The following is a 55322-nucleotide window of genomic DNA, read 5'->3' as shown; positions in this document are numbered from 1 at the left end:
GTGCAGCACGAACCAGGTGTGGCTGGACCGCTCACCGATCCGGCAGTACGCCACCACGTCGTCGGACGGACTCAACCCGAGCTGGTCGGCGTAGACGGCGCGCAGCTCGTCGGCGGACCTGAACGTGCCGTCGTCGTTCGCGGCGGACTTCCACGGCTTGCTCACCGCGCCCGGGATGTGCCCGCCGCGCAGCGCGCCCTCCTGCGGGTAGTCCGGCATGTGCAGCATCTCGCCGGTGTACTCGCCGGGCGACCGCACGTCCACCAGCGGCCGACCGGCCGCCACGTGCGCCATGACCTGCTCCCGGTACGCCCGGATCGGCGCGTCGTTGCGCTCCGGCACCGGATACGAGGCGCGGGGCCGGCTCACCTTGTCCCGGGTCAGCTCGCGTCCCTCGGCGATCCACTTCTGCCGGCCGCCGTCGAGCAGCCGCACGTCCTGGTGACCGAAGAGGGAGAAGACCCAGAGGGCGTACGCGGCCCACCAGTTGAAGTTGTCGCCGTAGAAGACGACTGTGTCGTCCCGCCCGATGCCCTTCGCGGCGCACAGCTCGGCGAAGCTCGCGGCGTCCAGGTAGTCGCGGGTGACCTGGTCGTTGAGTTCGGTGTGCCAGTCGACCTTGACGGCGCCGGGGATGTGGCCGGTGTCGTAGAGGAGCACGTCCTCGTCGGACTCGACCACCACGAGCCCTTCGTCGCCCAGGTGCTCGGCCAGCCACTCGGTGGTGACCAGGCGCTGCGGGTCGGCGTACGACTGGAGGCGGGGATGCGGATCGCTCGGCACAGGCATGATCCCCAAGGTACGCCGGATCCGCGGAGCACGGTGCCGGTCAGGCGCGGCGGTGCACCAGGCGGCCGGCGACCACAGTCGCCAGGCAGGAGCCGTCCGCGTCGAACACGGCGAGGTCGGCGCGCCCGCCGGTCACGAGCGCGGGCGGCCGGGCGGCGGGCAGCACCGTCACCTCGTTGCGGGCCGCGGCGGAGCGCAGCGCCGGGTCGGTGACGTGCTCGTCGAGCACGGCGGCCACGCCGAGCCGGAACAGCGCGTGCACCCGCTCGCGGGGCGTGGGCGCCGGCGGCAGCGGTCCGTCGTGCACGAGCGCCGGCCCGAGCGTGCCGGCCCACCGCCGCACCCGCACCCCGGGGTACGCGCCGGACAGCTCGGCCGTGGGCACGATCGCCTCGACCCGGTCACCGGCGACCACGACGGCGAGCCCGGCGCGGGGTGGGTCGTCTGGTGTCAACCGCAGCAGGTCGGCGGCGTGGACGGTACGCACGCTCAGTCGGCGTCGACCGGCCCGAGCACCGGCCGCTTGGCGGTGATGAAGTCGCCGGAGGACCGCCCGGTCAGCCGGCGCTTGATCCACGGTGCCAGGTGCCGGCCGGCCCAGCGCAGGTCGGCGGCGCGCGCGGCGAGCCACGGGCTGGGCGCCGGGTGCGGCGGGACCATCAGCCACTCCTCGTCGCAGCCGACGCCGAGCGCGGTGAGCACCTGGGCGGCGACCCGGCGGTGCCCGGCGGCCGACAGGTGCAGCCGGTCGGTGCTCCAGAGCAGCGGGTTGAGGTAGGTGTCGTCGGCGTACAGGTCGACCAGGATCGCGCCGTGCCGCCCGGCCACCTCGCCGACCGCCCGGTTGAGCAGCGCGACCCGGGGTGCCACCAGGCGCTGGCCGGGCAGCCGGGCCATCACGTCGGCGAACCGGAACAGCACCACGTCGCTGCCGCCGGACCGCAGCCGTTGCACGACCGAGTCGAAGCGGGGGACGAACGTGTCCGGGTCGAAGCTGCGGCGCAGCACGTCGTTGCCACCGGCCGCGAAGCTGATCAGGTCGGGCTTCATGGCCAGCGCGGACGGCACCTGCTCGGCCACCACGTTGGGGAACAGCCGGCCCCGGATCGCCAGGTTGGCGTAGCCGAAGTCCGGCCCGGCCTCGACGGCGAGACGGGTGGCGACCAGATCGGCCCAGCCCCGGTAGCTGCCGTCCGGATACGCGTCGTCCATGCCCTCGGTGAAGCTGTCGCCCACCGCCACGTAGCTGCGCCAGCGCACGGCGCCTCCCTCAGACGTCCCGGCAGAAGTGCGTCGCACAGTCTGTCACCGCGCGGACCGGTCCCGCTGGCCCTGAACCCCGGACGTGGCGGATGTCTCGACGTCCTGTTCACGACAGCCACCCGAGGGGACAAATCCGTCGGACACGACCGGCGGGGCAGAATCCGTCGCCCGGACCGGGGATGATGTCTGCCGTCATCCGGCCGGGTGAACCGTCCGGCCGGTCCCGCAGACGGCACGAGCGAGGAACCACATGACGCAGGGGCACCCACCGCCGGCAGGCTGGCCAACGCCCGGCAATGCCGACCCCCGGTACGGCGCGGCGCAGCCGCCCGCGCAGCCGGTGCCGTCGCCGCCGTCGCCCCCGGCGCCGAAGTCCCGCCGTGGCCTCTGGATCGGGCTCGCGGCGGGGGCGCTCGCGCTGGCGGTCTGCGCCGGCACGGCGGTCGGCGTCGGGCTGGGCCTGCGCGGCGACGACGAGGACGGCCCGGCACCGAAGGCGGCAGCCGGCGCGAACGGCGTCACCGTCACGAACGCCGAGCTGACCGCACTGCTCGACCGGCACAGCAAGGCGCTCGCGGCCAAGGACCTGGACGGCTACCTGGCCGCGTTCGACCCGGCCCGCAAGGAGCTGATCACCGGGCAGACCCAGCTGTTCCGCAACCTGGCGAAGCTGCCGCTGTCGGTGGCCCGCTACGAGACGGTCGAGCGGCAGGGCCGCGCCGGCGACGCCTTCGGGCAGGGCGTCACGTTCCAGCTCGACGTCTCCTTCGTGCACCAGTTGGACGGCTTCGACCGGGCCCCGGTCGCCGAGTGGTACCGCTGGACGATCGTCCGCGCCGGCCGGGACGCGCCGATCCGGGTCACCGCTGTGACCGGCGCGCCGGCCGCCGGCAGCGGCGGCTCGAAGACCGTCTACTACCCCGGGCCGTGGGACAAGTGGCGGGACATCCACGTCGAGCGGACCCCGTACGCCCTGATCATCACCGACGCGGCGCGGGCCGACCTGGCGAGGCGGTACGCCCCGGCCGTCGACAGGTCGGTGACGAGCAACCTGGCCGTGTGGCGGGCCAACGCGCCGCCCGGCCCGGTGTCGGACAAGTTCGTCGTCACGCTCGCCGTCGGCAAGGACGAGATGACCTCGCTCTACCGGATCGGCACCGAGAAGGCCACCGAGGCGGGCTTCTCGCTGGGCATGGTCGCGGCCGAGCGAACGGACGGCACGGCCACGATCGGCGGCACCCGCATCGTGGTGGACACCAGCGACAGTTACTTCACCCGCTCCGGCGGGGACAACGACGCCCGCATGGTGTTGCGGCACGAGATCGCGCACTCGATGATGACGCCCCGCACCGACCTGGCCGCCGTGGACGAGTTCAGCAAGCTCGACGAGTGGGTGGTCGAGGGCTTCGCCGAGTACGTCGCCTTCCACGGCCGCCCGCTCGGTGCCAGCGAACGCACCGCGCAGGCCCGGAAGCTGGTCCGCGACGGGTGGAACGGCACGCTGCCCGGCAACGGCGACTGGGACGATCCCGGCCGGCTGAGCTTCCACTACTGGCTCGGGCACACCGCGATGAACCACCTCGCCGAGAAGCACGGTGAGCCGAAGCTGTTCCGCTTCGTCGAGGCCGTCTACGCGGGCACCCCGACCGACCGCGCCGCCCGGGACGTGCTGGGCGTGTCGCTCGACGAGTTCCAGGCCGGCTGGGCCGACTACGTCCGCGCGCAGGCGCGCTGACGGGAACGGAGACGACCGATGACGTACCAGCATCAGCACCAGCAGCCGCCGCCCGCGTACCCACCGGCGGGCCGGCCGGGTCCAGTCGGTGCGCCGCCGGCGGCGCCGAAGCGGCGCGGACGCGTGGCGTTGCTGGTCGCCGGTGGCCTGGTGGCGGTGCTCGCGGTCGCGGCCGGCACCGCCTACGGCGTGTCCCGGCTGGTCGGCGGCGGTGACGACGGGAAGAAGCTGCGTACCGCGTGGGTGCTCGACTTCCCGGAACTCCAGCGCAACGGGCTGAAGACGTACGACGGGCAGGACATGTTCGGCGCCTGGCTGATCGGCGACGCGGTGGTGCGGGCCCAGCCGGACGGCGTCATCGCCTACCGGCTCGACGACGGTGCGCAGGCGTGGGGCGTGCCCGCGCCGCAGGCGACCTCGCTGTGCGCGGCCGCGCAGACGCTGGCCGAGGGGCGGGGCGTGGTGGCGCTCGGTTCCGCCGACTCGTGCGACACGCTCGTCGGGTTCGACGCTGCCGCCGGCACGCAGACGTGGCGGGCGACGTTCCCCGTCGAACGCCGGACGGGCCGGTCCGAGATCGTCGCCCCGGACCTGTCGGTGGCCGCCGGCCAGGTGGTCGTCCGCAGTGGCGAGAACGTGCTCGGCTACGCGCTGGCCGACGGCAAGCGGCTGTGGCAGACCGACGCCGACCGGCTGCTGCCCGGCCGCGACTGCCGCCTGACCGATGCGCAGGCCGCCGGGGACCAGGCCGTGGTGACCGCGCTCTGCGACGGCGACCGGGGCGCGCTGCTCGGCCTGGACCCGGCCACCGGCAAGGCGCGCTGGCAGCAGCAACTGCCTGCCGCGCAGCAGAGCGACGGGGTGCTGAGCGTCGACCCGCTGGTCGGCCGGCCCGGTCTGAACACCGAGACGTTCGTCGCGCGCGACGCCGCCGGCAAGGCGCGCGCCACGTTCGGCAACCCCGTGGACGGTACGCGGTTCAGCGACCTGCCGGTCAACCGTTCCAACACGGTCAGCGGGCCGGGGATCCGGCCGTACCTGGCCGACGCGGACACGCTCTACCTGCCGACCGAGGCCGCTCCGGTGGGCGGCAAGATGCGCCAGGCCAATCAGGTGGTGGCGATCGACCTGGCCACCGGGAAGCGGCGCTGGGTGTCGTCCGGTCACACCGACAGCGAGGTGGAACTCGTCCGCCTCGACGAGCAGGGCGTGCTGGCGTGGGAGGTGGGCGACCGGCGTGACCTCGCCCCGCGGCTGGTCCGGATCGACCCGGCCACCGGCGAGGTCACAGTGGTGGCCGAGGCACCGCTGTCGGCCGGCACCGAGGGCAGCGACGCGAAGGTGCTGGAACGCGACGGCACTGTGGTGCTGGTGCCGTGGAAGCAGGTCACGGCGGACGCGGCGATCACCGTGCTGCGCTGACAGTACAGCGGCGTCAGCAGTCGAATACCGACCAGCAGATGTCGTTGCGCAGTCGCTGGTCGTCCAGGACCAGCTCGCGGATCTCGGCCGGGAGCTGGTCGCGCTGCCACCGGCACTCGTCCCGCCCGGCCGCCTCGGCGAGACCGGCGGGCGCCGCCGCGCGCACCGCCTTGATCGCGTACGCGGCGGCACCGAGTTCGTGGGCGGCGACGTGGGCCACGACGGCGGCCTGACCGGCGGCGTACGCGGCGTTGCGTGCCGCGCCGCGCAGATCCCGGGCCGCGCCCATGGCGTGCCCGCCGGCCGCACGCGCCTCCATCATCCTGACCTCGCCCCGCACCCAGGCGCGGGCGTGCTCGATCGCGTCGCGTGGGCGGCTGTCGTCCGGCCGGACCGCCTCGAACAGGCCGAGGACGTGCTCCGCGCAGGTGGCGGCCCAGAGCGCCAGGAGGTGGTGGTGCTCGTCGGTGAGCGTGCCGCCCCGGCGGATCGTGGTGAACCGGGGATCGCGGACCTTCGGCAGGATCACGATGCGGCCTCCGGCCCGGAGGTGCCCTGGCGCAGGTCGCGGTCCAGTGTGCTCATCAGCCGGGCGACCCGGCTGCCACCGCCGGTCAGCGGCGGATAGCGGCGCAGCACGTCGACCAGTACGGGAGTGGCGAGTCGCCGGTACCCGTCCAGCACCGCCGTGCCCACGGCTTCGTCTCCGCCGGCCTCCAGTTCGGCGACGCGCGCGGCGTTGGCGGCGGCCCGCAGGATGTGGCCGACCTGGGTGGCCTTCGCGATCGGGTGCAGGTACGCGGCCGCCGCGGCGTCACCGGCGGCCCGGGCGGCCAGGCGGGCGGCCTCGGTGGGCGCGGACCGGGCGGCCCGGTGCGCGTCGAGGGACGTGACCCGCTGGAGTCTCGTCCGGGCGGCGCCGCGCGCGAACGTCCACGCCGCGTCGACAGCCGCGCGGGGACGCGGGTCATCGGGGACCGCCCGCTCGTAGACCGGGAGGACGTCCTCCGCGTGGCGGACCGCGTACCGCGCCACCTCGCGCAACTCGTCCATCGTCAGGTCGAAGTCCCCGGGCGCAGTCATGTCGCGGGCATCGTATCGGTGATGCCGCGCCGGTACGGGCCCCAGCCGACGAACCGCTCGAACAGCTCGCGCGGGGTCGGCCCGTCCTGCGGGTTGAGGCGGAACAGGTCGTGGGTGGCCTCGTGGTAGAGCCCGGACAGGTAGACGGCCAGGTCGACGGGGTGGTCCGCGTACTCGACCTTGAGCAGTAGGCGCGCCTGCGCACAGGGCCACGGCGCGCCGCAGGCGCGGCACAGCCAGAGCGGCCGGATCGGCAGGTGGGCCGGGTGGTCCGGCGGGTAGGGGCGGGGCCGATCGGGGTACGGCCCGAGCCGCGGTACGGGAAGGTTCATGCGTGACAGTCTGCTGATCGCGCCACTACGCTCGGAAGTCCTCGCTGCCGGTCCGGGGAGAGGCCGGGAGACCGGCCGCAATCTGAGGAGGGCATGTGGAGAACGAGCCGACCGCCGAGCTGATCCGCGCGCAACTGCGGCGGCTGCGGGTGCGGGCCGAACTGAGCCAGGAGGAGTTCGGGAGGCTCGTGCACTTCTCCGGCTCCCAGGTGTCGGCGGTCGAGCTGGGCCACCGGCCGCTCGACAGGTTCTTCCTCGCCCGGGCCGACGAGGTGCTCGGCACCGGCGGACTGTTGATGTCGCTGCTCAAGCTCGCCGAGCGCGACGGCCAGCCGAGCTGGTTCCGCCCCTGGCTCGACGCCGAACGCCAGGCGCAGCAGTTGCGCACCTACCAACCGACCCTGGTTCCCGGACTGCTCCAGACCGAGAACTACGCCCGCGCAATGATCCGCACGGATGACCTGATCACCGATGACGAGGTGGAACGACGCCTCGGAGTGCGGCTGGACCGGCAGTCGATCCTCTCCGACCCGGGCCGCCCGAAGTACATTGCCGTCATCGAGGAGTCCGTTCTACGCCGCGCCGACGAGGGCTACCGCGGACTCATGGCCGAGCAGATCGCGCACCTCGTCGAGTGCGCCGAGCGCCCGCACGTCGACATCCACATCGTGCCGACCTCGGTCACCGTGCACGTCGGCCTGGTCGGACCGTTCGCGCTGGCCCGGGGCACAGACGGCGGCTGGGTCGGTCACCTGGAGAACCAACTCGGCGGCGTCGTGGTCGACAAGGACGAGGACGTGGCTATCCTGCTGTCCAGATGGGAGAGTGTCCGCAGCGAGGCACTACCGCGCCGGCAGTCGGTCGAGCTGATGAAGGACGTGATGACCTCGTGGAGCTGACTGGAGCGATTTGGCGGAAGTCCACACGCAGCGGCACCCAGGGCGACTGTGTCGAGGTGGCGGACAACCTGGCCGCTGTGGTCGGGGTGCGGGACAGCAAGGACCCGGCCGGGCCGGTGCTCACCTTCACACCCGACGCCTGGCGGGCCTTCGTCCGGGTCAGCGGGAGCCGCGCGTCGCGCTGATCAGCACCGTGTGCTTGCGTACCCGGAAGGCGCCCTCAGCGTCGAGGCGGGCCTCGATCGCGGCGCGGGCCGCCGCCTCCTGTGCGGCGGTGAGCGGCCCGATCATGCTGGCGACGTACGCAAGGATCGGCTCGGCGGCGGGCACCACCAGCTCGTCCGGGTAACGCTCGACCGTCACGTCGTCGAAGTGGGCGGCGATCCGTGCGGGTGTCGCCTCGGCGGTGACGTCGTTCTTGTCGTGGAACCGGACGGCCAGGTCGGGACACCCGATCGCCGGGCCGAGCGCGTTCAGCTCGGCCATGTGGTCGCGGCCGTTCACGGCGACGGCGAGTCGGCCGCCGGGGCGCAGCACCCGGGCGAACTCGCGCAGCGCGGCGTCCGGGTCGTCCAGGTGGTAGAGCATGCTGTTGGCGATCAGCGCGTCAACGGCACCGGCACGGAACGGCAGGTGCGTGGCGTCACAGCGCAGCACCCCGGCGTCGGGCACCTCGTGTAGCCGCGCGCACATGGCGGGCGAGAAGTCGGTGACTGTGAGCCGGCCGCGATGACTCACCCGCTGCCACAGCTCGCCCGTGCCGGCCCCGACCTCCAGCACGTCCCCGGCCAGTGGCAGCCGCTCGCCCAGCCAGGCGAACCAGCTCTGCGGATTGGTGCCGTACGCGTGCAGCGCCATGCGAGCGGTCAGGTTGCCGGTCGTCGTCGCGTACTGGCTGGTCGCCCGCGCCGACGCGGTGGCGTCGCCCGTCATGAGAGGTAGAAGCAGAACGGGTGACCGTCCGGGTCGAGGAGCACCCGGACGTCGTCCTGCGGCTGGAAGTCGGGCAACGTCGCGCCCACGGACACCGCGTACGCCACGGCTGCCTCCAGGTCGTCGACCTTGATGTCCAGGTGGACAGACATCTGCTGGTCGCCGGGACCGGCCGGCCACACCGGCCGCACGTAGGCCGGCTCGTCCTGGAACGCCAGCCAGTGGCCGCCCACCGGCGGGGCGAGGAGGACCCAATCGGCCTCCTTCTCGCGCCGGGTCCAGCCGAGCAGCCGCTCGTAGAACGCGGCCAGGTCCTCTGCGGACGGCGCGTCCAGCACCGTTGTCGTCAGCTTCATCAGCGGTCGCTCAGCCATGCCGCATTCCTACCCGGCACCCGCGACACTTACCGGCCCGTCCGCGCGGACACCGAAAGGGGTCGCCCGGCCCTCCGCTCGCGCCATAGGCTGCGCCAATGCTGCTGCGCATGTCGACCCTGCTGCTCCGGACCCTGCGCGAGGACCCGGCGGACGCGGAGGTGCCGAGCCACCGGCTGCTGCTGCGCGCCGGATACGTCCGCCGGGCCGCGCCGGGCGGCTACACGTGGCTGCCGCTGGGCAAGCTCGTGCTGGACCGGATCACCGCGATCGTGCGGGACGAGATGACCGCGATCGGTGACCAGGAGGTGCACTTCCCGGCGCTGCTCCCGGCCGAGCCGTACCGCACCAGCGGGCGGTGGACCGAGTACGGGGACGACATCTTCACGCTCGCCGACCGCAAGGGCGCCGACCACCTGCTCGCGCCGACCCACGAGGAGTTGGCCGCGCTGCTGGTGAAGGACCTGTTCACCTCGTACCGGGACTTCCCGGTGACGCTGTTCCAGATCCAGACCAAGTTCCGCGACGAGGCCCGCCCCCGGGCCGGTCTGCTGCGCGGGCGCGAGTTCCTGATGAAGGACGCCTACTCGTTCGACCTGGACGAGGCCGGGCTCCAGGCGGCGTACGACAGGCACCGGGCCGCCTACGAACGCGTCTTCACCCGGCTCGGCCTGGACTTCACCACCGTCCACGCGATGTCCGGCGCGATGGGTGGGTCCGCGTCGGAGGAGTTCCTGGCCGCCACGCCGGTCGGCGAGGACACGTTCGTCGGCTGCACCGCCTGCGACTACGCGGCGAACACCGAGGCGGTGGTCACACGCGCCCCGGCCGCCGGTGACCCGGACGCGCATCCGCCCGCCGAGGTGCACGACACCCCCGAGACGCCGACCATCGCCGCCCTGGTCGAGCTGGCCGAGGCCCGCAAGCTGGGCGGGCGCACCGGCTGGACCGCCGCCGACACGTTGAAGAACGTCGTCCTCACCGTCCGCCGGCCCGGCGCCGAACAGGGCGAACCGCTGGTGATCGGCCTGCCCGGCGACCGCGAGGTGGACCTCAAGCGGGTCGAGGCGGTGCTCGCCCCGGCCACGGTGGCGGTCTTCGAGGACTGGGACGCCCACCCCGAGCTGGTCCGCGGCTACATCGGGCCGCAGATCCTCGCCAAGCACGGCATCCGCTACCTGGTCGACCCCCGCGTGGTGCCCGGCACCACATGGCTGACCGGCGCGAACGAGCCGGGCCGGCACGCCACCGACGTGGTGTGCGGGCGCGACTTCGTACCGGACGGCACGATCGAGGCCGCCGAGGTGCGGCCCGGGGATCCCTGCCCGGCCTGCGCCGACGGCGAGCTGACCATCCGGCGGGGCATCGAGGTCGGGCACATCTTCCAGCTCGGACGCCGGTACACCGACGCGTTCGCGGTCGACGTGCTCGGCCCCGAGGGCAAGCCGGTCCGGCCCACGATGGGCTGCTACGGCATCGGCGTGTCCCGGGCGGTCGCCGCAGTGGCCGAGCAGCACCACGACGACAGAGGGCTGGTCTGGCCGGCGGCTGTCGCGCCGTGCGACGTACACCTGATCGCCGCCGGGAAGGGACCGCAGCTCGACGCGGCGCTCGACCTCGGCGGGCGCCTCGCCGCCGCCGGTCTGCGGGTGCTTGTCGACGACCGCACGCACGTGTCCGCCGGGGTGAAGTTCACCGACGCCGAGCTGATCGGCATCCCGCGCGCCGTCGTGGTCGGCCGCCGCCTGGCCGACGGGTACGTGGAACTGCGCGACCGGGCCACCGGCGAGCGCACCGAACTGCCGGTGGAGGCCATCGTGGAGCGCCTGCGCGACGAGGTGGGCGCGACGCGCCGCGACGGGGTGTAGCGATCGCGCCACCGGGTACCGCAGACGGATCGACCGAAGCGTTCGGAGGCTCTCATGTTCCGCGTCAGTGACGTCATGACCAGACAGGTGGTCTACCTCCCGGCGGAGACCCCGTTGGACGAGGCGGCCCGGGTGATGAAGGAGTCGGACATCGGCGACGTGGTGGTGACCGACGGCGCCACGCTCGCCGGCATGCTGACCGACCGCGACATCGTGGTCCGTGCGGTGGCCGAACGCGCCGACCCCGGCACCACCACGATCGGCTCGATCATCACCCGCGAGGTGGTGATGATCGAGCAGAACTGCACGGCGAACGAGGCGGCGTCGCTGATGCGCGAACGCAACATCCGCCGGGTGCTCGTGTGCGACAACGAGCGCAAGCTCGTCGGCATCGTCTCCCTCGGTGACCTCGCCATGCAGCTCGACCCCCAGTCGGCACTAAGCGACATCAGCGAGGCCGCACCGAACGTGTGAGGGGCGGGCCCCGCTGGGGTGACGCGGGGCCCCGCCCGGCACCGCCGGGTGGCGACGCTCGGCGGCGGATAGCCTCGACCCATGCCCGAGATGCCGACCAAGCTGGCCGAGATCGTCGACGAGTTCGCCGCCGCGCCCCGCGACGTCGTCCTGGAGATGCTGCTGGAGTTCGCCGACGTGATCCCGCCTCTGCCCGAGGGCGTGAACCGGGAGGAGCTGGAGCAGGTCCCCGAGTGCCAGACCGCGTTCTTCCTACGCGCCGAGGTGAACGCGGACAAGACCGTGAGCACCGTCTTCGACTGCCCGCCGGAGGCGCCCACCACCAGGGCGTTCGCCGGCATCCTCGCCGAAGGGCTGGCCGGGGCGAGCGCCGAGGAGGTGCTGGCCGTACCGGACGACCTCTACCAGCGGATGGGCCTGGCGCAGGCGATCAGCCCGCTGCGCGTACGCGGCGGCACCGCCATCCTGGCCCGGCTCAAGCGTCAGGTCCGGGAACAGATCTCCTGACCTGCGGGTTGTCGCTGGTCATGGACATCGAGATCTACGCCGACGTGGTCTGCCCCTGGTGCTGGATCGGCAAGCGCCGGCTGGAACAGGCTCTGGAGTCGTACGACGGCGAGGTGAACGTCCGGTTCCGGCCGTTCCAGCTGGACCCGACGCCGGTCACCGAGCCGAAGCCGCTGCTGGAGGCGCTCGGCGACAAGTTCGGCGGGCGGGACAAGGCCGAGGGCATGGCCGCGCACGTCACCGGCGTCGCCGCGGGTGCGGGCCTCGAGCTGCGGTTCGACCGGGCGGTGGCCGCGAACACGTTCGACGCGCACCGCCTGGTGCGCTTCGCCACCGAGCACGGGCGTTCCGCCGAGATGGTCGAGCGGCTCTACCGGGCGCACTTCCACGACGGCGTCGACGTCGGCTCGATCGACGCGCTCGTCACGCTGGCCGGCGAGGCCGGGCTGGACGAGACCGAGGCGCGGCAGTACCTCGAGTCGAACCTGGGCCGCCGGGAGGTCGCCGCCGACCTGAGCACCGCGCACCAGCTCGGCGTCTCCAGCGTGCCGACGTTCGTGCTTGCCGGGAAGTACGCGGTCACCGGCGCCCAGGAGCCGGAGACGCTGCTCGCCGCGCTGCGCGAGGTGGCGCAGCGCGAAGCGGCAGCCTGATGTTTCACGTGGAACAAGATCGATGCGGATGAGGACCTAGGCCGGCCGGGCCAGGTCCTCCACCACCCTCGCCCCGGGCAGCGCGCCGAGCGCCGGCCCGGGCAGGGCGATCTTGCTGTGCCGTACGCCCGACCCGATGATGACGTGCGGCGTGGCGATCACCCGCGAGTCGACGAGGATCGGCCAGTCCGCCGGCAGGCCGATCGGCGTGATGCCGCCGTACTCCATGCCGCTGGACTCGACCGCCTCGGCCATCGGCGCGAAGCTCGCCTTGCGCACGTCGAGCAGCTTGCGGACCACACCGTTCACGTCGGCGCGGGTGGTGGCGAGCACGACACAGGCCGCGTACCGGATCTCGCCGCCGCGCTTACCGGCGACCACCACGCAGTTGGCCGACTCCTCCAGCCCCACCCCGTATGCCTCGCAGAACGCGGCGGTGTCAGCCAGGTCGGCGTCGATCGGGGCGACCAGCACGTCGTCCACGTCCACCGGGGCCTCGGCCGGCCACTCCCGCAGGGCCGCGGCGACCGGCGGGGCCAGCAGGTCGAGCCGGGTCCGGGCCGGCTCCGTCTTCAGCGTCCCCATCATGCCGCGATCCTCGCACCCGCCCGGCGGATCGACCGGCCGGACCCCGCCCCCGCCCTTCAGTTGGGATTGGTGAGGAACGCGTTCTCCTGCGCGAAGTCCCGGCTCTCGGTCGTGGTGAGCTGCCGGCGGCGGAGCACCTCGGGACGGTTCGCCTCGGCGTCCTCGATGCCGTGCCGGACGCCGACCCGGATCACGCCGTAGAGGAAGACGAAACCGAAGACGTACAGGACCACTGTGGCGACGAAGACCAGCATGCGGTCACCGTAGGCCCGAGCGGACCCGACCGTTTCTCATCTTCCGCCGGTTCCCCCGTACGTGTCAGCGAGGTGGTCGGCCCAGGTCCGGACGCCGGTCGGTGTGGCGGTCGTGGTGAGCCCACCCGCCCGCAGCTCCCGCCCGAGCCGGCCCGGGATCCGGACCGGCAGCAGCGGACGGCGTACCCGCCGGGCCGCCAGCCAGGCGCGGGCCGCGTCGTCGAAGCGCAGCACCTCCGGTCCACCGAAGTCCTCCACCCGGTTCGACGGCCCGGCCAGCAGCAGGACCGCGAGCCGGTCCGCCACCTCACCGCTGTCGACCGGCTGGGCGAGCACCGCCCGGTCCCCGATCACCGGGCCGAGGCGGCTCGCGCCGCGCAGCAGCCCTTCCAGGAACTCCGGGAACTGGGTCGCCCGCAGTACGCTCCACGGCACCGGCCCGGCGGCCACCACCTGCTCGGCCGCGAGCTTGTGCCGGTAGTAGCCCAGCGGCACCCGGTCGACGCCGACGATCGAGACGAAGACCAGGTGACGTACCCCGGCGTGACCTGCGGCCACCGCGAGCCGGCGGGTGCCGAGCACGTCGATGTCGTGGGTGCGCCGCTGCGGCGACGAGGCCAGATGCAGCACCGCGTCCACCCCGGCGACCGCCTCCGCCAGCCCGGCGCCGGTGGCCAGGTCGGCGGTCACCCACTCGACCCCGTCCCCGGTACGCGGCCCGCGGCTCATCGCACGCAGCGTGAAGCCCTCGTCCCGCAGCCGGGGCACCGCCACCCGTCCGAGCCGCCCGGTCGCCCCGGTCACCAGCACCCGCATCGTCACTCCTCCCAGCCACGCCCTGCCCATTCGTTCCGCATCCAGGACGGCAGCGCGGCCGGGATCGTGACCGTTCGCCGGGTCGTCGTGACCGATGTCGCGTTGCCGGGCTGCCCCATCACAGTGTGTGAGCCCCGCGCAGTCGACTACGGCTGTTGAGCGATATACCTGAGAGTCATGTTTATGACCAGGAGTCATATCGCAGTCGAGCGATGCCTCCGGCACGAGCGTCACTGCGCGTGAACGGCCACCAGGCCGGGCGACGTCTCAGCCTGCCGGGCGAGGCACCACGCGGCCGGCCAGCGCCAGGCCGAGCAGGCCGCAGGCGGCGGCCACGGCCAGCGTGGTCGCGAAGCCGGCCGGGCCGGGGGACGCGCCGGCGGCCAGGACCGCGCCGGTGAGCGCCAGCACGGTGGCGGCGGCGAGCGAGTCGCCCAGTTGCAGCGCGGAGCTGTTACGGCCCTGCTCGGCCGGGGCGGACTGCTCCAGGGTGAGCACCGACAGCGACGGATAGAGCAGGCCCATGCCGAGCCCAGCCACGGCCCAGGAGAACACCGCCGGCAGCACCGGCAGGCCGGGCACCAGCGCCGACGCGACGCCCGCCGTACCGATGGTGATGCAGGCCAGCCCGGCCCGGGGCAGGCTCGCGGCCGAGCGGGGTGAGCCGATCCGCCCCTGGATCCATGAGCCCACCGACCAGGACAGCGCCCCGACGGTCAGCACCAGGCCCGCGCCGGTGGGCGAGAAGCCGCGCTCCCGGGACAGCATCAGCGGGATCACCACCTCGGCGGCCACGAACGCCGCCGACGCCAGCGCGCGCAGGCCGATCACCGTCGGCAGTCCCCGCGCCGCGCGCAGGAACCCGGCCGGCAGGAGGTGTGGCACGCAGACGACCAGCCCGGCCAGCGCCCCGGCGATCAGGGCGGCGGCGAGCACGCCGCGCTGCTGCCCCCCGTAGTGCAGCAGTGCGGCGCTCGCCCCCGCCCCGCAGGCCCAGCCGATCCGGGCCAGGGCACCCGCCGGCGGGCGGGTCGCCACGGTGGCGGTCAGCGCCCGCAGACCCGGCCGGACCAGCAGCGCCGCCGGGATCGCCACCGCCGGCACCGCGAGGAACACCCACCGCCAGCCCAGATGTTCCACGATCAGTCCGGCCAGCGCCGGGCCGACCAGCGACGGCACCACCCAGGCCGCGGCGAACGCGGCGAAGATCCGGCGCCGCAACTGCTCCGGGTACGCCTGACCGACGACCACGTAGAGCGCCACCGAGACCAGTCCGGAGCCGAAGCCCTGCACCACCCGCCCGACGACCAGCACCTCCATCGTCGTCGCGGCACCGGCCACCACCAGCCCGGCGACGAACCAGACGACCCCGTGCCACAGGGCCGGGCGCGGCCCACGCGCGTCGCACCAGATGCCGGAGGCGACCATCGCCACCACGCCGGAGGCGAACGAGCCGCCGAACGCCAGCGCGTACAGGCCGAGCCCGTCGAGGCTGCGCGCCACGGTCGGCATGGCGGTGCCCACCGCCAGCGCCTCGAACGCGAGCAGGGACACCAGGGCGACAATGCCCACCGTCATCGCCCGCAGGCGCGGAGACCAGAGGTCGACGGGTGGGTCAGCCGGTACGGCAGTGGTGCTGGTCATGGCGTTCAGCCTCGGACCTCACCCCCGGTTGAGGTCAACTGTGGCGCACGTCTCGCCGGCCGGGAACAGCGGGGTGACGCCCGGAAACTTCTGCCGTCGGGGTGGCATAACGGACTCCGCGCCGGGAAGTCGGGCCGCCGGGACGAGACCGGGAGGCGAGATGGCGCTGGGACGGTTCGCCGGCCTCCTGCTGTCTCCGACTGTCGTACCGGAGGCCGCCGCGCGTGTCGTGCGTACCGTCGGTTCGGCCCTGCCCACTGACGCCGTGCCAGCCCGGGTCAGCGAGGTGGCGGGCAGCGTCGGTACGGCGGCGGCCCGGCTGGCCCGACTCACCGGGCTGACCAGCCGCCGCGTGTGGTCGCAGGACGGCCGCCACCACATCGAGGTGCACGGCGTCTGCCAGGACGGCGGCGACCGGCTGGCCCGCCAGGTCGAGGCGGCGCTGGAGTCGATGCCGGGCGTGACCTGGGCGCGGGTGAACGCGCCGTCGGGCCGGGTGGTGGTGGCGACCGGGGATCCGGCGCCGAAGCTGCGCGACCTGATCGCCACTGTGGCGCGCGTGGAGCAGACCTGCCCGTACGAGCCGGACCCGGAGATCGAGCCGCCGCAGCCGCCCGAGGACGGACCGCGTACGGCCCGGACGTTCGGCGCGCTGCTGTCCGATGTGCTCGGGTTGAGCATCTCCGCTGCTACCCGGGTCCTGCCGCTCACCCCCATCCCGGCCGAGGTGGCCGGGCTGCTCGGCGCCGTCGACCTGCACCCGAAGCTGCACGCGCTGGCCGGCCTGGGCATCCGCGCCGACCCGCGCGCGGAGGTGCTGTTCCCGCTGGCCGAGGCCGTGGTGCAGGGTCTCACCGGCGGCTGGGCCGGCATCGTGCTCGACGGCGCGCAGCGCGTGGTGCAGTGGGGCGAGGGCGCCGCGCAACTGGCCGCGTGGCGGCGGGCCGAACCACACCTGACCGGTGACCCGGAGCGGGCTGTGGCCCGGGTGCCCGACGGCGAACGGCCCTGCCCGGTGCCCGACGGGCAGCCCGAGCGGTACGCCAAGCGGGTGCTCCCGGCCGGCGCGGTCGCCGGGGCGGCGGCCCTGCCGGTGCTGGGGCCGAAGCGCGCCGCCGCGCTGGCGCTGTCCTCGCTGCCGAAGGCGCCCGGCTCCGGTCGCGAGGGGTACGGCGCACAACTCGGCCGGATGCTCGCCCGGCGCGGCGTGATCGCGATGGACCGCAGTGTGCTGCGGGAGCTGGACCGGATCGACACGGTGGTGCTCGACGCGGCGGTGCTCGGCTCGGACCGGGGCGTCCTGGCCGACCTCGCGCCGCTGGCCGCCGCCGACACCGGGCAGGTCGCCGCCCGGGCGTTCGCGTTGTTCGACCCGGCCGAGCCGGATGCGGTACGCGCCGCCGACGGCTGGCGGATCGGCCCGCTGGACCGCCTCGGCGCCGACGATCCCGGTGACACCCCGGACAGCGCCCGGCTGCGCGCCGACGGTGGACGGCTGCTCGGGCTCGCCGAGAACGGCCGGCTCGCCGCCGTCCTGCGGGTCGAGCCGGAGCCCGCGCCGGGTGTGGACGCGCTGGCGTCGGCCGCCCGGCAGGCGGGCCTGCGGCTCGTGGTCGGCGGCGCGGACGACGGCCGGTACGACTTCGCCGACCTGCTCGTACCCGGTGGTGCCCGGCTCGCCGACGCGGTGCACGACCTGCAACGCGAGGGCGCGGTGGTGATGGTGGTCTCCGGTGAGCGGTCGGCACTGGCCGCCTCGGACTGCGGCCTCGGCGTGTACGGCCCGGACGATCTGCCGCCGTGGGGCGCGCACCTGCTGGTCGGTGACGACCTGCGGGTACCCGCACTGCTCGTCGACGCCGCCGGGGTGGCCCGCCGGATGACCGAGCAGAACGTCCGGATCTCGATGGCCGGCAGCGGGCTCGGCGCGCTCGCCGCGTTCACCGCCGACCGGCGGCGGCTGCCCCGCCCGACCCTGGCGGCGGTGAACGGCGCGGCGGCGCTCGCGTTCGCGCACGGCGTGTTCCGGGCGCACCGGCTGCCGGACCGGACCGGCGCACCGACGCCCGCGCTCACCGCCTGGCACCTGATGCCGGCGCAGACCGTCCTGGACCAGCTCGCCACCGGCCCGTCCGGGCTGGCCGAGGAGGAGGCGGCCCGCCGCCGGCGCGTCGAGGTCGGCGACGAGCACGGCCCGGCCGGGCTGCTCCGCGCGTTCGTGGAGGAGCTGTCCAACCCGCTCACCCCGGTGCTGGCCGCCGGTGCGGTGCTCTCCGCCGCGTTCGGCTCGCTCGTCGACGCGGCACTGGTCGGCGGTGTGGTGGGCGGGTCCGCGCTGGTCGGCGCCGTGCACCAGCGCAACACCGAACGCTCCCTGGCCGAGCTGCTGTCCCGCTCGGCGGTCACCGCCCGGGTGCTGCGCGACGGCACCGAGCGGGTGGTGCCCGCCGAGGAGCTGGTACGCGGCGACGTGATCACGGTCAGCTCCGGGGACGCCGTACCGGCCGACTGCCGCGTGCTGACGAGCGAGGGGTTGGAGGCCGACGAGTCGTCGTTGACCGGCGAGTCGCTGCCGGTGGCGAAGAGTCCGGAACCGGTGGTCGCGGCGGCCGTCGCCGAACGGCACTCGATGCTGTTCGAGGGCACCACAGTGGCCGCCGGGCACGGAACCGCCGTCGTGGTGGCGACCGGTGCGGAGACCGAGGCCGGGCGGAGCCTCGCGATGGCCCGGCAGGCCCCGCCGGTCAGTGGCGTGGAGGCGCGGCTCGGCAGGCTGACGAGCAGCGCCGTACCCCTGGCGGCCGCCTCGGCGATCGCTGTCGCCGGGGCGGGGCTGCTTCGGGGCGTACCCCTTGCCGAGACGGCGGCGACCGCCGCGAACCTGGCCGTGGCGTCGGTGCCGGAGGGGTTGCCGTTCCTGGTCAGTGCCGCGCAGCTGGCGGCGGCGCGGCGGCTGGCCGAGCACGGCGCCCTGGTCCGCAACCCCCGGACCATCGAGGCGCTGGGCCGGGTCGACGTGCTCTGCTTCGACAAGACCGGCACGCTCACCGAGGGGAAGTTGCTGCTGGCGGGGGTGGGTACCGGTGACGGCCGGTACGCCGTGCTGGACGAACTGGACGAGCCGCTCCGGTCGACGCTGGCCGCTGCCGTGCGGGCCACCCCGGCCGCCGCCGACCCGGACGAGTTGCCGCAGCAGACCGACCGGGCGGTACGCCACGGCGCGGACGCCGCCGGGGTGACCGAGCGGACCGGCGCGGCGGAGTGGACCGCCACCGCCGGGCTGCCGTTCGAGCCGTCCCGGGGCTACAGCGCCACCGTCGGCCGTGGCACCGGCGGGCTGCTGCTGAGCGTGAAGGGTGCCCCCGAGTCGGTGCTGCCACGCTGCGCGTCCCGGCGCACCGCCGAGGGTGACCGTCCGTTGGACGCGGGCGGACGCGAGGAGGTGCAGGCCATGCTGGCCGGTCGGGCCGGTGCCGGGCACCGCATCCTCGCTGTGGCCGAGTGCCGGGTCTCCACCGAGCAGGTCAGCGACGAGCAGGTGGACGGGCTGGTCTTCGTGGGTTTCCTGACGCTCGCCGACGGGGTGCGGGACAGCGCCCGGCCGGCGGTGGCCCGGATCCGGGCCGCGGGCGTGCACACCGTCATGATCACCGGTGACCATCCGGCCACGGCCGAGGCGATCGCCGCGACCATCAGCCCGGACGACGGCGGGCAGCGCGTGGTCACCGCCACCGACCTGGACCGGCTGGACGACGCCGCGCTCGCCGAGCGTCTGATGGCCACCGACGTGGTGGCGCGCTGCACGCCCGCCCACAAGGTGCGGATCATCCAGGCGTTGCAGCGCCAGGACCGCACCGTTGCGATGACCGGAGACGGCGCGAACGACGCGCCGGCGATCCGGCTGGCAGACGTCGGCATCGCGCTCGGTCAGCGGGGCACTCCCGCCGCCCGCGCCGCCGCCGACCTGGTGGTCACCGACGACCGGCTGGAGACGATCATCGCCACGCTGGTCGAGGGACGCGCCATGTGGTCGTCCGTCCGGCACGCGCTCAGCATCCTGGTCGGCGGCAACCTCGGTGAGATCGCGTTCAGCGTGCTCAGCGCCGCCGCGACCGGCCGGTCCGCCCTGGGCGGCCGGCAACTCCTGCTGGTCAACCTGCTCACCGACCTGGCACCGGCGCTCGCCATCGCGGTCCGCCCGCCCGCCGACGACAGCGCCGACCACCTGCTGCGGGAAGGGCCGGACTCCTCGCTCGGCGTCACCATGACCCGGGAGATCGGGCTGCGCGCGGCGGCGACCACGCTGGGCGCGACCGCCGGCTGGACGATCGCCAGGTGGACCGGCACCCAGCGACGCGCCAGCACCGTCGCGCTCGCCTCGCTGATCGGCACCCAGCTCGGGCAGACCGTGCTGGCCGGCGGCACCAGCCTCAGCGTGCTCGCCGCCACCGCCGCGTCGGTGGGCGTGCTCGTGGCGGTGGTGCAGACGCCTGGTGTCAGCCACTTCTTCGGCTGCACCCCGCTCGGCCCGGTGGGCTGGACCATCGCCACCGGCTCGGCGCTCGGCGCGACGTTCGCCAACGGCGCGCTGACCAAGCTGGTCGACCGCCTGCCGCAGCCCGGTTCCTAGTGCCAGGTGGCGGCGGCCCGGCGCAGCCTGTCGTTTATCGCGCGGCCCACGCCGGTCTCCGGCACCGGTTCGGCGACGATCTCGGTCACCCCTGCTGCGTCGAGCCGGTGCAGCGCGTCGAACAGGCGTGCCGCCGCCGCCGTCACGTCGCCGTCCGGCGACAGCACCTCCACCGCGGCCCAGTCGCCGTCCGCCGGTGGCTCCCGGAAGGCGAGGAATCCCCGCCGGCCGCCGCCGGGCTCGGCCGCCGTGCCCAACCGCAAGGGGGTACGCGGGGCGTAGTGCGCGGCGAGCGTCCCGGGCGCGACCGGCTGACCGGAGCTGCCCTGGCGCACCTCGACCGGGCCGACCGCCTCGATGATCGCCTCCACCGGCAGCGCGCCCAGCCGCAGCACCACCGGCCGCTCACCGCGCGCGTCCACGATCGTCGACTCGATGCCGCACCGGGTGGGCCCGCCGTCGAGCACCACGTCCACCGCGCCACCCAGCCCGGCCACCACGTGTTCGGCCCTGGTGGGGCTGAGCTGGCCGAAGCGGTTGGCGCTCGGCGCCGCCACCGGTACGCCCGCCGCCGCGATCAGCGCCCGCGCCGACGGCTCGTCCGGTACGCGTACCGCCATCGTGTCCAGGCCGGAGGTGACGATCGGCGGGATGATCTCCGGCCGGTCCACGATCAGGGTGAGCGGGCCGGGCCAGAAGCGCTTCGCCAGCTCGGCCACCACCGCGGGCACCTCGCCCACCAGCGCGGCCAGGTCGGCGGCGTCGGCCAGGTGGCTGATCAGCGGGTCGAAGCTGGGCCGGGCCTTCGCCTCGAAGATCCGCGCGGCGGCCCGGGCGTCGAGCGCGTTGGCGCCGAGCCCGTAGACCGTCTCGGTGGGGAAGGCGACCAGCCCGCCGGCGCGCAGGACGGCGGCTGCCTCGTCGATGCCGCGCTCGGCCGGCAGGACGCGCGGGGATCCGGTGCTCACGCTTCCGACGCTAGCCTGCCGGGTTGGTCGCCCCGGCAAGACCCTGCCGTCGGGTGGTGGGGCCGTCAGTCGCGCCTGTCGGTGGCGGGGTCCGTGTCGGGAAGCGTGGGCGCGTCGGTGGGGTAGAGGCCGGCGGCGAAGCCGTACACCTGGTCGCCGGCGCGGGGGATCTGCGCGAACCGCCGGGCCAGCGCCTGCACCTCCGCCCAGAACTCGCGGACGTCCTCGATCGGGATGCGCGCGTGCACGAGCGTGCACCGCAGTTCGTCGGCGGCGTGTGCGGCCGCCGCTTCGGCTGCCGCCTCGGCGAGCCCGTTGATCCGGGACACCACCTGCTTGTCCTCCGCCCGGCTGAGCGCGCCGACGTAGTAGGTGCGGGCCACCCGCCCGTAGAACCGCTCCTCGATGGCCCGTACGCGGCGGGTCCGCACCACGCGCAGCAGACCGGCGTCCACCAGTTGGTTCACGTGGTACGCCACGCTGCTCTTCGGCCGGTCGACGGCGCGGGCCATCTCGTTCACCGTGGCGGCGCGCTCCAGGAGCAGTTCGAGCAGCGTGCTCCGCAGCGGGTCGGCGAGCGCGCGCAACTGCTCCGGAGCGGTGACCACGAGCAGGTCGTCGAGGTCGTAGTCCGGGATTCGCTCATTGACCGACATTTCTCGACCGTTCTAAGATTCTGGTTCGTTCGACAACTCTGGTCTGACAACTCAGGAGTGTAGTGATGGCTGAGATCGTGCTCTTCCACCACATTCAAGGGCTCACGGACGGCGTCCGCGCGCTCGCCGACTCCCTCCGGCCCGGCGGCCATACCGTCCACGTCCCCGACTTCTTCGACGGCGAACGGCCGGCCACCATCTCCGACGGCGCCGCGCTGATCAAGCGGATCGGCGGCGACGTCCTCGACCAGCGCGCCGACGCGTACGTCGCCGGCCTGCCCGCCGGCCTCGTCTACGCGGGCGTCTCCTGGGGTGCCGCCATCGCCCAGCGGCTCGCCCAGACCCGGGCCGGCGCCCGGGCCGCCCTGCTCTACGAGGCCTGCCTGCCGGTGACCGGCGAGTGGGCGATCGGCCCCTGGCCCGACGGGGTGGCGGTGCAGGTGCACGGCATGGAACAGGACCCGTTCTTCGGGCTGGAAGGCGACGTGGACGCCGCCCGTGAGCTGGTGTCGATCGTCGGTCCCGAACGCGGCGAGCTGTACGTCTACCCCGGCGACCGGCACCTGTTCACCGACAGTTCGCTGCCCTCGTACGACGCCGAGGCCACCGCGCTGGTGGTGAGCCGCAGCCGCGAACTGCTCGACCGGCTCGGCTGACGCCTACTCGTCCCCGCGTAGCCGCGCCAAGGCGGCCGCGTACTCGGTGTCGGTCAGCACTCCACGCTCGTACTGCCTGGTCAACGCGTGGAGGTCACGCCGCTGCGCGGCGCTCGGAGCGGGCCGCCGGATCTGCTCCGGCGGGTCCGGACGGTCGGCGCGGACCGGATCCGGCGCCGGGCTCACCGGCGCGCGCTGCTCCGGGGGCCGGGCGTTCCGGTGGCACTCCCGCAGGGTCGCGAGGATATCGTCGTAGTGCTCCGGCCAGGTGACCAGCCGGGTCAGCTCCAGGCGGAACGGCCGGACGATGGCGCCGGACTGGATCGGCGTCTGCACCGGCTCGCCGTCGGTCCGCTCGATGACGATCGCGTCGCGTCCCATGTCCAGGCCCGCTATCGAAGCCGTACCGCTGTGGATCTCCACGACCGAGGCCCACGGCACTGTGGTCGTGCGGAGCAGCGAGCGCGAGCGGACGCCGACGGGGCTCACCCAGACGCCGAGCATCGCGCGGCGGACCGCGACGGCGAGGACGCCGACGTTCCACACTCCGAGGACCACCGCCTCCCGTTCCAGGAAACTGCCGCTGCGGATCCCGAACACGATGAGCACGACGAAGCCGACCGCCAGCCCCGCCACGACCATGGAGCCGGAGGTGGTCAGGTCCAGCGAGTACGGGCGCCGCCACACCGTCATGCCGCCAGGGTGACCGATCGTGTCCAGCGGTTCCGCGCGGAGTCAACGCCCTCTCGCCAGCTCCGCGACCTCGGCGAGGCTCGCAACCCGGTCGCACTCGTCGTCGGTCAACGTGTTGATGAGTGCTACCGGTACTGTGCGATCTGGATCAGGTTGCCGCAGGTGTCGTCGAACACCGCTGTGGTCACCGGGCCCATGTCGACCGGCTCCTGGGTGAACAGCACGCCGAGGCCCCGCAGCCGGTCGTGCTCGGCGGCCACGTCGTCCACCGCGAACTGCGTCAGCGGGATCCCGTCGGCCGCGAGCGCCTCCTTGAACGCCTTGGCAGCCGGGTGCGCGTCGGGCTCCAGCAGCAACTCCACGCCGTCCGGGGCGTCCGGTGACACCACGGTCAGCCAGCGGTACTCGCCGGTCGGCACATCGGTCTTCTTCACGAAGCCCAGCACCTCGGTGTAGAAGCGCAGGGCCTTGTCCTGGTCGTCGACGTACACGCTGGTGAGGTTGATTCTCATGGGTTCTCCTGGGTGGGTGCGTCGGACCTGAGCCATCGCTCGGTGATGGACCGCAGCGGCCGGGTGTCGAGGTGGTGGAACTTGTAGCGGCCCTGCCGCCGCGTGACGATCAGGCCGGCGGCCTCCAGGACGTCGAGGTGCTGGGAGATCGCCTGCCGGGACGAACCGACCTGGTGCTTCGTGGCCAGCCGGCCGCAGATCTCGAACAGGGTCTGACCGTCGCGCTCGGTCAGCTCGTCGAGGATCAGGCGGCGGGTGGGATCGGCCAGCGCCTGGTACAGATCGCCCACATCATCCACCATAGGCAAGTAGCCGCTTGCCTATCAAGAGGTTGCCCGCAATCGGAGGACGCCATGCCCGGATACATCCTCACCGGCACTCCCGGCTCCGGTAAGACCGCGATCCTGCGCCACCTGGAGATCGACGGCCACCCCGTCGTGGAGGAGGCGGCGACCGACGTGATCGCGCTGCACCAGGCGCTCGGCCGGCCCGAGCCGTGGCGGGAACCGGACTTCGCCGAGCGGGTGCTGGATCTCCAGCGGAGGCGGCGGCGCCGAGCCGAACTGTTCGGCGGCGACGTGGTGTTCCACGACCGCTCACCCGTCTGCACGCTCGCGTTGTGCCGCCATCTGGGGCTGACGCCGCCACCCGCGCTGCTCGACGAGATCGAGCGCATGACGACGGAGCGGACCGTCTTCTTCGTACGGAATCAGGGCTTCGTCGAGGCGACAGCCGCGCGTCGGATCAGCTTCGAGGAGTCGCTCGTCTTCGAGCGGGTCCACGAACTGACGTACCGGGAGGCGGGATTCGACCTCGTCGACGTGCCGGCGGGCCCGCTGGCAAACCGGGTGGCATCGATAAAAGAGGTAGTTGATCGACTGCGTCGTTAGCGCAATCAATGCCCCTTGCTTTTCGGACCGACGCCGGTAACATCTCCATGTTTTGATCTATACGGGGAGGAACGTCCACATGCAATGGAAGATTCCGGCCGGTGCCCTGGTGGCGCTGGCCTTTTTGATTCCGGCAGCGCCGGCGGCGGCGGCGCAAACCGCAGCGCCCGGGCTCAACGAGTCCTGCCAGACTGTCGAACGCAAGGTGTACAAGGACTTCCGCGAACTTGTCACCATCGACCTGGACAGCGCCCCCGTTTCCGAGCTTCGGCTGCTGGCGTACCGGCTGCTGGCCGAGGCACAGGCCGAATCGCTGCCCGTTCTGCCGAGCGAGATCGAGGAGCGGCTGAAGGACACCTCTGACGACCTTCGCGCATACCTCAAGAACCTGCCGGATCGCTGGGCGACGGCTCTGCGCGTCTCGATCGGCCAGACGATGACGGACGCCGGCCCCAACGTGCGGGCCGCCGCGCAGAAGGTGCTCGACGACCCGTCCGTCGAGGCCTACCTCGCCTACCTGAACAACGGCCTGTACGAGGCTCGTGCGCTCGACTGCGCGTCCCAGCCGACGGCGACTCCGACGCCGTCTCAGCCCACGACCACGCCGACCGCGACGCCCAGCGCCACGTCGACGGTCGTACCGCCCGTCACTCCCTCCGCCAGCCTCGGCGCGCCCGGTGGCGGCGAGGGCGGCGGGCTGCCCGTGACCGGTGCCGACACCGCGACCGTGGCCGGTGTCGGCGGGGCGCTTCTGCTCCTCGGCGGCGCCGGCTACGTCATCGGACGCCGACGTCGTTCCCGCTTCGTCGCATAGTTCCCGGGGTGCGCCCAGCTCGATGCGTCATCGGGCTGGGCGCGCCGCGTTTCCCGGGTCGAGCCTGCGATCGTGCCGCAGCCGCTGACCGGCACCGACAACGCGCTGTTCCGGCTGGGTGACTCCCTGACCGTGCGGCTGCCACGTGCGCCGTGGGCGGTCGACCAGGTGGCGACCGACGCGACCTGGCTGCACTGGCTCGCCCCCACCTCCCGGCGCCCGTGCCGGTGCCGGTCGCGGTCGGCCGACCGGGCGAGGGCTATCAGTGGCCGTGGACCGTCGTCCCATGGCTCGACGGGCACAACCCGCAAGCCGGGCAGGAGCACGTCGGCCCTCGCCGTCGACCTCGCCGGCTTCGGACGGGCGGGATCGCGATCGACCCGATGGACGGGCCGGTCAAGGAGGGCATCCAGCGCGGCGTACCCCTGGCGCAGCGCGACGAACTGGCCCGCCGGTCGATCGCGGAGCTGGGCGACCGGATCGACGGCCGGGCCGTGACCGCGGCGATCCGGCCGTCGAGGTGCGACCCGGCTGGAAGACCTCAATTCGCCACCACTGACCAGGCCATCCGCGGAGCACGACCCTGTGAGAGCCTGTCGCGATGTCGCGTGCCCGCCTGGCGCTCACCGCCGGGGTTCTCCTGCTCGTCGCCTCCTGCATGCTGCCGTGCCTGCCGTTCCTGGATCTGTCCGGCATCTCGATGCCCTACCAGGATCCGACCGCCGCGATGCTGGAGAAGCAAGCCGCCGACATCGCCGCAGCCGAACGCAGACTGGCCGTTTACGCGGCCATCGCCGGCGCACTCGCCGTCATCGGCCTGGCAGCCGTCGTCTACGCCTTCACGCACCGACGGTCCCGTAAGGGCGGTCAAGGAATCTAGATCCTCCGTCGGCCGACCGGCGACTCCTGCGCCTCGCACATATGTACGATGTGCGGCCTTCGAAATTTTGACCTAGCGTGGCGACCGCCGCCGCGCCATTGGCCGTGGATTCGCGGCGGCGGTCTATTGCCCATCCCAGGTATTAGAGAAGGAGCAACGTGACAATCCTAGTAACCGGGGCGACCGGCAACGTGGGCCGCCAGGTGGTGTCCCGGCTGGTCCGGGCCGGACGAACGGTGCGGGCGATGACCCGCCGGCCCCAGACGGGCCTGATGCCGCACGGGGTCGAGGTGGTCCAGGGAGACTTCGAACGTCCCGAGACCTGGCGAGCGGCGTTGGACGGCGCGCAGTCCGTTTACCTTTACCCCTTCGTCTACGGCGCGGCCGACAACGGTTTCCTCAACGAGGCGGTGAAGACCGGCGTCACCCGGTTCGTCGTGCATTCTGCGGCGGCGGCCGGGTTCCCACCCGGAACCGGCGGCGACGGCGTACTCGGGCGGCATCTGACCGAGGAGCGGGAAGCGCATCGCGGGCTGGAACTGCTTGTGGAGGCCACCGGCGCCGAGTGGACCCACGTGCGGCCTGGGCTGCTTGCCGTCAACGCGCTGCGGTGGGCCCACCGGATCCGGACCGAGCGGGTGGTGCGCGAGCCGTACGCCGGCGCCGGCTACCCGGTGGTCCACGAGGCCGACGTCGCCGACGTGGCGGTCGCGGCGCTGCTGACCGACGACCATGTCGGTGCCGCTCACACCGTCACCGGCCCGGCGAAGGTCTCGCAGGCGGAGCAGGTCGCCGCGATCGGCGCCGCCATCGGTACGCAGGTGCGGTTCGAGGAGATCGATCCGGCCGAGGCACGCACGCAGTGGCTGCGCGACGGCTACGACGAGGAGACCGCCGACTGGATGATCGCGCTGCTCGCCGACGCCGTCGATGGTACGGGCGTACTGCCGCCGACGGACACCTGTCTGCGGGTGACGGGGAGGCCACCGCGCACGTTCGGCCAATGGGCGAACGATCACGCCGCCGATTTCCGGCCCGAGGTGACGCGATGACGATCCTGGTCACTGGCGCAACAGGCATGGTCGGCCGACACGTCGTCGCCGAACTGATGAAGACCGGGCATCGGGTACGCGCGCTCACGCGGACACTGTCGGCGGCGGGCCTTCCGGCCGGAGTGGAGGTGGTCGGCGGCGACCTGACGGACCCGGCGTCCCTGGAATCGTCGCTGCACGGTATCGAGAGGATGTACCTGTTCCCGGTCGGGCGTACGGCACGTGAGGTGGTCGCCGCCGCGAGGCAAGCCGGGGTACGGCGCATCGTCGTGCTGTCTGGTGCGCTGGCCGACACCGACGACAGCGAGGACGGATACCTGGCGGTCGAGCGTGCCGTCGAGGAGTCCGGTCTGGAATGGACGCACGTCCGGCCCGGCGAGTTCGCCGCAAACTGGCTGGACTGGGCCCCCTCCATCAAGGAACGCCGGGTGGTCCGCCGCCCGTACGGCGCGGCGCTGACCCAGCCCACCCACGAGGCGGACATCGCCGCGGTCGCCGCAACGGTGCTCGTCGAGGACGGTCACGCCGGCCGGACCTACACATTCGCCGGCCCCGAAGCGCTCACCACCGTCGCGCAGGTCGACGCGATCGGCGCCGCGATCGGCACCACCGTGCGGTTCGAGGAGCTGGATCCGGTCGAGGCTCGGGCCGAGTGGATCAGCGACGGCTATCCGGAGACGTTCGTCGACTGGATCTTCGCCATGTGGGCCGAGTCCACGCGTAACCCCGCGCCGACGAACCAGCAGTGGGCAGACGTCGTCCCGCGCCTGACCGGCCGACCCGCACGGACATTCGCGCAGTGGGCCAGGGACCACGCGGCCGACTTCCGGTAGACCCTCAATCGTGGGACCTCGTGGCCCGATCGGGGCACGAGGTCCCACGCGACCATCCACCGCATTCGCAGCCGAACGCACCGACGGAGATCACCGAATCGGGCGGCCGCTGGCGGCGCCGGCTGTCCGGGCGTTGCAGTCGCAGGGGGTGCACCGGTGGGCGGGGGACGGCGGACCGCCCGGCTGCACTCGGCACCGAGATCACCGGTGGTTTCCCGGAACGGCCGACCGAACGCCGGGGTGGGCACGATGCTGGAACCGAACGGCAGTCGATCGGCTGACACGTGCGGAGGTGGCAACGCATGCCCGACGATCCCCGATACCAGCAGGCCCTCGACACCGCGGAACGCCTCCTCGGCCAACCGTTGACCCTGCCGCTGGCCGACGGGGAACCCGCGGTCGGTCAGGACTTCCGGCGGCTGGCGACCGAGCACACCTTCGGCGACTCGTGGCCGCGACCGGGCCTGGACCTGCGGAGCCGCTGCCTGATCTCGGTGGCCGTCGCGGCGGCGCTGGGCACCCACGAGCCGCTGCGGGGGCAGTTGCGCATCGCGCTGACGTCGGGCGTGACCAAGGAGGAGATCGTCGAGCTCTTCATCCACCTGGAGGCGTACGCCGGGGCGGCCCGGGCGTTCGACAGCTACCAGGTGGCCGCGGCGGTCTTCGGCGAGCACCGCTGACGACGCTGCCAGCACCCGTCAACGGGTCGTGAACTGGCCGGATGATGTGGTGGAGCCCAGGGGACTCGAACCCCTAACCCCTGCCTTGCAAAGGCAGTGCTCTGCCAGTTGAGCTAGGGCCCCGTGACGGCGTTCAGCGCAGGTCGGGCGCCGTGGTCGCCTCGTGCCACAGGGCGCGCTCGTCGTTCGAGGCCTTGACCTTCTTGGCCACGACGGCTGCCACACCGACGATGCCGGCCAGGATCAGGAGCTTCTTGAACATGTGCTTGACCCCTCGCGCTCGACTGTCGTCGGACGATGTGCGGTGGGGCTAGCTGGAATCGAACCAGCGACCTCAGAGTTATCAGCTCTGCGCTCTAACCGACTGAGCTATAGCCCCGCGTAGCGACGAGCTAGGTTAACCCATCGCCTCCACCGCGCCCAAATCGGGGGTACGTAGTGGAAGCGCCCGCGCCATCTCGAACCTACCCGGACGTACGACGCCGGGGCGACCGCTTTACGCGGTGCCCCGGCGCCGGTCGATCAGTCCCGCTCGGCGAGCGTCAGCTCGATCCCGCCGACCAGGTCGGCGCAGACGTTGTAGACGAACGCGCTGAGCGTCGCCAGCGCGGTGAACAGCACGACGTTCACCAGGCCGATCAGCGACGACGTCAGGATCACGCCCTTGGCGGTGATCCGGAATCCACCGCCGCCCTGGCCGCCGCCGGCGTTCACCAGGTCGGTCAGGCTGTCGTTGACGCTCTTGAACACACCCATCGCGTCGAGCGCCAGGTAGAGCACCGACGTCGCCACGACGACCACGATGAAGAGCACCACGGACACCGCGAAGGCGAACTTCATCACCGACCACGGGTCGATCCGCTTCAGGTTCAGCCGGGCCCGTCGCGGTCCGCGCGACGCGGCCGAGCTGACCGAGGTACGCGCGGCGCGTACCGCCTCACCCACGCGCGCGGCGCCGACTGCCGCCGCGCCGCTGATGCCCGGCGGCAGGCCGCCGCCGTTGGCGGGCCGGGACTGGGCGTTCGCGGCACCGCCCGGGCGCGAGCCGTCGGGCGACACCTTCGGGGCGGTTCCCAGGCCGGCGCCGATCCGCGGCTGCGTGCCGGTCGTACCGGTGGAGGCCCGGCCGGCGGCCGACGGCGCCTTGATCGGCTGGGTGCTCGTGGCGTTCGTGGACTTGGCGGCCGGGGCGGCCAGCCCGTCGGCCGACGTCGGCGCGTCGACCTTGGTCTCGGCCGAGTCCCGGGAACCGGAGTCCTCGGCCGGCTTGTCCGGAGGCGGGGCCATGCCGGGAGCCCGGGTGAACTTCGGGGCAGGCGCGTCGGCGGGAACCGTGGCCCGGCCCACAGCCGCGCGGCCGGTCGCTGGTGTGCCGCCCTGCGCGGCCTCCTCGTCGACCGGAGTGGCCGAGGTCCCCTTGTTCCCCGACTTCGCCTGTGTCTCCGTCATCAACTAGTCCTGTTCGTCAGGCTCGTCGGCATTGCGAGCAATCGCCACGATAGTCACGCCGTCCGGGAGGTCCATCAGCTTGACCCCCATTGTGTTCCGGTCACGCGTACGGCGTACAGGCTTCACCGGAGTCCGGATGACGCCGCCGTTGCTCGTGATGGCGAACAGCTCGTCCTCCGGATCGATCACGACCGCGCCGACCAGGCCACCGCGTCGCTCGGTGATCTTCGCGGTCAGCACGCCCTTACCTCCCCGGCCCTGGACCGGGTATTCCTCGATCGGGGTACGTTTCGCGTAACCCCCGTTCGTCGCGACCAGAACGTCCAGACCCTCTCGCACCACCTCGACCGCGAGCAACTCGTCCTCGCCGCTGAAGCGCATGCCGATCACCCCGGAAGTGGCCCGGCCCATCGGGCGCAGCGCCTCGTCGGTGGCGTTGAAGCGGATCGCCTGGGCGTTCTTCGACACGAGCAGCAGGTCGTCCTCCGGAGCGGCCAGGACCGCACCGACCAGTTCGTCCTCATCGCGCAGGTTGATCGCGATGATGCCGCCGGAACGGTTGGAGTCGAACTCCTCGAGCCGCGTCTTCTTCACCAGGCCGTTCTTCGTGGCCAGTACCAGGTAGGGGGCCACCTGGTAGTTCGGGATTTCAATGATCTGCGCGATCTGCTCGTCGGGCTGGAACGCGAGCAGGTTGGCCACGTGCTGGCCCTTGGCCACCCTACTGGCCTCGGGAAGCTCGTACGCCTTCGCCCGGTAGACCCGACCCTTGTTCGTGAAGAACAGGATCCAGTCGTGGGTAGAGCATACGAAGAAGTGGCTGACGATGTCGTCCTGGCGGAGCGTCGCCCCGCTGACGCCCTTCCCGCCGCGCCGCTGCGACCGGTAGAGATCGACCTTGGTCCGCTTGGCGTACCCGGTGCGCGTGATCGTCACCACCACGTCCTCGCGGGCGATGAGGTCCTCCATGGAGACCTCGCCGTCGAACGGGACGATCTTCGTACGCCGGTCGTCGCCCCACTTCGCGACGATCTCGCCCAGCTCCTCCGAGACGATCCGCCGCTGCCGCTCCGGCTTGGCCAGGATGTCCTTGAGGTCGGCGATCTCCAGTTCGAGCTTCGCCAGGTCGTCCAGGATGCGCTGCCGCTCCAGGGCGGCCAGCCGGCGCAGCTGCATGTCCAGGATCGCGGTCGCCTGGACCTCGTCGATGTCCAGCAGCCGGATCAGGCCCTGCCGGGCGTCCTCGACGGTGGGCGAGCGCCGGATCAGGGCGATCACCTCGTCCAGTGCGTCCAGCGCCTTGGACAGACCGCGCAGGATGTGTGCCCGCTCCTCGGCCTTGCGCAGCCGGAACGCGGTCCGCCGCCGGATCACCTCGATCTGGTGCTCGACGTAGTAGCGGATGAACTGGGCCAGGTTGAGCGTACGCGGCACGCCGTCGACGAGCGCCAGCATGTTGGCGCCGAACGTCTCCTGGAGCTGGGTGTGCTTGTAGAGGTTGTTCAGCACCACCTTGGCGACCGCGTCGCGCTTGAGCACGAGCACGATCCGCATGCCGGTACGCCCGGAGGACTCGTCCCGAATGTCGGCGATGCCGGCGAGCTTGCCCTCCTTGATCAGCTCGGCGATGCGCTCGGCAAGGTTGTCCGGGTTGACCTGGTACGGCAGCTCGCTGACCACGAGCGCCGGCCGGCCCCGCTTGTCCTCCTCGACCTCGACCACGGCGCGCATCCGGATCGAGCCGCGCCCGGTCCGGTACGCGTCCTGGATGCCGGCCTGGCCGACGATCAGGCCGTGGGTCGGGAAGTCCGGGCCCTTGACGATCTCCAGCAGGGCTTCCAGCGTGGTGGCCTCGTCGGCCTCCGGGTGCTCCAGGCACCACTGCACCGCCGCGCCGATCTCACGCAGGTTGTGCGGCGGGATCTTGGTGGCCATGCCGACCGCGATGCCCTCGGAGCCGTTGATCAGCAGGTTCGGGATCCGCGACGGCAGGATGGTGGGCTCCTTGGCCCGGCCGTCGTAGTTGTCCTGCAGGTCGACGGTGTCCTCGTCGATGTCCCGCAGCATCTCCATCGCCAGCGGGTCGAGCTTGCACTCGGTGTTGTGGCTGACGAACCCGTCGGAGACGAACGAGTGGTCCTCGGTGTCCACCCGGATGCTGTAGACCGGCTGCACACCGGCGTCGGTGATCTCGGTCACCTCGGCGTAGTAGAAGCGCCCGTCGACGAGCGGCTCGACCACGTCGAGGATGCCCGGCTCGGTGATCCGGGCCGCGATCTCGTCGCGGTCCCGCTCCCAGCGCTCGACCCGGTCCACGTTGTGCCGGCGCAGCCAGTCGCGCTCGGTCCAGCGGCTCGCGCCGTGCTCACGGACGAAGTCGCCGACGAACGGCACGTGGTCGCTGGAGAGCGCCGTGCTGCTCGCCGGCACCTGGGCCAACTCGGATTCCAGTTTTGCCTGCTTGCGGCCGAGGAATCCGATGTAGGCGGCGAAGATCCGGGCGTCCCGCCGGTTGGTGACGACGACCTTGATCTCACCGTCGTCGTACCGGCACTGCCGGCTGACCACGCCGAACTCCAGCATCAGCTGCTGCACCTCGCGGGCCAGCCGCGCGCTGCGGGTCGAGTAGGAGACCTGGATCGTGTGGCGGGGCAGCAGCGACGACGAGCCGTCGCCCTCGAACAGCGCTTGGAGGAAGGCCCGCTTGACCGCGGCCGGCCCGCGCCAGACGAACTCCGGCACGAACTTGTCGGCGCTCCGCGCGCCCACCATCTCGCCGAGCACGCTCGCCCGCAGTGCGGAGATGTTCTGTACGTCGAGTTCGTGCAGCGTGCTGCCGGAGGCGATGACCCGCTCGGCGACGTACCGGGGGCCGCCGACTGCGAGGTCGTAGGCGGTGAGAACCCGGACGAAGAACTCCCGGTCCACGTTGTTGAAGCCGGCCCGCTGCTCGGACACCCACCCTTCGGACACGAACGCGCCCGCCAGCACGGCGGCCTCGACGTGCTCCAGCATCGGGTAGCCGATCTCGTCCGGCACGGTGCGCTGGAGGACCACCCGGTCGCCCGGGGCGATCTCGGCGAGCAGCTTCCACAGCAGGGTCGGCACGCCGGCCACGTTCACCAGGCAGAGCACCGGGTGGTTGTGGGTGCCGGTCAGCTCGTACCCCTCGCGGGTGCGCAGCCGCAGCGTGGGGTGCTCGCCGGAGTGGAAGAACTTGCTGGCACGGACCAGGTCGCCGTTGCGGTCGCGGACCTTGAGGTCGACGTCGGTCTCGCTGCTCGGCGCGGCGTCCGGCACGACGTCGGCGATCCGGACGGACCCCTCAGCGGTACGGATCCGGGCGTCGCCGACGAGGCAGTAGCGCATGGCGGCGGCCGGGTCGTTACCGGGCGAGCCGAAGTTGCCGTTGCCGTCGACCAGCGGGTAACGCAGCGACCACGGCTGCGCCATCCGGACCAGCGCGTCGTAGATGGCCGAGTCGCCGTGCGGGTGGAACTGGCCCATCACGTCGCCGACGACGCGGGAGCACTTCACGTACCCGCGGTCCGGCCGGTAGCCGGAGTCGAACATGGCGTAGAGGATCTTGCGGTGGACCGGCTTGAGCCCGTCCCGGACGTCCGGCAGGGCCCGCCCGACGATGACGCTCATCGCGTAGTCGAGGTACGAGCGCTGCATCTCGACCTCGAGGCCGACCGGCTCGATCCGGTCGTGCTGGACGACCGCGGCCAGTGTCTCCGGGGTCTCCGGCTCGTTCGGGGTGGACTCGGGAGTATCGGTCACTGTTAACCCTTATCAGACTCTTCAGTCGTGGTCTCGCTGTGGATAACGGCTGTGGAAAGCGTTCAGACTGTGGATAACTCTGTGGACTCCCGGGCCGGCCGGTGGATGTCCGGCCGGCCCGGGCGGGTCCGTCAGATGTCCAGGAACCGCACGTCCTTGGCGTTGCGCTGGATGAACGACCGGCGGGCCTCGACGTCCTCACCCATCAGGACGCTGAACAGCTCGTCCGCGGTGGCGGCGTCGTCGAGCGTGACCTGGCGCAGCGTACGCGTGGCCGGGTTCATCGTGGTCTCCCACAGCTCGGGGTAGTTCATCTCGCCGAGACCCTTGAACCGCTGGATGTCGTCCGGGCGGGCATTGGGCTTCTTCTGCTGACGCAGGGCGATCAGCCCGTCGCGTTCCCGGTCCGAGTACGCGTACTGGGCGTCGTCGCCCTTCTTGTTCCACTTGATCTTGTAGAGCGGCGGCGCGGCCAGGTAGACGTGACCCAGCTCGACCAGCGGCCGCATGAAGCGGAACAGCAGGGTGAGCAGCAGCGTCTGGATGTGCTGGCCGTCGACGTCGGCGTCGGCCATCAGCACGATCTTGTGGTAGCGCAGCTTCTCGATGTCGAAGTCGTCGTGGATGCCGGTGCCGAGCGCGGTGATCAGCGCCTGCACCTCGTTGTTCTTCAGCACCCGGTCGATCCGGGCCTTCTCCACGTTGAGGATCTTGCCGCGAATCGGCAGGATCGCCTGGACGCGCGGGTCGCGGCCCTGCTTGGCCGAGCCGCCGGCCGAGTCGCCCTCGACGATGAAGACCTCGGACTCGCGCGGATCGGTGGACTGGCAGTCGGCCAGCTTGCCCGGCATCGAACCGGACTCCAGCAGCGACTTGCGCCGGGCGAGCTTGCGCGCCTGCTGGGCGGCGATCCGGGCCCGCGCCGCCTGGGACGCCTTCTGGATAATGATCTTCGCCTCGGCCGGGTTGCGGTCGAACCAGTCGACGAGCGACTCGTTGCAGACCCGCTGCACGAAGCCCTTGACCGGGGTGTTGCCCAGCTTGGTCTTGGTCTGACCCTCGAACTGCGGGTCGGTGAGCTTGACCGAGATGATCGCGGCCAGGCCCTCGCGGATGTCCTCACCCGAGAGGCGCTCGTCGCCCTTGAGCAGCTTCTTCTCGGCGCCGTAGCGGTTGACGACGCTCGTCAGCGCGGCCCGGAAGCCCTCCTCGTGGGTGCCGCCCTCGTGGGTGTTGATGTTGTTGGCGAAGGTGTAGACCGACTCGCCGTACGACTCGTTCCACTGCATGGCGATCTCGACCGACATGCCCGTCTCCTCGGCCCCGAACTCGACCACCGTCTTGTGGATCGGGCTCTTGGAGGCGTTGAGGTGTCGGACGAAGTCGGCGATGCCGCCCTCGTAGTGGAAGGTGACCTCGCGGGTCTTGCCGTCCTCGTCCTCCGGGACGCGCTCGTCGAGCAGGTGGATGGTCAGACCCCGGGTGAGGAAGGCCATCTCCTGGAGGCGCCGGTAGATGGTGTGGAAGTCGAAGTCGACTGTCTCGAAGACGTCCGGGTCGGGCCAGAAGGAGACGGCCGAACCGGTGCGGTCGGTCTCCTCGCCCTTCTCCAGCGGCGTCGGCTTGGAGTGGTGGTACTGCTGACGCCAGACGAAGCCGTCCTTGTGGATCTCCACGGCCATCCGGGTGGACAGCGCGTTCACCACGGAGACGCCGACGCCGTGCAGGCCGCCGGAGACGGCGTACGCCTTGCCGTCGAACTTGCCGCCCGCGTGCAGCACGGTCAGGGCGACCTCGACACCCGGCTTCTTCAGCTTGGGGTGCAGGTCGACCGGGAAGCCACGGCCGTTGTCGGTCACCCGGACACCGCCGTCGGCCAGCAGCACCACGTCGATGGTGTCGCAGTGCCCGGCCAGCGCCTCGTCCACCGCGTTGTCGACGACCTCCCACACCAGGTGGTGCAGACCGCGCTCGCCGGTGGACCCGATGTACATACCGGGCCGCTTCCGGACCGCTTCCAGGCCCTCGAGCACGGTGATCGACTCGGCACCGTACTTCTTGTTGTCCTCCGCTGCCACGCTCGGCCACTTTCTCGCACCGGCCGCGCGTGGGCGCGGGGGCGCGGGTTCGGCGGACAGGACGCGACGTCGGCGCGCATGGTCCGCCCCTGGGGTCGCCAGGCTCGGATCATGTGCGCCGGGCGCCGCGGTTGCCCGCGGATCGCGATCGGCTCGGACCTGATACGGGACTATGATCGAGGGCTCATGCGGGCCCCTGTCCGTCGCTCCGTCTCGGGTCTTTCGTCTCGCCCTCAATCTTACTGTGCGGAGCCGACCAAACCGCCACTCGGCACCCTCTCCGGGGCGGCTGAGAATGCCGTAGCCGGACGAACCGCGTCGCCCACGACTCCCCCTACACGCCAACGGGGCGGTACCGCGCCACCGGCCACCGTGAGCCGCGACGGTCATCCGACCGGTGATCGGCGGCTGCCCCGACCGGGGGTCGCGGCCGGGCCCGGCGTGCCGTAGCTTTTGCGGCGCCGCCGTTGCGGTCTTGATCTTTTGCGCCCGGAACCGGGACGATCGTCGGAGATGGTCCGAAAACGCTTGGTGAGAGGTGACGCCAGATGGGGCTGGACAACGTCGCGGTGCACTGGCCGCGGACCGGCCGCTTCTACGACCCGGTCGCGCCGGCTGAGTTCGTGGACTTCGGCGAGATCGTGGACATGCCCCGGATCTCCGCGCCGACCGCGGCGCTCGCCGAGCTGATCGCGAAGACCGGCACGGTACGCGCGACCGCGTACACCGAGTTGGTCGATCTGATCCTCGGGCTGGAGAATGTGCTCTACGCCACGGAGAACGCGGTCGAGGACGAGGATCCGGTGATCGACCCGGACGGCTGCTCCTGGATCGCCGAGGGCGTGGAGAAGTTCGTCGCCCGGCACCGGCCGTACGGCGAGCCGGTCACGTTCGAGTCGGTGAGCGAGGTGCTGCGCGCGCTGCTCGGTGACGGCCGGCTGGCCGAGCAGCAGCTCCGCTGGCTGGACAGCCGCCTCGACCGGCTGCGGGACGAGAACGGCGACCCGCCGCAGTGGAACTTCACCTGCGCCGAGCTGAGCGTGCTGGCGGCCTTCTACCGGCGCTGCGCGGAGCGCGGCTTCGCGGTCTACGCCGACGCCTGACCGGGCGCCGCAGCGCCGGGAGGAGACGTGGCCCGGTTGGCGGCCGCGATCACCTCGGTCAGCGCCGTGTGCAGGTGCCGCAGGTCGGCCAGCGGCAGCCCGAGGCGCTGCACGATGGCCGGCGGGATCCGCTCGGCCTGCGCCCGCAGCGCCTGCCCTTCGGCGGTGAGTGAGACGGCCAGGCTGCGCTCGTCGGCGGCGTCGCGTTCCCGCCTGATGTAGCCGGCCGCCTCCAGCCGCTTGAGCAGCGGTGACAGCGTGCCCGGGTCGAGTTGGAGCAGCCGGCTCAGATCCCGTCCGGACAGCGGCGCGTGCTGCCAGAGCGCCAGCATGACCAGGTATTGCGGGTGGGTGAGCCCCATCGGCTCCAGCAGCGGCCGGTAGACCGCGACGACGCTCCGGGCGGCGACGGAGAGCGCGAAGCAGACCTGCTGCTCCAGCGCCAGGGGGTCCTCCTCGATGCCGTCGGTCACCGGTGTCCTCCTCGTCGTCGTTGCGATGGTAGCAATGATTGGTGTACCAATGGTTTGCACACAAAACAGGGAGGCGGCGGGATGAGCGACGACGAGCAGGTGGGCGACGCCTCCGGCAAGGGTGGCCGCCTGTTGGGCTGGGTGTTCCGCAACCTCGCCGGCCCGTCCCAGGTGCAGGGTGCCGTGCAGGGCGGCTCGAAGCTGGCCCGCGACGCGTGGAAGGAAGACCTGGAGCGCCGCAAGCAGTGGAGCCGCGAGCAGCGCGAACTCAAGCGCGCCCGGCGGGAGGCACGGCGTTCGGGCGGTGTCGGTCAGCCGTAGGTGTCGCGGGGGCCGCGCCCGCGTACCCGTCGGGGGCCGCGCGACCACGACGGCGCCGCCGGCCCGTGGATGTGCAGCTTGCGCACCACGTTGTGGCCCACCTCGCGGGCGATCTGCTGCAACAGCGAGCCCGCCAGCAGGCGCAACTGGGTCGCCCACGCCGTCGAACGCGCCTCCACCGTCAGCTCGCCGTCCTCCAGCTTGACCGGGCGGCTGTGCTGCGCGACCTCCGGTCCGACCACCTTCTCCCACGCGCCGAACACCGTCGCCTCGGCCGCCGGCTGCTGCCAGCCGCGTGCCTTCATCAGCTTGTCCAGCACCGCGCCCAACGGCTGCGGGTCGCGCGGGTCCGGACCCGGGCCGGAGTAGCCGCGCAGCCGCTTCTCGCCGTCGCCGCGGACCGCGCCGCGTCGTTTCGGCGCCGCCGCCTGCCGCCGGGCCTTCGCCGCGTCGAGCACCGCCCGCGCCAGTTCCGGCCCGGTCGAGCCCTCCGGCAGGTTCGCGGCCGGCTCACCGCCCGCGGGCTTTCCCGGGGTACGCGCGTCGCGTCCCGGCCCGAGCCGTGCGGGCGGGAGCTGCACCTCGTCATCAGGCACGCCGCACCGTCCCCTCGCCCACCGCGTACCGGGTGCCGCGCAGCGTCGCCGGCACGTCGTCGTCCACGGCACAGGTGACCAGGAGCTGACTCGCGCCGCCGACCAGTTCGGCCAGTCGTTCCCGCCGGCCGGTGTCCAGCTCGGCGAAGACGTCGTCGAGCACCAGCACCGGCTCGATCCCGTCGGCGCGCAGCAGGTCGTACCCGGCCAGCCGCAACGCCAGCGCGTACGACCAGGACTCGCCGTGGCTCGCGTACCCCTTGGCGGGCAGCGGGCCGAGCGTCAGCGCCAGGTCGTCGCGGTGCGGGCCGACGAGCGTGGTGCCGCGCTCGATCTCGGCGGCGCGGTTCGCGGTCAGCGCGACGGCGAGCGCCTCCGCCAGCGCCGCGCGGTCCGCGCCGGGTTCGGGCAGCTCCACCGAGGGCCGGTACGCGATGCCCGCCGCGCCGCGGCCGGCCGCCACCGCGTCGTACGCCTTCGCCACGTGCGGGGTCAGCGCGGCCACCAACTCCAGGCGGCCGGCGAGCAGGTCCGCGCCGTGCTGCGCCAGATGCGCGTCCCACACGGCCAGCGTCGACAGGTCACCGCCGCGTGTCCCACCGGTCTTCCTAGCCAGGTACGACGTACGCAGCAGCGCGTTGCGTTGCTTGACCACCCGCTCGTAGTCGGCGCGGACACCGGCGTAGCGGGGCTGGCGGGTGACCAGCAGGTCGTCCAGGTAGCGGCGGCGTTCGGCCGGATCACCGCGGACCAGTTCCAGATCCTCCGGCGCGAACAGCACCAGGCGCAGCGCGCCGAGCACGTCCCGGGCACGCCGGGCCGGAGACCGGCCGAGCCGGGCCCGGTTGGCCTTACCCGGCACGATCTCCAGCTCGACCAGCAGCTCCCGGCCCTCGTGCACCACGGCGCAGCGGATCACCGCCGAGGCGGCGCCCATCCGTACCAGCGGGGCGTCGGTGGCGACCCGGTGCGAATCCAGGGTCGCCACGTAACCCAGCGCCTCGACCAGGTTGGTCTTGCCGACGCCGTTCGCGCCGACGAGCACGTTCGGCCCCGGCTCCAGGTCGACGCCGACGCGCTCGTACGAGCGGAAGTCGACCAGTTCGAGCCGGCGGACGTACACAGCCTGTGGATACCGGTCAGCGCTTGTGGACGGCGTGGCCGCCGAACTGCTGGCGCAGCGCGGCGACGGCCTTCATCGCGGGCGAGTCGTCCTGCCGGGAGGCGAACCGGGCGAACAGCGACGCGGTGATGACGTTGAGCGGCACGGCGAGCCGGACCGCCTCGTCCACGGTCCAGCGGCCCTCGCCGGTGTCCTCCGTGTAGCCGCTCAGCTCGGCCAGCTCCGGGTCCTCGTCGAGTGCCCGGTCCAGCAGGTCGAGCAGCCAGGAGCGCACGACGGTGCCCTCGCGCCACGACTTGAACACGCCGGGGACGTTGGTCACCAGCTCCGAGGCCGCAAGCAGCTCGTAGCCCTCGGCGTACGCGTGCATCAGGCCGTACTCGATGCCGTTGTGCACCATCTTGGCGTAGTGGCCGGCGCCGACCGGGCCGGCGTGCACGAAGCCGAACTCGCCCTCGGGCTTGAGCGACTCGAAGATCGGCATCAACCGCTCGACGTGCTCCTGCGCGCCGCCGACCATCAGCGCGTACCCGTTCTGCCGGCCCCAGACGCCGCCGGACACGCCGACGTCGATGTAGCCGATGCCCTGCTCGTTCAGCCGCTCGGCGCGCGGGGCGTCGTCGCTGAACCGCGAGTTGCCGCCGTCGATGATGATGTCGCCCTCGCCGAGCACACCGGCGAGCTCGTCGATGGTGGCGTCGGTGACGCCGGCGGGGACCATGACCCACACCGCACGGGGCGACTGGAGCTTCTCGGCAAGCTCGGCCAGGCTCGCGGCGTCGCTGATCTCCGGGTTGTGGTCGTAGCCGACCACCTCGTGCCCGGCGGCGCGCAACCGCTCCCGCATGTTGCCGCCCATGCGGCCGAGTCCTACCAGGCCGAGCTGCATCTGCTCCTACCTCCGTACGTCAGGGTCGTGCTGCGGCGATCAGCGGGACACGCGGATCGGCATGATGAGGTACCGGTACCCCGGAATGACCTCGCCATCCTCGCCTGCCGGGGAGATGACCGCGGGCTTGAACGCGTCGACGAACCGGAGCAGGGCGTGCTGCGCGCCCAGGTTGGCCAGACCGTCGATGAGGTACTGCGGGTTGAACCCGATGGTCAGCGGCTCGCCGCTGAAGGTGGCCTCCATGGCCTCGCTGGCCCGGGCCTCCTCGGTGCCGCCCGCCTCGACCACGAGACCGTCGGCGCTGAAGCTGAGCAGCACCGGCGTGGTGCGCTCGGCGACCAGCGCGACGCGCTTGACCACCTCGATGAGCGAGGAGACGGCGACGCGGGCCTCGGCGTTGTGGTCGGCCGGGAACAGCGAGCGCACCGGCGGGTAGTTGGCGCCGTCGAGCAGCCGGCTGGTGGTACGGCGGGTGCCACCGGAGAAACCGATCATGCCCTCACCGGCACCGCCGGAGGACAGCGCCATGGTGACGTGGCCGCCGAGCGGGCCGAGCGCCTTCGCGGTGTCGTGCAGCGTACGGGCCGGCACCAGCGCGTTGAGGCTGATCTCCGGGTCGTCCGGGTTCCACTCCATCTCGCGAAGCGCGAGGCGGTAACGGTCGGTCGCCAGCATGGCCATCGTGCTGCCGCTCAGCTCGATCCGTACACCGGTCATCATCGGCAGCGTCTCGTCGCGGCCGGCGGCGACAGCCACCTGGGCCACGGCGGAGGCGAAGGCGGCGGCGTCGACGGTGCCGGCGCTCTCCGGCATCTCCGGCAGCGTCGGGTAGTCCTCCACCGGCATGGTGGGCAGCGTGAACCGGGCGCTGCCGCAGACCAGTTCGAGGTGGGCGCCGACGGCGGCGATGTCCACCGGCTTGGCCGGCAGGGCCTTGGTGATCTCGGCGAGCAGGCGGCCGGAGACCAGGGCGGCGCCGTCCGCGTCACCCTGCACCTCGACCGTCACCTGGCTGGAGACCTCGTAGTCGAAGCCGGAGACCTGCAGGTTGCCGTCGGTGACGCGGAGCATCACCCCGGCCAGCACCGGTACGGAGGGCCGGTTGGGCAGGCTCTTGGCGGTCCACGCGACCGCCTCGGCGAGCGCGTCGCGCTCCACTCGGAACTTCATCAATGCCTCCGCGTCGACGTCAGCGACAACTCTCTCATGCCGACCGCTGCCACCCGTCCCGCCCGACCGTGCGGGTACCCATCGCACCTTAAGGCGCTGGGGCATCGGCTGTGCGCCCGACCCCGTGGATCCAGGTGCCCCGGGCGACTGCCGACGGCAGTGCTCCGGCCCGATCCACAGGAAGTCCAACGGTGATGATTGGTTTTTGTTGTTTAGAAGAGATAACTCATCGTCTTCATCGCACCTGTGCAAACTGTGGAGAACCGCCGTCCGCGCAGGTCAGACACGTTATCCACCGGTGGTTTGGCTGTGGAGAACCAGGGGTGAAACTCGTGTCCCGGTCCACAGCCCTCGCCAGCCGCCGGGTTTTCCACGGCTGTCCACCGGTTGTCCACCGGTAATCCACCGGTTTTCTCCCCAGCGCTGTGGACAGCGCCGGAGACGTCCACAGCCGTCGTCCCCAGAACCTTCAACAGCTCGCCCACAGGCGACCCGCTGCCTGGGGATGACTGCCCGGTTGTCCCCAGGCGTCCACAGCGTCGTCCCCAGGAGTTGTCCACAGTCTGTGGGTAACCGGCCGAGTGCGAAGCGTGGTTGTCCACCGCCTGTGACACAGGGGCTGTGGACAACGGGTACGAGCTGTGGACGAACACACGACAGATCCTGGGCCCTTCACCGGGTCGAGGGTCAACAGTCCCCCGCTGTCGGCTACTTGCCACCCACCCGAGCCCGCCGCGTCGGCGCCGAAAAGGTCGCCTAGGTTACGCCGCCCCTCCCGCAGCTCCGCCTGCCTTACCCCGCCCGACCCTGCCCTCGCCCTCGCCCTCGCCCTCGCCCTTGCCCTCGCCCCGCTCCGCCCGCCCGCCCTGCTTCGGCTGATCATGAAGTTAGCGGCATTTCGCGTCCGGTTTGTCGCCGCCAACTTCATGATCGACGGGGAGGCCGGTGGGCGAGAGCGAGGGCGGGACGTCGCGGTGAGGGGTGGCCGTGGCCGCCGATCATCTCCCGATCAGGGCTCGGCGCTCAGCTCCGGCGAGATCTTGGTAGGAAACGGCCCCTATGGGGGCGCCAAGCTTCCAAGATCTGCGGGGATGGTCGTTCGCGCGCGGGGTGCGGCGGGAGTGGGGCGGTCAGGTGTTCTGCTTGATGCGGTTCGTCAGCTCGGCGATCTGGTTGTAGAGCGAGCGCCGCTCCGCCATCTGCTGACGGATCTTGCGGTCCGCGTGCATCACCGTCGTGTGGTCCCGGCCGCCGAACGCCTGCCCGATCCGGGGCAGCGACAGGTCGGTCAGCTCCCGGCACAGGTACATGGCCACCTGGCGCGCGTTCACCAGCACCCGGGAGCGGGAGTGGCCGCGCAGATCCTCCAGGCTCACGCCGAAGTAGTCGGCCGTCGACACCATGATCTGGTCCGCGGTGATCTCCGGGCCGGCGCCGTCCGGGATGAAGTCCCGCAGCACCTCCTCGGCCAGCGACAGCTCGACCGAGGAACGGGTGAGGCTGGCGAAGGCGGTGACGCGGATCAGCGCCCCCTCCAGTTCGCGGATCGAGTTCGACACCCGGGACGCGATGAACTCCAGCACGTCCGGCGGGGCGAACAGCCGCTCCTGGGCCGCCTTCTTCTGCAGGATCGCGATCCGCGTCTCCAGGTCCGGCGGCTGGATGTCGGCGAGCAGACCCCACTCGAAGCGCGTACGCAGCCGGTCCTCCAGCGTCGCCAGCTGCTTCGGCGAGCGGTCGGACGTGATCACGATCTGCTTGTTGGCGTTGTGCAGGGTGTTGAAGGTGTGGAAGAACTCCTCCTGCGTCCGCTCCCGGTTCTCCAGGAACTGGATGTCGTCGATCAGGAGGATGTCGACGTCCCGGTAACGGCGCTGGAACGCGCTCGTCTTGTCGTCGCGCAGCGAGTTGATGAAGTCGTTCGTGAACTCCTCGGTCGAGACGTACCGGACCGAGCGCGCGTTGCCGAGCGTCGTGGCGTAGTGCCCGATGGCGTGCAGCAGGTGGGTCTTGCCCAGCCCGGAGCTGCCGTAGATGAACAGCGGGTTGTACGCCTTCGCCGGCGACTCGGCCACCGCCACGCTCGCGGCGTGCGCGAACCGGTTGGACGAGCCGATGACGAACGTCTCGAACATGTACTTCGGGTTGAGCCGGTTGCCGCCGCTCTCCGTACCGCCGGGGAGCCTGCGGTCGGCCTGGCCGCCGCCACCCGGACGGTGGTGGTCGGCGCCACCCCGGCCGGGGCCGTTGTCGGTGGCGCCGTCGCGGGGCAGGCCGCGCATCGGCGCGGGGTCGGCGGGCGGACTCTCCCGGTAGCGGGGCTCGTATCCGCCGGCGTCGGGCACGGGCGGCTCGATGCGGGTGCGTTCGTCGAAGGCACGGCGCTCGGGCGCGGTGCGTACCGGCTCGGCGAACGCGGCGCTGAAGAGCGTGTCCTGCGCGTCCCGGCCGGCCGGGATGAGGTGCGGGCGGCCGCCGTCGGCGGTCCGCTGGCGCGGGGCCGGCTCGTCGAGCGGCTGCTCCGGGCGCGGTTCGCCGTACCCGGCCTCGGCGTACCCGGGTTCCGGGCGCGGCGACGGGAAGGCCGGGCCGGGCTGGTCGAAGCCGGGCAGCGGGGCGGCGCCGTCGTGCTCGGGCAGCGGCTCGGGGCTGCTGCGGTAGACGGTCCCGGCCGGGCGGGCACCGGGGTCGTCGGCGACCCGCACGGTGACCGCCACCTGGATCGGCCGGCCGAGCCGGCGGCTCAACGCCTCGGTGATGGCCGGGCGGAGCCGGGACTCGATCACGTCCCGGGTGAAGGCGTCCGGCACCGAGAGCAGCGCCGTGTCCTCGACGATCGCCCGCAGGCGGGTGAGCCGGAGGTACGCCCGTTGCTGCGCGGAGATGATCTCGTCGGCGAGTTCGTCGGTGGTCGCCGTCCACACCGCGGCAAGGTCGGTCGCTCCGGTCACCGTCGTGCCACCCCCTCGCCTGCTCCTTCTCACGCCCGCCCGGACGGCTGACCGGTCGTCATCCACAAGTTATCCACAGCCTGTGTACCGACCGATTGTGGCCGCCCACCGGACGCGGGTCGGACCTGCCCCCCTCGATCCACGGAGGCGTTGAAGCGGGTTCACCGTGCCGAACGATTCAACAGCGTGTCCGGTCTTGCCGATCGGCGACAAACCCCGGACCCCCGACGCCGACCGCAATCGCGCACGCTAACAGCGCGGACCCCACAGCATCAACCGGCGACACCCTGACGACCTTGGCAACATCAGTGAAAACCGCCCCTTCGGTCGCGCTTGCGCGCAGGTCGGACGCCCGAGTGTGACGTTTGACGGTCATTGCGCCCCTGCGTAGGCTGGAGCGGCTGCTCTCTCGCCCTCTGCTAGGGTGATTGATGCTTGCTGTCCGTGGCTGTCACCCCGCATCGCCGGGGAGCGTGTCACGGCAGCGCCGATCGGAGGTCACCGACAGGTGATCTGGACCAGCACACGACCCCGGGCGATCCGCCGCGCGGGGCGTACGACAACGGAGAGCCTGACGTGAGCAAGCGCACCTACCAGCCGAACAACCGCCGGCGCGCGAAGACCCACGGCTTCCGGCTGCGCATGCGCACCCGTGCCGGCCGCGCCATCATCGCTACCCGTCGCTCCAAGGGCCGCGCGCGCCTGTCGGCCTGACGCCGACAGGTCCGGTCCGGGGACGTGGGCAGTCGTGCTGGCCGCCGCGCAACGACTGCGGCGCAGTAGCGACTTCGCCGCAGCGGTTCGCGGTGGCCGACGCGTCGGCCGCGGCGCCGTCGTGGTCCACCTGACCCTCCCCGAGCCGATCGGCACCACCGCGACACCCTCGCCGGAGCCGGCGCGGACCCTCGATGCGGAGACCTCCGCACCGAGCCGCGCCGGCTTCGTCGTGTCCAAGGCCGTCGGCGGCGCGGTGGTCCGCAACAAGGTCCGCCGCCGGCTCCGGCACCTGGTCCGCGAGCGGCTGGCCGAGCTGCCCGCCGGCACGACCCTCGTGGTACGCGCGCTGCCCGCATCGGCCGACGCGACGTACACCCGGCTCGGGGCTGACCTGGACGCGGCCATCGCCGCCGCGCGGGCCCCCCGGGGACGGCGGTCGCGGTGAGCGGCCCGACGACGGCGACTCCGTCGCCCACAACCGGTGCCCGCATGCTGCTGGCGCCCATCATCGCGTACCGTCGGTGGATAAGTCCGGCACTGCCGGCCCGCTGCCGGTTCTACCCGTCGTGCAGTGCCTACGCCGTGGAGGCGGTGTCCCGGCATGGTGCGCTGCGGGGAGCGTGGCTGACGGTCCGTCGGCTGTCGCGCTGCCACCCCTTCCACCCTGGTGGACACGACCCGGTTCCGGAGCCGGGCGACCGCCGCCGTTCCGACGTGACTGGAGCCTGAGTGTTTAGTCTCGACTGGATCTACTACGCGATCTCGTGGATCCTGCTGACCTGGCACTCGGCCTGGGACGCCATCGGAGTTCCGGTCGGGGCCGTGATCGGCACGAACTGGGCCTGGATCCTCGCCATCGTCTTCCTGGTGGTGACGGTCCGGGTGATCCTGTTCCCGGTCTTCGTCAAGCAGATCAAGTCGCAGCGTGCCATGCAGGCGCTCCAGCCGAAGGTCAAGGAGCTCCAGGAGAAGCACAAGGGTGACCGGGAGACGCTCCAGAAGGAGATGATGGAGCTCTATCGGAAGGAAAAGGCCAACCCGCTCATGGGCTGCCTTCCGATGTTCCTCCAGATCCCGGTCTTCCTGGGCCTGTTCCACACGCTCCGGCGGCTCGACCCCGACAACCAGGGCAAGACGCTCTACGGCTGGACCGTCGACCAGTTCAACAGTGCCTCCAACGCGAAGCTGTTGACCGCGCCGATCTCCGGCAAGTTCGGCTCCACCGCCGAGGAACTGAGCCGGCTGGGCGCGAGCACCGGCACGGTCAAGGTGGTCGCCGGCATCCTGGTGCTGATCATGATCGCCACCACCTACCTGACCAGCCGTCAGATGATCCTCAAGACCGGGTGGGCCGAGGACCCGCAGCAGCGCATGGTGCAGCGGCTGATGCTCTACGGCATCCCGGCGTCGCTGCTGATCTCGGGTGCGATCTTCCCGATCGGTGTGATCATCTACTGGGTCACCAACAACCTCTTCACGCTCGGCCAGCAGCAGTGGGTGCTGCGGAAGTTCCCGCCGCCGCCGACCGCGAAGAGCACCAGCGCCGCCAAGAGCACCTCCGGCAAGAGCCCGGTGCAGCCGGCCAAAGCCGGTGGCCTGTTCGGCCGCAAGGCCGCCCAGCCGCCGGCGAAGGCTCCGGCCGCCGCGCCGAAGGTGGCCGGCCCGAAGCCGGGTGCCAAGCCGGTCAACCCGAAGAAGGGCGGCAACAAGCCCGCCAAGCGACAGGGCTGAGCCCACAGGGCCACCGTCGGCGACGTCGACGGTGGCCCGTTCCGGCCGCGTGCTGCCATCCGAGGAGTCGGCGCCGGGCCGGAATCACCGCGCGGAGCGCGGACACGGGCGAAACTGGCCCGTACAGACGTGCCCGAGGGCACCCGGCGAACCTCCCGCCGGCCCCGGGAGACCAGCGGACCCCCGACGGTCCGGCCGAGCGAGTACGGAGATGAGACCCGTGACCGAGACCAGCATCCCCAGCGCCGACCAGTCCCTGGACGAGGAGACCCCCGTTACCGCCGCCACCGAGACCGAGGACGCCGCGGGCGAGGCCCGGGAGAAGAAGGCCCCGGCCGAGAGCGACCTGTTCCGGCAGAGCGAGATCGCCGCCGACTACGTCGAGGGTCTGCTGGACATCCTCGACTACGACGGTGACATCGACGAGCTGGTGTCGGGTGGCCGCCCGGTCGTCGAGGTGGTCGGCGGCCGGCTGCAGAACCTGGTCGGCCAGCGCGGCGCGACCCTGGAGGCGCTCCAGGAACTGGCCCGGCTGGCCGTGTTCCGCCAGACCGGCACGCCGAGCCGGCTGCTGCTCGACGTCGGCGGCTACCGGGCCGCCCGCCGCAAGGAGCTGGCCGCCGTGGCGAAGAACGCGGTCGAGAAGGTCAAGGAGCACGGTGAGCCGGTGCGCCTGGAGCCGATGTCCGCGTTCGAGCGCAAGTGCGTGCACGACGTGGTGAACGCGATGAGCGGGGTGGAGAGCGAGTCCGAGGGCGTCGAGCCCAACCGCCGCATCGTCGTCCGGCCGGTGGACTGAGGTCCGTGATCTCCGACGAGACGACGGCGGGAGCCGTGACCGGCCCGGGCGGTATGCCGCCCGGGCCGTCGGCTGTGCGCCCCGACCCCACTGTCGACCCGGTCTTCTCCGACGACGACGGGCCGGCCGAGCCCGCGTACCCGGGTAAGGCCGTGACCGACCCCGGCGAGCCCGCCTTCTCCGGCGATCCGGCGGTGGTGAGCGGGGTCGAGCCCGCAGACCCGGCGGTGGACGTGATGCCCGCCTTCTCCGGTGAGCCGGCGGCGGACGTGGCACCGGCGGCCCCGGCCGCGGCGGCCGACCCGGTCTTCGCGGAGCCGTCGGCGGACGCACCGTCCCTCGTGGACGGTGGCGACGCCGGTGCCCCCGACCCGGCGACGGCGACGCTGCAGCCCGAGCTGGCGGAGGCCGCCCGCGCGTTGTTCGGCGACCGGCTCGAACTGGCCGCCGCGTACGCCGAACTGCTCGCCACCGACGGTGTGGTCCGCGGCCTGATCGGGCCCCGCGAGACGCCGCGGCTCTGGGAGCGGCACCTGCTCAACTGCGCGGTGGTGGCGGAACGGATCCCGGAGGGAGCCAGCGTGATCGACGTCGGCTCCGGCGCCGGGCTCCCCGGTCTGGTGCTGGCGATCGCGCGCCCAGACCTCACCGTGACGCTCGTGGAGCCGTTGGCGCGGCGGACCGCCTTCCTGATCGAGGCGGTACAGCGTCTCGGCGTGACCCGGGACGTGCGTGTGTTCCGTGGGCGGGCAGAGGAGGCGGCGGCCGGCTCGCGCGACCGGGAACCGCTGAGCGCCGACATCGTGACCGCCCGCGCGGTTGCCCCGCTGGACCGGCTCGCCTCCTGGTGCCTGCCGCTCGTGGCTCCCGGCGGACGGCTGGTCGCGCTCAAGGGTGCCTCGGCGGCCGACGAGATCACCGAGCACACCGAGGCCGTGATCCGCCTCGGCGGCGGGACGCCGGAACTGCACCGCTGTGGCGAAGGGGTGATCGACCCTCCGGCGACTGTGGTCGAGGTGGTCCGGGAGCGCGTGGTCAACCCGCGCCGTCCCAAGAAGCCGAAGCGGTCGCGTGGCGGTCGCCGTCGCGGCGACCGCTGAGCGGGTACGCCATTCCGCACGCCCGATCCGGTCGTTGGACCGGTGGGCGTGACGCGATCGATCGCAACCCGACATGGACCCACCGCGCCCGTCGGCCGTAGGCTGACCGCGCGTCGATAGTGTGGAACGGCGGTGCCGGGCGGCACCCGAACCCGATGGTTCCCGCCGAGCCGACGGCGCCGTGCGAGGCGCGGACGCGATTCGACGGGTGCGGACCGACCATCCGGAGCGGGTAGGGATGACAGGTGCATGACGACGGCAGGTACGACGATCCACGGTTGACCGGACCAGGAGGCCAGCCCTCCGCCGACCCCGTTTCACGTGAAACCAACTACCAGGAGTGGACGGTGAACGAGTCCGGCGAACCGTCCTCCCCGTATCCGGCGCAGCCGTCCAAGCGACGGGAGCCGTCGGTCGGCGGGCCCGTGCGTCCCGTCTCGTCCGCGCCCGCGAACGTGCCGCCGGCCCGCGACCCGCTCGATCCGGCCGACGGTCCGGTGAACGCACCGACCCCGCGCCCGCCCGCGGTGCGGGCGAACGCCGCGGTACCCACCCGCTACGAACCCCAGCCGCCCGTCTCGGCCGTGCCCTACCGGGCCGCCCCCGAGGTCACCGTGGCGCCGTCCGACACGCCACAGGCAGACGGGTACGGGGACGAGGTAGACGCCAGCACGTACGTTTCACGTGAAACCCCGACGCGCGAAGAGGATGATCCACCGTTGGCTATGGAGGCGATGCGCGCCGTGCAGATCCTGAATCCCAGTGGCGAGGTCACCATGCCGCGCCCCGACCGGACCCGGGTGATGTGCGTCGCCAACCAGAAGGGCGGCGTGGGCAAGACGACCACCACCGTGAACCTCGCCGTGGCGCTCGCGCTGCACGGCAACCGGGTGCTCGTGGTCGACCTTGACCCCCAGGGCAACGCCTCCACCGGTCTGAACGTGCCGCACCACACCGGCGTGCCCGACGTGTACGACTGCCTGATCGACAGCGTGCCGCTCGAAGAGGTGGCCCAGGCCGTCGAGGGCATCCCGAACCTGTGGTGCGTACCGGCCACCATCGACCTGGCCGGCGCCGAGATTGAGCTGGTCTCGGTGGTGGCTCGGGAGTCGCGCCTGGCGCGGGCGATCGCCGCGTACCCCGGGCACTTCGACTACGTCTTCATAGACTGTCCGCCGTCGCTCGGCCTGCTCACCGTCAACGCGCTCGTGGCCGCGCAGGAGGTGCTGATCCCGATCCAGTGCGAGTACTACGCACTGGAGGGCCTCAACCAGCTCATAAACAACATCAACCTGGTTCGTCAGCACCTCAACCCGAAGCTCGAGGTCTCCACCATCCTGCTCACCATGTACGACAGGCGTACCCGGCTCGCGGACGCGGTGGAGCAGGACGTCCGGAACCACTTCGGCGACAAGGTGCTCCAGGCCGTCATCCCACGCAACGTGCGTGTCTCCGAGGCGCCGAGCTACGGCCAGTCGGTGATGACCTACGATCCCGGTTCGCGGGGAGCCACGAGTTACTTCGAGGCCGCCCAGGAGATCGCGGAGCGAGGCGTCAAGGAGCCGGTGAGCCGGAATGCGTAGTGCGGAGATGTCGCTGGGAGGCGTCGCATGAAGAACCGTCCCCGCGGCGGACTGGGCCGAGGGCTCGGCGCCCTCATCCCCACCGGCCCGGTACCGGGCGCCGAACCGGCGGCCACCGAACCGGAGTCGTCGGCAGTCGCCGCGTCGCCGTCGGCTCCGGCCGCTGGTGCGACCGCTGCCATCACGGGTGGCGTCGCAACCACCCCGTCGCCGGCCGCCGAGCCCGAGCCGCAGCTGAGCCCGGTGCCCGGCGCGCGCTTCGCGGAGATCCCGGTCGACGCGATCGTGCCGAACCCGAAGCAGCCCCGGCACGTCTTCGACGAGGAGGCGCTTGAGGAACTGAAGACCTCGATCCAGGAGGTCGGCTTCCTCCAGCCGATCGTGGTCCGCCAGCTCGACCCCGACAAGTTCGAGCTCGTGATGGGCGAGCGGCGCTGGCGTGCCGCCCAGGCGGTCGGCCGGGAGACCATCCCCGCCATCGTCCGCGACACCAAGGACGACGCGATGCTCCGGGATGCGCTCCTGGAGAACATCCACCGCGCCAACCTCAACCCGCTCGAAGAGGCGGCGGCGTACCAGCAACTGCTGGAGGAGTTCGGCGCCACGCACGAGGAGTTGGCCCGGCGGATCGGCCGCAGCCGCCCGCAGATCTCCAACACGATCCGGTTGATGAACCTGCCGCCCGCCGTGCAGCGCCGGGTCGCCGCCGGCGTTCTCTCCGCCGGTCACGCCCGGGCCTTGCTCAGCCTCGACAACGCCGAGGCGCAGGAGGCGCTCGCCGAGCGGATCGTCCGCGAGGGCATCACCGTACGCGGCGCCGAAGAACTCGTGCACCTGGCGCTCGCCGAGGAGCCGGCGAAGTCGGCCGCCGCCAAGCGCCGGCCGAAGCCGCATGCCCCGGCGCTCACCGATCTCGCGGACCGGCTCTCCGACCGGTTCGACACCCGGGTGAAGGTCGACATCGGCCGCAGCAAGGGCAAGATCACGATCGAGTTCGCCACCGTCGACGACCTGGAGCGGATCGTCGGGATCATCGGCATGGGCGAGGACGGGACTGCCGAGGTGTAGCCGTCGCTTCCCCTGTTGTCGATCCGGCCGCATCCCGACGAGGGGATGCGGCCGGATCTGTTTCCGCGTTGGGTCGGTGCTGCCCGTCCGTTCTGGCGGCGGCGTTGGGTCGTGGCGGTTCCGGTCGACGGAGAGACCGACGCCTCGGAAGTCGTCGCGGTCTTCGACGACGGGGCCGGGGCCTCCGGTGCCGATGGTGCGCACTGATGCCGGGCGCCCTCCGGAGGTGACGCGGCCGAAGCAGGTGGGAGCGTCAAGATGCACTCGTTAGCGGGCTGTCGCGCCTCGTCCGGCGTTTCACGTGAAACGGGGACCGGTGAATGGAGGCGAGGGCGCGGGTGAAGCCGCTCTCCGCGCCACTGGTTGGTGGCACGCCGCCCGCCCGAGCGCTGAGCGGCCGAGCGGCCGAGTGCGCGAGAGCCGAGTGCGTGAAGGTGCCGAGGGCCGCTGTTCGGCGGTGACGACTCGGTGCGCGTCCATTTCGTTGGTCTGGCTGGAGGGGCTGACGGCGATGGCTCAGGCGGAAGCCGCCGGTTGTCGACTCACTCGTTCCGCGCGCTGCACCCGGCTAGCTGTCGGCTGGGCCCGTCCGCCGAACGCACGGGAAATGGGTCTGCGCCGTCGAGCCCGTCGAGCCCATCGAGCCGTCGGGCCGTCGGGCCGTCGAGCCGTGGAGTCGCCGGGCCGAACGGGGAACCGTCGAAGCGGGGACCGCCGAGCCGGGGACTCTGGCGAGGAGCCCGGGCAGTGGGCCGAGGTGTGCGGCCCGGCTCAGCATTCCGGGACGGCTTCCTACGGGGTCCGGCGCCGCCGTCGAATGACCTACCAACGCTCTGCGGACCGGCCGGGCGGTCGCAGACTCAGGGCGGCAGCGAGTCCGATCATGGATCGAGCGCAGACCCGAGGCCGTGTGGCGACTCGGCTCGGCCTGCCAGCTCCGGACGTGCCTGATGTTTCACGTGAAACGCGGCGACCGACCTGCCCTTCACCCGATCGAGGTCCCAGCCGTGCCGAGTGCAAGCGATGAGGCGCGGTGCTCGGCCACAAGCCGCGCGGTGGTCACCGCGGCTCGACTGCCGCGCGGCCCGGCCCGTTTCCGACGAACAACCACCGAGTGGCTCGCCCCGCGACTGTCTCACCTCACGCCATCGCCCCGAGGTGCCTCGTTCGATCCGCCGTACCCGCTGAGGACTCAGGCACGGAGCAAGGCCGGTCGACGCCAGCGAGCCGAGCGGGCAAGCCGAGGCGCGTCGGCGTGGACCCCCCGTTTCACGTGAAACGGCTACGAGAGAAGCCGCCGGCACCCGGTGCGGATCGGCCGCCGGATCGTTTGAAGAACGGGCCCGCAGACACCCGAGGTTATCCACAGCCGTTGTCCACAGGCACTCCCCGTTTCACGTGAAACGAAGCGAGGAAACCCTTGCTGAGCAGTGCATGACGCGCTGTGCTGGTGATCTCGGCAGCCTGTGGACAACGCGGTGGACAGCCGGTGGGCGGCCAGTGGAACAGGTAGGGACAGGCGTCGCCAACTCGGTTAGGGTCAGCGTCGTGCCGGACACCCCTCCCTCAGTTCCCGACTTCACCCAGTGGCCGTCCTTCCCCTTCGAGGGCGATCTCCGCGTCAAGCAGCTCGACGAACCCGTACCGTTCGAACCTCCCCGCCGTGGCGAGGCGGACCGGGAGTGCACCGCCTGCAACGCGCCCGACGAGGCGTACATCTGGGTCGGTGAGCGGTGGCGCGTCCGCGCCATGGACCGGCCCACCGGCCTGCCGATGGTCCTGATCCTGGAGTCCCGTTCCCACCTGGATCTGGGCGACCTGCCGAACCTGCTCGCCGCCGAACTGGGCGTGATGACCGTCCGCCTGGAGCGGGCCGTCCGTTCGCTCGACGGGGTGGCCCGGGTCCACGTGAACCGGTGGGGCGACGGGTCGGCGCATCTGCACCTGTGGTTCCTGGCGCGGCCGTACGGGCGGCTGCAACTGCGGGGCACGTTCCTGTCGCTGTGGGACTCGATCCTGCCGCCGATCTCCGAGGACCAGTGGCGGGAGAACCTCGCCATGGTGGCCGCGTGGCTCGCCGAGTTCGGTGGTCGTCCGTTGGCCGAGCCGCCGCGCATCCAGTGGCAGGCGCCGTCGAGTCTCTCGTCGCCCTCGCCCGAGATCGCCGCTGAGGAGCCCGAGGAGGAGGCCGTATCGGTGATCGAGGCTGCGGACGAGATCCCGGAGTCCGACGCGGCAGCGGACCTCTCAGACCCCTCTGCGGGCCCGTCGGAGCCCGACCCGGCACCGGAGGCCGGCGATCTGCCGCAGAGCACTCCGACCGGCGCGCAGGACAGCACGCCGAACGATGCGGCGATCGGCGCACCCGGCGGCACGCCGAACAACGGGCCGGACGACAGCCCGGCCGACGCGACGGACAACGCGGACGAGGGCGAGCGGGAGAACGTCCCGGGCGCGGCGCGTACCCCGGAGAGCTGAGGTTCAGCGGCGGGCGGCGGCCCGGGTCACGAGCGTGCCGAGGACCCGGCCGAAGTCCAGCCCGGCCGCCTGGATCGCCAGCGGCAGGAGCGACGTCTCGGTCATGCCCGGGGAGACGTTCACCTCCAGCACGTGCGGGTCACCGCCGGCATCGACGATCAGGTCGACCCGGGACACGTCGCGCAGCCCGAGCGCGGTGTGCGCCGCGAGCGCCACCTCGGTCACCCGGGCGGTCGTCGCGGCGTCGAGCCGGGCGGGCGCGTGCCAGGTGGTACGCCCGGCCGTGTAGCGGGCCGCGTAGTCGTAGACGCCGTTGCGCGGCACGATCTCGACCGGGGGCAGGGCCTGCGGGCCCTTGCCGAGGTCGAGCACGGAGACCGCCACGTCCATCCCGGGGACGTAGCGTTCCACGAGCGCGGTCTGGTCGTACGCGAAACAACCCACCATCGCGGCCGGCAGTGACGCCGCCTCCCGGACCACGGCGGCGCCCAGTCCGGAACCGCCCTGCGCCGGCTTGACCATCAGCGGCAGCCCGAGGCGGTCGACGATGCGGTCCAGGACGGCGACGGCGCCCAGCTCGGAGAAGCGGTCGTGCGGCAGCGCCACCCAGTCGGGCGTCGGGATGCCCGCCTCGCGCAGCACCGCCTTCGCGGACGGCTTGTCCCAGGCGAGGCGGGACGACCGGGCATCGCAGCCGACGTAGGGCACGTCCCAGAGGTCGAGGACGCCGCGCAGCGAGCCGTCCTCGCCGGTGGCGCCGTGCAGGGCGATCACCACCGCGTCCGGCGGGTCGGCGGTCAGCGCGGGCAGCAGCGCCACGTCGGCGTCGCGCAGTTCCGCCTCGACGCCAACCGCGCGCAGCGCGTCGAGCACCCGGCGGCCCGACCGCAGGGAGACGTCCCGCTCGTAGGAGAGGCCGCCCGCGAGTACGAGCACGTGCAGCTCGTCGGCGGCGGATCCGGTCACGGGAGGCGTTGCGGCGGGGCTGTCGGACATGCGGGCATCATGC

The 55322-nt window shown here is 72.2% G+C and carries 55 protein-coding genes and 2 tRNA genes (1 of these 57 running past the window's edge); 27 read left to right on the top strand and 30 right to left on the bottom strand.

The features are described 5' to 3' along the window. The 3 genes in view from ACPCK6_RS07535 to ACPCK6_RS07525 are tightly spaced (at most 40 nt apart) and all read right to left on the bottom strand, a layout consistent with a single transcriptional unit that may run on beyond the window. On the bottom strand, nt 1–789 hold the 5' portion of the coding sequence (locus ACPCK6_RS07535) for a sulfurtransferase (RefSeq protein WP_396881768.1). It extends 114 nt beyond the left edge of the window; only the first 789 of its 903 coding nucleotides appear in the window; its start codon is at nt 787–789; the stop codon falls past the left edge of the window. Nucleotides 790–829: 40 nt separating this feature from the next. Beyond that, nucleotides 830–1276 (bottom strand): hypothetical protein, encoded by a 447-nt coding sequence (locus tag ACPCK6_RS07530; protein ID WP_318331728.1) that lies wholly within the window; start codon nt 1274–1276, stop codon nt 830–832. Between the two features lie 2 nt (nt 1277–1278). Beyond that, on the bottom strand, nt 1279–2049 hold the full coding sequence (locus ACPCK6_RS07525; protein ID WP_423480718.1) for an SGNH/GDSL hydrolase family protein: 771 nt from the start codon (nt 2047–2049) through the stop codon (nt 1279–1281). Between the two features lie 253 nt (nt 2050–2302). Here ACPCK6_RS07525 and ACPCK6_RS07520 point away from each other — a divergent pair, with 253 nt between their 5' ends. Continuing rightward, nucleotides 2303–3787, top strand: a complete 1485-nt coding sequence (locus tag ACPCK6_RS07520) for a hypothetical protein (RefSeq protein WP_423480717.1) — start codon at nt 2303–2305, stop codon at nt 3785–3787. Between the two features lie 18 nt (nt 3788–3805). Continuing rightward, nucleotides 3806–5209, top strand: coding sequence for a PQQ-like beta-propeller repeat protein (locus ACPCK6_RS07515; protein ID WP_423480716.1), 1404 nt, complete (start codon nt 3806–3808; stop codon nt 5207–5209). 13 nt (nt 5210–5222) lie between these two features. Here the strand turns inward: ACPCK6_RS07515 and ACPCK6_RS07510 are convergent, their stop codons facing one another. The 3 genes from ACPCK6_RS07510 to ACPCK6_RS07500 are packed head-to-tail and all read right to left on the bottom strand — an operon-like array spanning nt 5223 to nt 6624. Continuing rightward, nucleotides 5223–5738, bottom strand: coding sequence for a putative immunity protein (locus ACPCK6_RS07510; RefSeq protein ID WP_423480715.1), 516 nt, complete (start codon nt 5736–5738; stop codon nt 5223–5225). Further along, a complete protein-coding gene (locus ACPCK6_RS07505) occupies nt 5735–6292 on the bottom strand; it encodes a putative immunity protein (protein ID WP_423480714.1) in 558 nt (185 codons plus the stop codon). The genes ACPCK6_RS07510 and ACPCK6_RS07505 overlap by 4 nt, the downstream gene beginning before the upstream one ends. Further along, nucleotides 6289–6624 (bottom strand): hypothetical protein, encoded by a 336-nt coding sequence (locus tag ACPCK6_RS07500; RefSeq protein WP_082931107.1) that lies wholly within the window; start codon nt 6622–6624, stop codon nt 6289–6291. Before ACPCK6_RS07500 ends, ACPCK6_RS07505 begins: the two co-directional genes overlap by 4 nt. Nucleotides 6625–6719: 95 nt before the next feature. Here ACPCK6_RS07500 and ACPCK6_RS07495 point away from each other — a divergent pair, with 95 nt between their 5' ends. Both ACPCK6_RS07495 and ACPCK6_RS07490 read left to right on the top strand, forming a co-directional pair. Then, nucleotides 6720–7523 carry a helix-turn-helix domain-containing protein gene (locus tag ACPCK6_RS07495; protein WP_187693881.1) on the top strand — a complete coding sequence of 268 codons (804 nt, stop codon included), beginning with the start codon at nt 6720–6722 and terminating at the stop codon, nt 7521–7523. Further along, the gene (locus ACPCK6_RS07490) at nt 7514–7708 is read left to right on the top strand and encodes a DUF397 domain-containing protein (protein ID WP_423480713.1); all 195 of its coding nucleotides are present in this window, start codon (nt 7514–7516) and stop codon (nt 7706–7708) included. Before ACPCK6_RS07495 ends, ACPCK6_RS07490 begins: the two co-directional genes overlap by 10 nt. Here the strand turns inward: ACPCK6_RS07490 and ACPCK6_RS07485 are convergent. After that, nucleotides 7683–8456 (bottom strand): class I SAM-dependent methyltransferase, encoded by a 774-nt coding sequence (locus tag ACPCK6_RS07485; protein WP_396881777.1) that lies wholly within the window; start codon nt 8454–8456, stop codon nt 7683–7685. The two genes, ACPCK6_RS07490 and ACPCK6_RS07485, sit on opposite strands and share 26 nt — an antisense overlap. Then, a complete protein-coding gene (locus ACPCK6_RS07480; protein WP_423480712.1) occupies nt 8453–8830 on the bottom strand; it encodes a VOC family protein in 378 nt (125 codons plus the stop codon). Before ACPCK6_RS07480 ends, ACPCK6_RS07485 begins: the two co-directional genes overlap by 4 nt. Before the next feature lie 98 nt (nt 8831–8928). On the opposite strand from ACPCK6_RS07480, the gene ACPCK6_RS07475 reads away from it, so the two are divergent. The 4 genes from ACPCK6_RS07475 (at nt 8929) to ACPCK6_RS07460 (ending at nt 12332) form a co-directional block, all read left to right on the top strand. After that, nucleotides 8929–10698, top strand: a complete 1770-nt coding sequence (locus ACPCK6_RS07475) for a proline--tRNA ligase (protein WP_423480711.1) — start codon at nt 8929–8931, stop codon at nt 10696–10698. A gap of 54 nt (nt 10699–10752) precedes the next feature. Beyond that, the gene (locus ACPCK6_RS07470) at nt 10753–11172 is read left to right on the top strand and encodes a CBS domain-containing protein (protein ID WP_423480710.1); all 420 of its coding nucleotides are present in this window, start codon (nt 10753–10755) and stop codon (nt 11170–11172) included. An 81-nt stretch (nt 11173–11253) separates the two neighbouring features. Next, entirely contained in the window at nt 11254–11679 is a 426-nt protein-coding gene (locus tag ACPCK6_RS07465) for a SufE family protein (RefSeq protein ID WP_013283255.1), read from the top strand. A 20-nt stretch (nt 11680–11699) separates the two neighbouring features. Then, the gene (locus ACPCK6_RS07460; protein ID WP_355509532.1) at nt 11700–12332 is read left to right on the top strand and encodes a DsbA family oxidoreductase; all 633 of its coding nucleotides are present in this window, start codon (nt 11700–11702) and stop codon (nt 12330–12332) included. A gap of 36 nt (nt 12333–12368) precedes the next feature. On the opposite strand, the gene ACPCK6_RS07455 is transcribed toward ACPCK6_RS07460, so the two are convergent. The 4 genes from ACPCK6_RS07455 to ACPCK6_RS07440 all read right to left on the bottom strand — a co-directional run bounded on the left by ACPCK6_RS07455 (nt 12369) and on the right by ACPCK6_RS07440 (nt 15634). After that, nucleotides 12369–12917 carry a YbaK/EbsC family protein gene (locus ACPCK6_RS07455; RefSeq protein ID WP_396881939.1) on the bottom strand — a complete coding sequence of 183 codons (549 nt, stop codon included), beginning with the start codon at nt 12915–12917 and terminating at the stop codon, nt 12369–12371. Nucleotides 12918–12976: 59 nt separating this feature from the next. Beyond that, a complete protein-coding gene (locus ACPCK6_RS07450) occupies nt 12977–13174 on the bottom strand; it encodes a hypothetical protein (RefSeq protein ID WP_013283252.1) in 198 nt (65 codons plus the stop codon). Between the two features lie 36 nt (nt 13175–13210). Beyond that, entirely contained in the window at nt 13211–13990 is a 780-nt protein-coding gene (locus tag ACPCK6_RS07445) for an SDR family oxidoreductase (protein ID WP_396881779.1), read from the bottom strand. A 267-nt stretch (nt 13991–14257) separates the two neighbouring features. Beyond that, nucleotides 14258–15634: an MFS transporter gene (locus tag ACPCK6_RS07440; protein ID WP_423480709.1), complete on the bottom strand. Its 1377-nt coding sequence runs from the start codon at nt 15632–15634 to the stop codon at nt 14258–14260. 160 nt (nt 15635–15794) lie between these two features. On the opposite strand from ACPCK6_RS07440, the gene ACPCK6_RS07435 reads away from it, so the two are divergent. Beyond that, nucleotides 15795–20264, top strand: coding sequence for a cation-translocating P-type ATPase (locus tag ACPCK6_RS07435; protein ID WP_423480708.1), 4470 nt, complete (start codon nt 15795–15797; stop codon nt 20262–20264). Here ACPCK6_RS07435 and ACPCK6_RS07430 read toward each other — a convergent pair. Continuing rightward, a complete protein-coding gene (locus ACPCK6_RS07430; RefSeq protein ID WP_423480735.1) occupies nt 20261–21208 on the bottom strand; it encodes an L-threonylcarbamoyladenylate synthase in 948 nt (315 codons plus the stop codon). The two genes, ACPCK6_RS07435 and ACPCK6_RS07430, sit on opposite strands and share 4 nt — an antisense overlap. An 89-nt stretch (nt 21209–21297) precedes the next feature. Continuing rightward, the gene (locus ACPCK6_RS07425) at nt 21298–21888 is read right to left on the bottom strand and encodes a winged helix-turn-helix domain-containing protein (RefSeq protein ID WP_262012893.1); all 591 of its coding nucleotides are present in this window, start codon (nt 21886–21888) and stop codon (nt 21298–21300) included. 65 nt (nt 21889–21953) lie between these two features. On the opposite strand from ACPCK6_RS07425, the gene ACPCK6_RS07420 reads away from it, so the two are divergent. Continuing rightward, the gene (locus tag ACPCK6_RS07420; RefSeq protein WP_423480707.1) at nt 21954–22544 is read left to right on the top strand and encodes a dienelactone hydrolase family protein; all 591 of its coding nucleotides are present in this window, start codon (nt 21954–21956) and stop codon (nt 22542–22544) included. Nucleotides 22545–22547: 3 nt separating this feature from the next. On the opposite strand, the gene ACPCK6_RS07415 is transcribed toward ACPCK6_RS07420, so the two are convergent. From ACPCK6_RS07415 to ACPCK6_RS07405, 3 genes are all read right to left on the bottom strand, one after another. After that, on the bottom strand, nt 22548–23237 hold the full coding sequence (locus tag ACPCK6_RS07415; RefSeq protein ID WP_423480706.1) for a PH domain-containing protein: 690 nt from the start codon (nt 23235–23237) through the stop codon (nt 22548–22550). 125 nt (nt 23238–23362) lie between these two features. After that, nucleotides 23363–23749 (bottom strand): VOC family protein, encoded by a 387-nt coding sequence (locus tag ACPCK6_RS07410; protein WP_396881786.1) that lies wholly within the window; start codon nt 23747–23749, stop codon nt 23363–23365. Further along, nucleotides 23746–24051, bottom strand: a complete 306-nt coding sequence (locus tag ACPCK6_RS07405; protein WP_396881787.1) for an ArsR/SmtB family transcription factor — start codon at nt 24049–24051, stop codon at nt 23746–23748. Before ACPCK6_RS07405 ends, ACPCK6_RS07410 begins: the two co-directional genes overlap by 4 nt. A gap of 51 nt (nt 24052–24102) precedes the next feature. On the opposite strand from ACPCK6_RS07405, the gene ACPCK6_RS07400 reads away from it, so the two are divergent. The 6 genes from ACPCK6_RS07400 (at nt 24103) to ACPCK6_RS07375 (ending at nt 28898) form a co-directional block, all read left to right on the top strand. Further along, nucleotides 24103–24639, top strand: a complete 537-nt coding sequence (locus tag ACPCK6_RS07400; protein ID WP_423480705.1) for an AAA family ATPase — start codon at nt 24103–24105, stop codon at nt 24637–24639. Nucleotides 24640–24718: 79 nt separating this feature from the next. Then, on the top strand, nt 24719–25453 hold the full coding sequence (locus tag ACPCK6_RS07395; protein WP_423480704.1) for an LPXTG cell wall anchor domain-containing protein: 735 nt from the start codon (nt 24719–24721) through the stop codon (nt 25451–25453). 601 nt (nt 25454–26054) lie between these two features. Beyond that, nucleotides 26055–26333 carry a hypothetical protein gene (locus ACPCK6_RS07390; RefSeq protein WP_423480703.1) on the top strand — a complete coding sequence of 93 codons (279 nt, stop codon included), beginning with the start codon at nt 26055–26057 and terminating at the stop codon, nt 26331–26333. A gap of 158 nt (nt 26334–26491) precedes the next feature. Beyond that, complete coding sequence (locus ACPCK6_RS07385; RefSeq protein ID WP_423480702.1) at nt 26492–27385, top strand: NAD(P)H-binding protein; 894 nt, start codon at nt 26492–26494, stop codon at nt 27383–27385. After that, entirely contained in the window at nt 27382–28218 is an 837-nt protein-coding gene (locus ACPCK6_RS07380; RefSeq protein ID WP_423480701.1) for an NAD(P)H-binding protein, read from the top strand. Before ACPCK6_RS07385 ends, ACPCK6_RS07380 begins: the two co-directional genes overlap by 4 nt. A 302-nt stretch (nt 28219–28520) precedes the next feature. Next, entirely contained in the window at nt 28521–28898 is a 378-nt protein-coding gene (locus tag ACPCK6_RS07375; protein WP_088986731.1) for a carboxymuconolactone decarboxylase family protein, read from the top strand. Nucleotides 28899–28945: 47 nt separating this feature from the next. Here the strand turns inward: ACPCK6_RS07375 and ACPCK6_RS07370 are convergent. From ACPCK6_RS07370 to gyrB, 6 genes are all read right to left on the bottom strand, one after another. Next, nucleotides 28946–29021 (bottom strand) — tRNA-Ala (locus tag ACPCK6_RS07370). Between the two features lie 10 nt (nt 29022–29031). Beyond that, nucleotides 29032–29160, bottom strand: a complete 129-nt coding sequence (locus ACPCK6_RS07365; RefSeq protein ID WP_013283222.1) for a DLW-39 family protein — start codon at nt 29158–29160, stop codon at nt 29032–29034. 43 nt (nt 29161–29203) lie between these two features. After that, nucleotides 29204–29277 (bottom strand) — tRNA-Ile (locus ACPCK6_RS07360). Nucleotides 29278–29420: 143 nt separating this feature from the next. Continuing rightward, entirely contained in the window at nt 29421–30347 is a 927-nt protein-coding gene (locus tag ACPCK6_RS07355) for a DUF3566 domain-containing protein (RefSeq protein WP_423480700.1), read from the bottom strand. A 3-nt stretch (nt 30348–30350) separates the two neighbouring features. Further along, on the bottom strand, nt 30351–34130 hold the full coding sequence (gene gyrA, locus ACPCK6_RS07350; protein ID WP_396881795.1) for an intein-containing DNA gyrase subunit A: 3780 nt from the start codon (nt 34128–34130) through the stop codon (nt 30351–30353). Nucleotides 34131–34261: 131 nt separating this feature from the next. After that, nucleotides 34262–36208 carry a DNA topoisomerase (ATP-hydrolyzing) subunit B gene (gyrB, locus tag ACPCK6_RS07345; RefSeq protein WP_135242602.1) on the bottom strand — a complete coding sequence of 649 codons (1947 nt, stop codon included), beginning with the start codon at nt 36206–36208 and terminating at the stop codon, nt 34262–34264. A 548-nt stretch (nt 36209–36756) separates the two neighbouring features. Here gyrB and ACPCK6_RS07340 point away from each other — a divergent pair. Continuing rightward, complete coding sequence (locus ACPCK6_RS07340) at nt 36757–37311, top strand: hypothetical protein (protein ID WP_120572509.1); 555 nt, start codon at nt 36757–36759, stop codon at nt 37309–37311. On the opposite strand, the gene ACPCK6_RS07335 is transcribed toward ACPCK6_RS07340, so the two are convergent. Continuing rightward, the gene (locus ACPCK6_RS07335) at nt 37296–37784 is read right to left on the bottom strand and encodes a MarR family winged helix-turn-helix transcriptional regulator (protein WP_396881796.1); all 489 of its coding nucleotides are present in this window, start codon (nt 37782–37784) and stop codon (nt 37296–37298) included. The two genes, ACPCK6_RS07340 and ACPCK6_RS07335, sit on opposite strands and share 16 nt — an antisense overlap. Before the next feature lie 81 nt (nt 37785–37865). Here ACPCK6_RS07335 and ACPCK6_RS07330 point away from each other — a divergent pair, with 81 nt between their 5' ends. Continuing rightward, the gene (locus ACPCK6_RS07330) at nt 37866–38105 is read left to right on the top strand and encodes a hypothetical protein (protein ID WP_013283216.1); all 240 of its coding nucleotides are present in this window, start codon (nt 37866–37868) and stop codon (nt 38103–38105) included. Here ACPCK6_RS07330 and ACPCK6_RS07325 read toward each other — a convergent pair. From ACPCK6_RS07325 to dnaA, 5 genes are all read right to left on the bottom strand, one after another. Then, nucleotides 38096–38701, bottom strand: a complete 606-nt coding sequence (locus ACPCK6_RS07325) for a DciA family protein (RefSeq protein ID WP_423480699.1) — start codon at nt 38699–38701, stop codon at nt 38096–38098. The two genes, ACPCK6_RS07330 and ACPCK6_RS07325, sit on opposite strands and share 10 nt — an antisense overlap. Next, entirely contained in the window at nt 38694–39824 is a 1131-nt protein-coding gene (recF, locus tag ACPCK6_RS07320; RefSeq protein WP_396881798.1) for a DNA replication/repair protein RecF, read from the bottom strand. Before recF ends, ACPCK6_RS07325 begins: the two co-directional genes overlap by 8 nt. A 16-nt stretch (nt 39825–39840) precedes the next feature. After that, nucleotides 39841–40713, bottom strand: a complete 873-nt coding sequence (gene gnd / locus ACPCK6_RS07315; protein WP_013283213.1) for a phosphogluconate dehydrogenase (NAD(+)-dependent, decarboxylating) — start codon at nt 40711–40713, stop codon at nt 39841–39843. Nucleotides 40714–40752: 39 nt separating this feature from the next. Continuing rightward, nucleotides 40753–41886, bottom strand: a complete 1134-nt coding sequence (dnaN, locus tag ACPCK6_RS07310; RefSeq protein ID WP_194800281.1) for a DNA polymerase III subunit beta — start codon at nt 41884–41886, stop codon at nt 40753–40755. A gap of 1130 nt (nt 41887–43016) precedes the next feature. After that, a complete protein-coding gene (gene dnaA, locus ACPCK6_RS07305; protein WP_396881799.1) occupies nt 43017–44837 on the bottom strand; it encodes a chromosomal replication initiator protein DnaA in 1821 nt (606 codons plus the stop codon). Nucleotides 44838–45413: 576 nt separating this feature from the next. Here dnaA and rpmH point away from each other — a divergent pair. The 9 genes from rpmH (at nt 45414) to ACPCK6_RS07260 (ending at nt 54313) form a co-directional block, all read left to right on the top strand. Further along, nucleotides 45414–45551 carry a 50S ribosomal protein L34 gene (gene rpmH, locus ACPCK6_RS07300; RefSeq protein WP_018788530.1) on the top strand — a complete coding sequence of 46 codons (138 nt, stop codon included), beginning with the start codon at nt 45414–45416 and terminating at the stop codon, nt 45549–45551. A gap of 34 nt (nt 45552–45585) precedes the next feature. Beyond that, complete coding sequence (rnpA, locus tag ACPCK6_RS07295) at nt 45586–45999, top strand: ribonuclease P protein component (protein WP_194800283.1); 414 nt, start codon at nt 45586–45588, stop codon at nt 45997–45999. A gap of 44 nt (nt 46000–46043) precedes the next feature. Beyond that, nucleotides 46044–46283, top strand: a complete 240-nt coding sequence (gene yidD / locus ACPCK6_RS07290; RefSeq protein WP_013477538.1) for a membrane protein insertion efficiency factor YidD — start codon at nt 46044–46046, stop codon at nt 46281–46283. Continuing rightward, the gene (gene yidC, locus ACPCK6_RS07285) at nt 46284–47285 is read left to right on the top strand and encodes a membrane protein insertase YidC (protein WP_423480698.1); all 1002 of its coding nucleotides are present in this window, start codon (nt 46284–46286) and stop codon (nt 47283–47285) included. A gap of 211 nt (nt 47286–47496) precedes the next feature. Beyond that, nucleotides 47497–48084 (top strand): Jag family protein, encoded by a 588-nt coding sequence (locus ACPCK6_RS07280; RefSeq protein WP_135242593.1) that lies wholly within the window; start codon nt 47497–47499, stop codon nt 48082–48084. Nucleotides 48085–48320: 236 nt separating this feature from the next. Further along, nucleotides 48321–49184: a 16S rRNA (guanine(527)-N(7))-methyltransferase RsmG gene (rsmG, locus tag ACPCK6_RS07275; protein ID WP_423480734.1), complete on the top strand. Its 864-nt coding sequence runs from the start codon at nt 48321–48323 to the stop codon at nt 49182–49184. Between the two features lie 245 nt (nt 49185–49429). Further along, nucleotides 49430–50767 (top strand): ParA family protein, encoded by a 1338-nt coding sequence (locus ACPCK6_RS07270; RefSeq protein WP_423480697.1) that lies wholly within the window; start codon nt 49430–49432, stop codon nt 50765–50767. 27 nt (nt 50768–50794) lie between these two features. Then, the gene (locus ACPCK6_RS07265) at nt 50795–51835 is read left to right on the top strand and encodes a ParB/RepB/Spo0J family partition protein (protein ID WP_423480696.1); all 1041 of its coding nucleotides are present in this window, start codon (nt 50795–50797) and stop codon (nt 51833–51835) included. A gap of 1548 nt (nt 51836–53383) precedes the next feature. Next, nucleotides 53384–54313 carry a hypothetical protein gene (locus ACPCK6_RS07260; RefSeq protein ID WP_396881804.1) on the top strand — a complete coding sequence of 310 codons (930 nt, stop codon included), beginning with the start codon at nt 53384–53386 and terminating at the stop codon, nt 54311–54313. Nucleotides 54314–54316: 3 nt separating this feature from the next. Here the strand turns inward: ACPCK6_RS07260 and ACPCK6_RS07255 are convergent, their stop codons facing one another. Beyond that, nucleotides 54317–55309, bottom strand: coding sequence for a D-alanine--D-alanine ligase family protein (locus ACPCK6_RS07255; RefSeq protein ID WP_396881805.1), 993 nt, complete (start codon nt 55307–55309; stop codon nt 54317–54319). Nucleotides 55310–55322 lie beyond the last annotated feature (13 nt).

This window comes from Micromonospora sp. AB353 (assembly GCF_049538395.1).
Lineage (GTDB): Bacteria > Actinomycetota > Actinomycetes > Mycobacteriales > Micromonosporaceae > Micromonospora > Micromonospora aurantiaca.
Note: the sequence above shows the minus strand (reverse complement) of the source record. Positions and strands in the feature narration are given on the sequence as shown.

Coding starts and splice junctions, on each gene's coding strand:
- ACPCK6_RS07265 (WP_423480696.1), top strand. CDS start 50,795: ATGAAGAACCGTCCCCGCGGCGGACTGGGCCGAGGGCTCGGCGCCCTC.
- ACPCK6_RS07515 (WP_423480716.1), top strand. CDS start 3,806: ATGACGTACCAGCATCAGCACCAGCAGCCGCCGCCCGCGTACCCACCG.
- ACPCK6_RS07480 (WP_423480712.1), bottom strand. CDS start 8,830: ATGGCTGAGCGACCGCTGATGAAGCTGACGACAACGGTGCTGGACGCG.
- ACPCK6_RS07405 (WP_396881787.1), bottom strand. CDS start 24,051: ATGGTGGATGATGTGGGCGATCTGTACCAGGCGCTGGCCGATCCCACC.
- ACPCK6_RS07375 (WP_088986731.1), top strand. CDS start 28,521: ATGCCCGACGATCCCCGATACCAGCAGGCCCTCGACACCGCGGAACGC.
- ACPCK6_RS07395 (WP_423480704.1), top strand. CDS start 24,719: ATGCAATGGAAGATTCCGGCCGGTGCCCTGGTGGCGCTGGCCTTTTTG.
- ACPCK6_RS07465 (WP_013283255.1), top strand. CDS start 11,254: ATGCCCGAGATGCCGACCAAGCTGGCCGAGATCGTCGACGAGTTCGCC.
- ACPCK6_RS07505 (WP_423480714.1), bottom strand. CDS start 6,292: ATGACTGCGCCCGGGGACTTCGACCTGACGATGGACGAGTTGCGCGAG.
- ACPCK6_RS07280 (WP_135242593.1), top strand. CDS start 47,497: ATGAGACCCGTGACCGAGACCAGCATCCCCAGCGCCGACCAGTCCCTG.
- ACPCK6_RS07445 (WP_396881779.1), bottom strand. CDS start 13,990: ATGCGGGTGCTGGTGACCGGGGCGACCGGGCGGCTCGGACGGGTGGCG.
- ACPCK6_RS07415 (WP_423480706.1), bottom strand. CDS start 23,237: ATGACGGTGTGGCGGCGCCCGTACTCGCTGGACCTGACCACCTCCGGC.
- ACPCK6_RS07500 (WP_082931107.1), bottom strand. CDS start 6,624: ATGAACCTTCCCGTACCGCGGCTCGGGCCGTACCCCGATCGGCCCCGC.
- ACPCK6_RS07455 (WP_396881939.1), bottom strand. CDS start 12,917: ATGGGGACGCTGAAGACGGAGCCGGCCCGGACCCGGCTCGACCTGCTG.
- ACPCK6_RS07475 (WP_423480711.1), top strand. CDS start 8,929: ATGCTGCTGCGCATGTCGACCCTGCTGCTCCGGACCCTGCGCGAGGAC.
- ACPCK6_RS07425 (WP_262012893.1), bottom strand. CDS start 21,888: ATGTCGGTCAATGAGCGAATCCCGGACTACGACCTCGACGACCTGCTC.
- ACPCK6_RS07340 (WP_120572509.1), top strand. CDS start 36,757: ATGGGGCTGGACAACGTCGCGGTGCACTGGCCGCGGACCGGCCGCTTC.
- yidD (WP_013477538.1), top strand. CDS start 46,044: ATGCTGCTGGCGCCCATCATCGCGTACCGTCGGTGGATAAGTCCGGCA.
- ACPCK6_RS07330 (WP_013283216.1), top strand. CDS start 37,866: ATGAGCGACGACGAGCAGGTGGGCGACGCCTCCGGCAAGGGTGGCCGC.
- ACPCK6_RS07440 (WP_423480709.1), bottom strand. CDS start 15,634: ATGACCAGCACCACTGCCGTACCGGCTGACCCACCCGTCGACCTCTGG.
- ACPCK6_RS07365 (WP_013283222.1), bottom strand. CDS start 29,160: ATGTTCAAGAAGCTCCTGATCCTGGCCGGCATCGTCGGTGTGGCAGCC.
- gnd (WP_013283213.1), bottom strand. CDS start 40,713: ATGCAGCTCGGCCTGGTAGGACTCGGCCGCATGGGCGGCAACATGCGG.
- ACPCK6_RS07380 (WP_423480701.1), top strand. CDS start 27,382: ATGACGATCCTGGTCACTGGCGCAACAGGCATGGTCGGCCGACACGTC.
- ACPCK6_RS07420 (WP_423480707.1), top strand. CDS start 21,954: ATGGCTGAGATCGTGCTCTTCCACCACATTCAAGGGCTCACGGACGGC.
- rsmG (WP_423480734.1), top strand. CDS start 48,321: ATGCCCGCCTTCTCCGGTGAGCCGGCGGCGGACGTGGCACCGGCGGCC.
- ACPCK6_RS07485 (WP_396881777.1), bottom strand. CDS start 8,456: ATGACGGGCGACGCCACCGCGTCGGCGCGGGCGACCAGCCAGTACGCG.
- ACPCK6_RS07470 (WP_423480710.1), top strand. CDS start 10,753: ATGTTCCGCGTCAGTGACGTCATGACCAGACAGGTGGTCTACCTCCCG.
- ACPCK6_RS07390 (WP_423480703.1), top strand. CDS start 26,055: ATGTCGCGTGCCCGCCTGGCGCTCACCGCCGGGGTTCTCCTGCTCGTC.
- ACPCK6_RS07460 (WP_355509532.1), top strand. CDS start 11,700: ATGGACATCGAGATCTACGCCGACGTGGTCTGCCCCTGGTGCTGGATC.
- ACPCK6_RS07435 (WP_423480708.1), top strand. CDS start 15,795: ATGGCGCTGGGACGGTTCGCCGGCCTCCTGCTGTCTCCGACTGTCGTA.
- ACPCK6_RS07400 (WP_423480705.1), top strand. CDS start 24,103: ATGCCCGGATACATCCTCACCGGCACTCCCGGCTCCGGTAAGACCGCG.
- ACPCK6_RS07450 (WP_013283252.1), bottom strand. CDS start 13,174: ATGCTGGTCTTCGTCGCCACAGTGGTCCTGTACGTCTTCGGTTTCGTC.
- ACPCK6_RS07520 (WP_423480717.1), top strand. CDS start 2,303: ATGACGCAGGGGCACCCACCGCCGGCAGGCTGGCCAACGCCCGGCAAT.
- ACPCK6_RS07255 (WP_396881805.1), bottom strand. CDS start 55,309: ATGTCCGACAGCCCCGCCGCAACGCCTCCCGTGACCGGATCCGCCGCC.
- dnaN (WP_194800281.1), bottom strand. CDS start 41,886: ATGAAGTTCCGAGTGGAGCGCGACGCGCTCGCCGAGGCGGTCGCGTGG.
- ACPCK6_RS07410 (WP_396881786.1), bottom strand. CDS start 23,749: ATGAGAATCAACCTCACCAGCGTGTACGTCGACGACCAGGACAAGGCC.
- ACPCK6_RS07355 (WP_423480700.1), bottom strand. CDS start 30,347: ATGACGGAGACACAGGCGAAGTCGGGGAACAAGGGGACCTCGGCCACT.